Source organism: Lacticaseibacillus sp. 866-1, from assembly GCF_016861825.1.
GTDB lineage: Bacteria > Bacillota > Bacilli > Lactobacillales > Lactobacillaceae > Lacticaseibacillus.
Map to the genome: position 1 here is coordinate 1 of NZ_BOLU01000021.1, position 46,568 is coordinate 46,568.

Genomic DNA, 46,568 nt, shown 5'->3' on the forward strand with positions numbered 1-46,568 from the left:
CAACCGTATTTTCCTTGAGCGTGTCTGGTTTAACCCCAAAGCCCACAACCTGGCGGCTTAAAAAAAGAGTACCTAGACCAATTAAGGTCTAGATACTCTCATAAATTATGTTCAACTTCACTTGACGAAGAGCCCGATTATCAGGCTCGTTGGTTCCCGCAAACCAGCGGAGTTATTCAAACATTTTCTTGGTGGCCCGCAACAAAGTCGGGATGTCCTTGTCGTAGCGCGGCGTCTTGACCAAGTGGCTCATCGGGATGCCGGCGAAGTGGTACGCGGCGATCTCGCCGGAGCGGACGGCGCTTTGCTCAGTGAAGACCATCTGGTACGGCTGCTCAGCGAACTCACCGGTGAAGGCGAGGTTGGTCGAGTGCGCCGGAATGACTAGCGGCCGGTCAGCCTTGGCGCGGTTGTTGAACAGGGCAGAGGCGTAAGGCATGTAAACGGGGATGCAGTTGATCACCGAATCCATGATGGCTTGCTCGTGTTCCTTGATGTTGATGGGACCCGGATCGACCATCGACAGTTGGCCGAGCAGCTCTTTCAGCATTTCCTCGCCGGTCATCTCGATGTATGGCTTCTGCACAAACTCACCGGTGCGACGCGGGTACAGGAAGTAGCCCCAAATGACGCTTTCGTCGGGCTTTTGCGTGGTGAAATGGGGCTGATGGTGAACCACAATCGACATGTTGACGTCGGGCTGACCCAGCGGTGTAATCGGCGCCGTGCTCAAAAATGAGTTCAGCGCGTTGCCAGGCACCTGGGTCGTGATGCGCGTGATCTCGTTGAGCAGCAGGTGGTCCTTGGTGGTCAACGTGAAGCTGACCCACTCGGATGCATCCCGGTCGGCAAAGAACTTGTCTGGGTTGCCGAGGTTGTAGAAGTGACTCGCGGCCTTTTTCCACAGGCTGGCGGCGATGCCGTAGTCCATATTCTCGCGTGCCGGAGTATGGTAGTCGCCAATGGTGGCAGAATCAGTGATTGAGCCGTTGGTGAAAATCACCGCCGTGTCATCGTCGACATTGACATGTTCGACGTCGCCAGTGTTGGCGTCAGTCACTTCCAGATCGGTGACCGTAATTTCATCCTGCATCTTGGAGTCCTTGAAGTTCCAGTCGGAGACGATTTTGTCCAGGACGATGTTGACGCCCTGATCCTGTAAGTACTTGATCAGGGGCATCATGATGCTTTCGTACTGATTGTAGCGCGTGCGGTTGACGCCGACTAGATGCTCGATCTGCGTGAATTCGTACAGCATCATGTGCATGTAACGCCGCAGCTCCTGCGCACTGCTTTGGGTGCGGAAGGCAAACGTGGTCTCCCACATGTACCAGAAGTTGGTGGTGAACATGTGCGGGTCGTCTTGGAAGTAGTCGGCGATGGTGACGTTATCGAGTTGCTCCTCGTCCTTGTCCGGCATCATGACCAGCTTGGTCAGCAGCATCCGGTCCTGGTTATTCAGGCCGAGGTGCGAGGCGTTGACGATGCCTTCACCGCGGCGCAGCAGGCGGGCCTTATCGAAAGTGCGGTGCTTGCTGTCAAAATCGCGGGTGTCTTCAGCCGCGGTCATGCCGGGTTCGGTAACGGACTGCACGCGGCTGAGCAGATCCATCAAATCGACGTAGGTGCGGTAGTTGAGCATGCGGCCGCCGCGGGCGATGTAGCCCTTGGTGTTGTCCAGCGGGTGCGCCTTGTTCCAGTATTCAGCGGCCTGGTCAGTGGCGGCGCTGCCGTCATTGGAGCCGTGGTCGTCCAGACTGTAGAAGGTGATGGCCGAGCCATCCCATTTGCCTTCCTGAATCAAGTACACGGCCGCGGCCATGTTGGCCAGGCCGGCACCAATCATAATTGCCTTGTGTTTGATCATATCAAAAGCTTCCTTTCGTTTGCGGCTGCGTCGTACTTCCGCGTTGGCGGCACGAAGCGCGAGTGTGGCACGCATTAATCTAGCTGCGCTGTGATTCAAAAATGGCGTAATCCTTCGCGTCGTCGTGGAACCAGTCCAGTTTCTTCAAGGTGTAGACGGTGGCGCCGGCAAGGACGCCGGCAACTAGGCCAAGGAGTAGGGTTTTCTTTTTCATCAGATGTACCACCTTTCTGTTTACGCTTTCAGTGTATGAGGAAAAATGGCGCAAAAAAATAGGCAACCCGAGGGGATTGCCCAAAAATCTCAATGTAATGTATTCGCGTTGTGAATAGCGTTTTGCACCGCGCCTGTCAGCATGATGTCACAGCGGTGGACGATGGCCTGCTTCGGCTCGGTCAAGCCCTCCATCAGCCACTGAATGATCTGTGCAACAATCGCCAGGCCGTAAAAATTGCAGATGTCATCGGTCAGCGGTTTTGGCAGGTTGGGGTCGGCATCGTTTACGACGCGCTGCACCAGGGATTCCGCAACGGTGGCCAGCAGCTGCTCCAGCAGGTCGCGGCCTACCGAGTTGAACGAGGCGACGCAGAATGAACGGTTGTCATCGATGTAGTCCAGCAGCATGCGCAGCGCTTTTTGCCACTCGGTGATCTGCGCGTACTTGGCCATTTGGACGATGATCTCCTGCTCATAGATCCAGGCCAGCAGGGAATAGATGTCCTCGAAGTGGTAGTAAAACGTGTTGCGCGTCACCCCGGCCTTTTTCGTCAGCGCGCTGATGGTGATGTGGTCCAGCGCGGTGGTCGCCATCATCTCGCGCAGGGTGTGAGCCAGGCGCCGCTTGGTCGTGTCCGTCGCCATGGCCTAAACCAGCTTCAGCTCGTTGTAGCCGAGGACCTTGATGCCTTCGTCGGTGAGGGCGATGCGCGAAATGGACCCGTTGCGCGGCGAATCAGTGACGATCCAGCCGTCGTCTTTGCCAAACTTGTCGATAATGCTGCGAATAGTCGTGCCGTGCGTGACCAAGAGCACATTGTCGCCGTTCTGATTCTGGTCCCGAAGCAGCTTGAAGCCTTTCTGCAGACGGTTCCAGTAGGTCAAGGCGTCCTCGGCGTCATGGAACGGGTCGGCCTCATGCATGAAGTCCTTCGTTGCGTCAACGCCGAATTTTTCGATCAGTTCCTTGAACGTGCGGGCGCCGTGGGGCATGCCCACCGCGTACCAGGTCTTCGGCGAATCCTCGCCTTCGTAGTAGCCGTAGAACTGCTCGCGAAACAGCGGGGTTTCGGTCAGCGCAACGTTGCTGTTGAAGTTTTGCTCGAGGATGTAGCCTGCCGTTCGCCGCGCGCGGGTGGTGTCGCTGCAGTAGGCGCGGGTGAACGTCACGTGGCGCAGCGCTTCGCCGGCGCGCTTGCCGTCTGCGATACCCTTTTCGGTCAGCGGTGAGTCCGACCAGCCCTGCATCTTGTTGAATTTATTGAACCAGGTCTGACCGTGCCGGACCAGGTAAACCGTAACAGTTTTCATGGCGCACCTCCGTGTGATTTACTTCAAGTTTACCACAGCACAAGCCCCCGCTGAGGCCCAAAAAGGGGGGCGGCTGGCGGCCGTCCCCTTAGGTCGAACTACTTCTGCTGATTGCCTTCGTAATACGCCGCACGCTTGGCGGCGTGGCGCTTGGCAATTTCTTCCTTCTGCTTGGCGCTTGCGGCTTCCTGCGCCTTTTTCTCGGCGTTCAGCGGTGCGGTCAGGTCGAAGAACCAGCTGGTGACCTGGGCGTCGGCGGGCCCGAGCCAGGCCGGACGCAGCAGCGTCTGGTCGTCGTTAAACTCGTCCACCAGGCTTTCGACGATGACCACACAGTTTTTCAGGCTGGCCAGGGTGGCAGCACGACTGCTTTGGTCATATGTGGCCGCCAGCTGACTTTGCTCATAGGACGCCAGCTTGGGCCAGACGTTCTTGAAGTTAACGCCTGGGTCAAAGTGGCCATCTTGCGCCAGCGTTTCCCGGTAGGCGTAAAGCGTGAGCACCTGCGGCCGCAGGTGGGCGTTGAACTGCTCATTGGCGTATAGCAGGTTATTGCGCGAAAGGCCCTTGATCACATTGCCGGCGATCCAGAAGATTTCATTGAGGGTCGCCTCGTAGTCCGCCTGCGTCGGCGCAGTGAGAAAATGGCTGGACGCGTCGGTGGCGCGTGGGGTGACGCGGCCTTGGCCCTGCCGCCAGATGATCGCGTTCAAGTGGTCGGCAGCCAGGTACGCGGCTTCGTCAGCGGCGGGCGCGATTTTCCAGTCGATCCGCCGCGTGCCTTGGTAGCGGGTCAGCCAGGATTCCCAGGCGCCGGTGGCCGGGCCGAACAGGTGAGTGTCGTGCAGGTGTTGGACCAGTTTGGTCGCCCCCAGCGCGTTCACCCAGGCTTTAGCGTCGACCTGGTCCGGGTCAGCGGCAAACAAGGTGACGTCCAGATCTGTCCATTCGTCCGGCGTTTGGTCAGGATCGTTGCCTGATCCTTCAGTCCCGATAGCGAGAATGTTGGCGTCGTTTTCCGCGCGCTCAATAATTTTATCGATGTCTGCCATGTTGTGCCTCCGTTAAAGTTTGTCCCCATTATAGCCCTTTGCAGGACGAAAAAAGCCAGCCGCAATGGGCTGGCAATATGACTTAATCATTGAAGTTGCCGGATTCGACGTCCTTGATAAACTGCTTCAGGTGCGCGAAGTAAACCGGGGCGTTGTCGATCATGTGGTGGTGGCCACCGTCTGGCGTGGTGACCAAACGGGCATGCGGAATGTCCTCGGCCATGCGCTGAGCCGAGCGCAGCGGCATGGTTTCATGCTCGCCGAAGGTCAACAGGGTCGGCACGGTGATGTTGTGAATCTGGTCGCGAATGTCCCAGTCCTTCAGCTTGCCGGTGACGACAAATTCATTGTCGCCTTGGAAAGCGTTGTAAACTGGGGTGCCAGTGGTGTCGATCAGGTGGGAAATGGCAGGCGGCTGCTTGCGGTCCACGTAGCTGCGGTTCAGCACGTCGACGTACTTCTGGTATTGCGCGTCCTTCCAGTTGCCTTCTGCCTCAATTTTCTTCATGTACTTGACGGCCTTGGGCGGCAGGCACTCTTCACGCACATAGTTGACGTGGTCGACGTACTCGTCGATGTTGTCGATCATGGAGGAGATGATGGCGCCCTTGAGGTGCTCGCCGTACTTGAGCGCGTACAGCTGCGTCAAGGCACCGCCCCAGCTTTGCCCAATCAGGTAAAAATGATCCAAGCCGAGCTTTTGGCGGACTTCCTCAACTTCGCCTAAGAAGTAGTCCGTGGTCAGGTACTTTTTGGCAATTTCTGGGTCTGAGTAGTCCGGCTGATCCGAGTACCAGCTGCCGAGCTGATCGTACATGTGCACTTGGACGCCGAGGTCGCTCAGCTGCTCGCCGAAGTTTTCCCAGTATTCGTGGTTGCCGCCAGGGCCGCCGTGCAGGCAGAGCAGGTGAATGTCGCCCTCGCCCTGCGTGTTGGTCCAAAGGTGGTAGCCGTTATCAAGCGTCAAAATCGTGGTTCCTTGCTTCATTGTGGTCACCGCATTTCCTTAGAATAGTCTCATTCTATCACTTTCACTGCAGGCATGGTGGGATGCATCACACTTGCCTCAGCTTAGTTGACCTTTTCAAATTCTGCTCGCATCTGGCCGATTTGCGCCTTGTCGCCGGAGAAAATGATGTGGTCGCCCAGGTGGAGCTGGGTGTCACCATGCGGGGCGATGAAGTGGTCGCCGCGGAAAATCTGGCTGATGGTGATGTCGTTGACATAGGGCAGGTTCTTGACCTCCAGGCCGGCAAAGCGGCGGTTGTTGACGACGATTTCGAAGATGCCCGCGGTGGTGTCCTGCAGGATCTTGAGCGTCGACGGTGTTTCAATCAGGCTGCGCAGCATTGCGATGTTGGTCTCGAAGGTGTTGTAAACCTCAACGCCTTGCGCGGCCAGCTCATCGTAGCGGCCATCGGTGGCGTTTTTGGCGTCGAAGCGGGCGATGATGCGCGGCACCTTGGCCGCCAAGGCGAGTTCGGCAACGGCAAAGTTCTTATCTTCGTCGAAGTGGGCGAGGACGATGATGTCGGCGTCAAACACGCCGGCGTTCTGGAGCGTTGGCTCGGTCACGTCGGCCAGCAAGGTGACCGGCGCTTCGGAGTTGTAGGTTTTGAACTTGACCGGGTCGTCGGTGTACAGGCGCACCTCGTACAGGCCGCGGGTCAGCTGCTGGACGATTGGCACGGTCATCAGGTTGGCGCCGATGATGTGGACGCGCGTCTTTTTGACGTCGTCTTTTTCCGCAACGTAGAAGGTGTTGAATAGAATCGGGCTGGCGATGCAGGTGATGACCGCGGCCAGCGTGAAAGCGGCGCTTTGGGTGCTGGAGATGATGCCCAAGCTTTTGCCGATCGACAGCGCCGGAATGACCAGCGTGATCGTGGTCGACGTCAGCAGCATGCCGGCCAGCGCGTTGTGCTTGCGAAACCGCATCAAAAGCAGCGGGATCAGCAGCGCTTTGGCCGCATAAAAGGCGATCAGCAGCACAGGAATCAAGGCCAGGCTGGCCGGGTCCTTGAACATGGCCGGCAGGTTCATGTTCGCACCGGTCATAATGAAGAAGATCGGGATGAAAAAGCCGTAGCCAATGCTGGTCAGCTTATCCTCCGTCTCCTCGCGCGGTTTGAGCAGCTTCATCACCATGCCGGCGAGAAACGCGCCCAGAATATTTTCGGCGCCGACGGACTCGGCCACGGTGACCAGCGTGACGATCAGGAAAAAGGCCAGTCGAATGTCCAGCTGCGTGGTACTTTTATCGATTTCGGCGAACCACTGGTAAGGCTTGCGAAAACGGTGTAGCAGGAAGATGGCGGCCACGAAAATCAGCAGCAATAGCCACACGCTGCGTGAGGAGGTGCCGTTGAGGTTTTGGTAAACGGTCAGTGCAATCAGCGGCAGCACCTCGCCCAGTGCGGCCAGCAGCAGGACCGTTTGCCCGAACGGTTTGCTCAGCAGCTCTTTTTCCTTCAGCGCGGCGATGACCACGCCCAGCGCCACCGTGGCGAAAATAATCGCGGCAAACACGATGTGGTGATACAGCCCGAGCAAGTCAAGCACCCAGGCCGCAGCCAGTGCCATGAGGACGATGCTGCCGTAGCTGAGAAAGGCCAGCGGGGCCACGCCGATTTTGCTGCCAGCCTGTTTTTGCGGCCGGAACAGAGAAAAGTCGATTTCCATCCCCGACAGAAAAATCAAGACGATGACACCGAGGGTGCGCAGTTCCTCAAGCACGGCATTGCTGGTCACCCAGCCCAGCAGGCTGTTGCCCAAAATGATCCCGACAATGATCTCGGCCACCGCGGTGGGGAGACTGTGAATATTGAATTTGGCCATGAGCAGCGGGGTGAGCAGCGCCGCAAACAAAACGACCAGCAGTGAGATGCTTTGCATGTCGCTTCCTCCAAACAAGAAGAATTTGTGCCCATTTTACCGCAAGTTTCCGTTGATTGCGTCAGGCGGCCAGCGCGGCCTTGAAAAACGATAACATAAATTCTGTGAAAAGGGTTGACGTTTGATGAGCGGGCCATTAGACTCTGGAATAACAAAATAATTCGTCCTAAACCGTTGAAGTGGAGATCAAGATTGTCGTGCACGCACAGAGAGCGACCGCAGCTGAGAGTGTCGCCGAACGCAGGCAGTTAAATGGACCACTGAGGGACAGACCAAAAGTCAAGAGCGGAGGAATGGCGTTCTTAGGGCTAAGGCTAGCGGACCATGAGCGCGGCGTGCAGAGCACGCAAGCGAATGGTCGCTAGCCGCTAGCCCGTTGCCATTCCGTAGCTCGCCGTCGAGTCAGTCTGTACGTGAGGTATACGTCAGTTACCGGAAGGGTGTTGGCCCTTCGTCAAGGGGCGCGCTGGGTTTGCGCAGCGCGCAATTAAGGTGGCACCGCGGAGTCAATCCGTCCTTAATCAGTCATGTCGGCTGGTTTGGGGCGGATTTTTTTGTTGGTAAAAATTCTGGACCAACAAAGGAGAGAGTCACATGGCACAAGAAGATATGCATTTTGGCCAGTACGGCGGCCAGTTCGTCCCTGAGGCACTGATGCCGGAGCTGATCAGGCTGAACGAGGCATTTCAGGCCTGCAAAACTGATGAGAAGTTTCAGGCTGAGTTCCACCGGCTGCTGAACGACTACGCCGGGCGGCCGAGCCTGCTGTACTACGCCAGGCGCATGACCGAGGATATCGGTGGCGCCAAAATTTACCTGAAGCGCGAGGACCTGAACCACACTGGGGCGCACAAAATCAACAACGTCATCGGCCAGGCACTGCTGGCCAAGCAGCTGGGCAAAACACGGCTGATCGCCGAAACTGGTGCGGGTCAGCATGGGGTCGCCACGGCCACCATCGCGGCGTTGTTCGGCATGAAGTGCGAGATTTTCATGGGCAAAGAAGACACCGAGCGTCAGAAGCTAAACGTGTTTCGGATGGAGCTGTTGGGTGCTAAGGTCGTGGCGGTCACTGACGGTCAGGGCCTGCTGAAGGATGCGGTCAACGCCGCTTTGGCAGACTGGTCCCAGCACACCCAGGACACCTTCTACGTCATTGGCTCCGCGGTTGGCCCCGCCCCATACCCGGCCATGGTTCACGAATTCCAAAGCGTGATTTCCACCGAGTCCAAGGACCAGATTCTCAAGGCGGAGGGCCGCCTGCCGGATGCCATTGTGGCCTGCTGTGGTGGCGGTTCAAACGCGATTGGCAGCTTTGCGGCTTACTTGGACGACCCCGAAGTTAAGCTTTACGGGGCTGAAGCCAGCGGCCAAGGCTTGGCCTCAGGCAAGACGGCGGCCACGCTAGAGCTGGGCTCCGATGGGATTTTCCACGGCATGGCGTCCAAGTTCCTGCAGGACAAGGACGGCCAGATCGCCAAGGTTTATTCCATCTCGGCCGGGTTGGATTACCCGGGCATTGGACCCGAGCACGCGGCACTGCAGGCCAGCGGGCGCGCCACTTACGTGGGCATCACCGACGAAGAGGCGGTGCAGGCGTTTGAATACATCGCGCAAAAGGAAGGCATCATCGCCGCTATTGAAAGCTCGCATGCGGTGGCCTATACCCGTAAATTGGCCAAGACCATGAGCCCGAATCAGATCATTATCTGCACACTGTCGGGCCGCGGGGATAAAGACGTTGCACAAGTCGCAGACTATCGGGGGGTGGATCTCAATGACTAACATCACAGATATTTTTAAGCAAAAAGCGGTGATCCCGTTTCAGGTAATCGGCGATCCGGACGTTAAGACGACCGTGGCCAATGTCGTCGCCGAAGCCAAGGCCGGCGCTTCGCTGGTCGAACTGGCGCTGCCATTTTCCGACCCCGTTGCCGACGGGCCGGCGGTCAAGGCCGCCAACTTACGGGCACTGGATGGTGGGATCAGTATCCCAGAAGCGTTTGACGCCATTGCTGAGATTCGGGCACAAACCGATGTGCCGATCGCACTGGTGACGTACACGAACATTGCCTTTGTCTACGGTTTTGAGGCCTTCGCCAATAAGGCGGCGGCACTGAACATCACTGGGGTGATTGTACCGGACATGCCACATGAAGAGGCGCACCTGTTTGCGCCATACCTGGCCAAGGAGGGGGTCAACTTCATCACGATCGTCGGGCCGGCGAGCTCGGTGCGCACGGCCACCGTTGTGAAGCCTGCCGTGGGGTTTTTGACGCTTTTTCCGGCGCTGCCAGAACCGCTGCTTACTCAGGAGCTCGATGCTGTCCACGCGGCTACAGACTTGCCAATCGTGATCAATACCGCGAGCGACGATCCGCAAACCATTCAGGCCCTGGCCCAAAAGGTCGCCGGGGTGCAGCTGACCGAGGCGTTTGTCGGACTGACCGACCCGGCCGAGGTCACGGCGCGCACTATCAAGTATTTAACCGCGGTCAAGTAGCGAGCGCTGGTCCAACCGTTACCGCCTCTGGGCGCTCAACCTGATCTTCACAAGCAAGCACCTCCAGGAAGTCGATGCACCGGTCGGCTTCCTTTTTGGCGTAAAAGGGAAAGCGCGGGGTGGACTACGCTGGGCGCAAGGCGCTGTTTTCATTGCAGTGGCGCCGCGCAAGTGGTATGATTGTTCAACGATTATTTTACCTTAAGGGGGCCCTTGCGTGGCAGATCAGAAACAGCTCGAACAGGCACATCTTGACACCACAATGCAGGAACTGGCGGCAGCCGACACGAGGCTCAGTGCAGAAGTGGCACGGACCAAGGCAGAGGAAACCAATCTCAACAAGAACTTTTTCGCGGATACCAAGATCAACCTGACGAACGACGCGGAGACCATTGAAACTGCGGCCAGCATTCAGCAGCAGCAACAGATGCTGGATGAGCGCAGCAACGCCTGGAAGCAGTCGACCCTGCAACTGGCGACTGTGCGGCGCCTCAAGCACAATCCGTACTTTGCCCGCATCGATTTTCAGGAAGGCGAGGAGAAGCCCGAGACCATTTACATCGGCCTGGGTTCTTTCACCAACGCCGCTGGCAAGTTTCTGATCTACGACTGGCGTGCCCCGATTTCTTCCATCTACTATGATGGCGGCCTGGGCAAGGTCACCTACCAAACCCCGGACGGGCCGCAAACCGTGGACGTGTCATTGAAACGTCAGTTCGTGATCGCAGACGGCCAGATCCAGACGATGTTTGACACCACGGAAACCATCGGCGATCAGATGCTGCTGGAGGTCCTGAACGAGAAGTCGGACACCCAGATGAAGAGCATCGTGACGACCATTCAGCGCGAGCAGAACCAGATCATCCGCGACACGACAGCGGATCTGCTGTTCGTGCAAGGCGCCGCTGGCTCGGGGAAAACCTCGGCTGTGTTGCAACGGGTGGCCTACCTGCTTTATCGCTACCGGGGTAACCTGTCCTCTAGCCAGGTCATCATGTTTTCACCCAACCAGCTGTTTTCCGACTATATCGGTAACGTGCTGCCAGAGCTCGGCGAGCAGAACATGGTGCAGTTCACGTTTTACCAGTACGTGACCCGGCGCGTGCCGAACATCACGGTGCAGGACCTGTTCTCCCAGTTTGAAGCCAAGCTGACGCCGAGCCAGAAGAAGATTCAAAGCCTCAAGGCCAGCCTCGCGTTTTTCCAGGCCACCAGTAAGTACACTTCTTCACTGGAAAAAGGCGGCATGCGCTTTCGCGACATCCGGTTCCGGGACAAGGTCTTCATTTCCCGTAAGCGGATCGAGGATATTTTCTATTCTTATAATGAGAATTACCACCTTGGCAATCGCCTGGATGCGACTAAAAATCGCCTGATCTCCATGCTTAATCGCAAGGTCAATAGCGAAATGAAGGCGGACTGGGTTCAGGAGACGGTGCAGAACCTGTCCCAGGAGCAGCTGCGCGACCTTCAGCAGGACGGCCCGCAGGAATTTAAGGACAGCGATGCGGAGTACGGCTTTTTCGCCCGCAAAATCGTGATTCGCGCGTTCGGCGAGATCCAGCAGGCAATCGTGCGCAATCACTTCCTGAACGTGCGCGGCCAGTACGTGGCCTTTCTGCGCGAGCTGCCGCACGTTCTGGACCTTGGCCAGTTTGACCTGACCGAAGCCGAGTGGGCAGACGAGGTCGAGCATTTCGTCGCCGAGTTCAAGGCGCGCCGGCTGGCCATTGCTGACGCGACGCCTTACATCTACCTGTACGACTTGATCACTGGCCGCCACGGCGAGCGCGACATGCGCTATGTCTTCATCGACGAGATCCAGGACTACACGCCGTACCAGCTGGCATACCTGCAGCGCAGCTTCCCGAAAGCCAAGTTCACGCTGCTTGGCGATTTGAATCAGGCCATCTTCACCAAGGAGAACTCGCACTCGCTGATCGCCGACGTGTCCAAGCTTTTCGATCCGGAGAAAACACGGGTCGTGCAGTTGACCCGGTCGTACCGGTCGACGAAGCAAGTCACCGAGTTCACCAAGGCAATTTTGAAGTCAGGTCAGAAGATCGAGGCGTTCGACCGGCAGGGACCGCTGCCGGTGCTGTACGTGCGCCAGGATGAGGCGGCGCTGGTTGAGGCACTCCGCGGCCAGATCAAGATCGACAACGCCGCTCAGCAAACCACGGCCATCATCACCAAAACGCTGGAAGAGGCCGAAAAGCTCCACCAAACGCTGCTTGACCAAGGCGTGAAGACCACGCTGATTCGCTCTGAAAACCAGCGTCTGGCCGCCGGGGTCATCGTCGTGCCGTCATACCTGGCCAAGGGGCTGGAGTTTGACGCGGTCGTGCTCTGGCAGGCCAATTCGGCGATGTTCCATCACGAGGACGAACGCGAGCTGCTGTACACCATTGCCAGCCGTGCGATGCACCGCCTGACGATTTTTGCCAGCCCGGCCCTGTCGCCGCTGTTGGCCGATGTGCCAAGTGACCTCTACGAAACGAAGTGAGTCAGTAATGAAAATGTCTGAAACGTTATCGATCACGACCCACCGGATTTTTGAGGGGCAAATGAACGAGCACAACAGCCTGTTCGGCGGGCAAACGCTGGAATGGCTGGACGAAACCGCCAGCATCTCCGCGCACCGGTTTGCGCGGAGCCACATGGTCACGGGGTCGCTGGACCGGATGGTGTACGTGAACCCGGTGCAGATCGGCCACGCGCTGACTTATGAAAGCTTTGTTACCGGCTCTGGTCACCGCTCGATCGAAGTGTTCACCCGCATGGTGGGCGAGGACTTGGACACGGGCAAGCAGTATTTGGCAGCTTGGAGTCTGATGACCTTCGTCGTCGAAAAAGGCAGTCAGCTGCCCGCACTTGAGGCAGACACACCGCTGGGCCAACAGCTTTCAGCGGGGTATGCGGCCCGGACTGCAGCCAATAAGGCGGCGCGCGCAGCCATGCCTGAAATTCCAGTCGATTAATGTTTGGCGCAGTCCTTTACAGGCCGCCAACCAAGCACAAAAGAGCCGACTCGCGGAAATTTTCGTGAGTCGGCTCTTTTGACAATTTGTTCAGATCTTGTTTCAGTTTAGGTCTAAGCCGTGGGCGCCGCCGCTTTTGCCTTGCTCAACGCGTCGGCGACGGCGTCTTTAAGCGCGTGGCTGGTGACAGACGCGCCGCTGACGGCATCCACCTCAGGAGAGTTGGCGTCGATCATTTCTTTTGGCAGGGTCTTGATTGCCTTCAGCCCGACGTCGGCACTTTCGCTTTGCTTGAGCACCTCGACGTTTTCAATCTTGCCGTCTGCGTAAGTCACACGAACCACGATCTCGTTGCCCATGCCTTCGTCGCTGACGCCGATGTACTGATTCGCCCCCGTTGGATAGTCGGACGTTGGCGCCGAGGTCGCCGTTTCGGTTTGCTCGGAAGCGCCTGTGCTTGCGTCCGCTGTGTTGTCGGTTGGCGTTTCTTCAGAAGCACCACTGGTGGCATCAGGAGTGTTTTTCTCATTAATCGTGCCTTTTGGCAGGCCATGAACTGCGTTTTCTCCGGCAATCTTGCCCCAGATCAGGCATTCGGCCAGGTTGTTGCCGCCTTGGTACTGGTTGGCGTTGATGCCGCCGAGCTCACCGGCTGAGAATAGATGCGGGATCGGTTTGCCTTGCGGATTCAGGACCTCAGCGCGACTGTTGCGGCGCGGGCCGCCTTGCGTGTTGAGTACGACTTGGCGAAGCGGCAGTGCGTAGTACGGGCCGTCGGCGAAGGCCCGCATCGTGTCCACTGGCCGTTCGTAGGCGTAATCTTCACCGATTTCAATGAAGTGGTTAAAGTCGGCTTGCGCCTTGGCCAAGGCCTCGGGTTTAGCGTGAATCAGCTTGGCCAGGTCCTGCAGAGTGTCCGCCTTGACCGTTAGGGCGTCGAAGTTATCGACAGGTAATTTGGCATGATGGAAGTCTTCCCACTGCTGCTGGTCAAAGATCAAGTGCGGGTGATCATTGGCAATCGGTACTTGCCACATCCCGTGGTAGTAAATGTGGCCATGCCGGTTTTCCTCAGCTTCGTTGAAGTAGCGAGACCCGTCGTCACCGGCGACAAAGACACTGCCCTTGGCGGCCTCTGGCCAGTCGAGGATGAGGCGGCCGCGCGTACCCGCCGGCGTCGCGATAGTCAAGCCATGAAGCATGCCCAGAGATTCGTAGTTGGCCATGTGCCACATGTCGGCGCCGACCTCATAGCCCATCTTGATGCCGTCTCCTTTGTTGTACAGAGAGCCGACTGGTGACAGCCGTGACGCCTTCAGGTAATCTTGCACCATCTGCGGATTGTTTTCGAATCCACCGGTAGCCAGGATCACGCCGCCTTTGGCCTGAATGTTCAACAGAATGTGATCGTGCTCGATTTGAGCGCCTTGCACTGCCTTGGTTTCCGGGTCCTGAATCAGATGCTTGGCTGGTGAACTATACCAGACCGTGATCTTGTCGTTGCGGTCGAGCACTTCCTTGCGTAGTTTCTTCCACAGCGCAGCATCGAACAGGCCATGGTGAACGAGCAGAAAGTCATAGGCATTGACGCCAGGATATTCAGGAAATTCGTGGACCGCGCTGCGCAGGTCGAACTTGCTGTGATCCCAATCGGTGGCCACACTGACCGGCTCCGTGTTCAAGTAGTGCCGCAGGTAGTCGGGCATCTTCATCATGCCGTCGACGTATGTGTCGATCATGTCCTCATCCAGCTTCATCGGGGCAGTCAGTGCCTTGTAGTAGGCCTTGAGTTGGTCGAAGTCGCGGCCTGCGCCGATCAGCTGAGCGGAGTAGCGCGTATTGCCACCTTCATGCCCTTCTGGTGCGGAATCCACCAGCAGGACTTTGGCCCCGGCGTCCGCAGCAAACCGCGCGGCGGTGGCGCCGGCGCCACCGAAGCCCAAAACAACGACATCGTACGACTGATCCCATTGACGTTCCTGACTCATGTTATGATCTTCTTTCTTAACTCGATTGGATAATTGGACAAACTTCTCGTGCTGAGTGCAACCCGCATCGAAAAACTTGACCGTTGCCGGATTCTTCAACGAACCGGCGCCTCCATTGTAGCGCTTTCAAAATCTTCTGATCAAAATAAATGAACAGCGTGTCATTCATTTTTTGGCGTGTGCGATTGTAAGACTGCGCGTTAAGAAAGGTGGACTCTGCGGGCCGGGCTGTGCGTGTGATTAAATCCCACGTTTTGTCAGATTAGCTGACAAGAAGGCTTGAGCCGGTGCGGCTTATCGCTTACCATGCATAGGGACGATGTAAGTCAATTTGAATGGAGGGTGCCAAGGTGACCGTCAACATTGACTGGAACGCGCTGGGTTTTAATTACATAGAGTTGCCGTATCGTTATGAGGCCCATTACCGCAATGGGGCTTGGGACAAGGGCGGTTTAGTTCAAGGCAACGAGCTGACCCTGAATGTCGGCAGCCCGGCGCTGCATTACGGTCAGTCTGCGTTCGAAGGGATGAAGGCGTACCGCACGAAAAGCGGCACCATTCAGCTTTTCCGGCCGGATTTGAACGCGAAACGGCTCCACGACTCTGCAGAAAAGCTCCTGATGCCGCCGCTTTCGGCCGCGCAGTTTCTGGACGCGGCCATGCAGGTCGTTTCGGCCAATGCCGAGTACGTCCCACCTTATGGCACCGGGGCGACGCTGTACCTGCGGCCGCTGCTGCTTGGCGTCGGCCCAAACATCGGGGTGGCGCCGGCCAAGGAGTACCTGTTCACAATTTTTGCCATGCCAGTGGGGGCGTATTACAAAGGCGGTATGGTGCCGACCAAGTTCATGGTCGCCGATCACGCCGACCGTGCCGCCCATTACGGCACGGGCCAAAGCAAGGTCGGCGGCAACTACGCCGCTAGCTTGCAGGCCGGCAAGTATGCCCACGAGCACGGCTTCGGGGATGCGATTTACCTTGACCCGATTCAGCACCACTACATTGAAGAGGTCGGCAGCGCCAACTTCTTTGGCATCACCAAGGATGAAAAACGATTCCTGACACCCAAGTCGCCTTCGATTTTGCCGAGCATCACGCGGCGGTCGCTGCTCGCGCTGGCTCGCGACCGGTTCGGTCTAGACGCCGAGGAAACACAGATTCCCATTGACGGTTTGGATCAATTTGGCGAGGCTGGTGCGTGCGGCACGGCGGCCGTGATCACCCCAATCGCCAGCATCACTTACAACGGTGAGGTGCATCAGTTCGGCGACGGCGGTATCGGGCCAATGACCCAAAAGCTTTACAACGAGCTGACTGGTATCCAGTTTGGCGATGTCGAGGCCCCAGCAGGCTGGACAGTGCCAGTCCCGCTGGATTGAATTGTCCCATCATAAAAAAGACGCACACCCGCCCGCAGCGCAAAGGCTGCGAAAAGGTGTGCGTCTTTTTCATCGTTACTGGGCCTGGCGCAGCCGCTGGTCGGGGAAGACCTCGCAGTCGCTGGCTTGCCGCTCGACCATGTCGTGAAGCGCCTGCATCGCCGTTTCACACATCTTGCGCACCGCCGTTTCAGTGTAATACGCGATGTGCGGGGATAAAATGACATTGGGCATAGCCATCAAGGTCTGCCACTGCGGGTCGGTGAACTGGCCGGCTTCGGCCAAGGCAAGCAGGTCTTCGCTTTCGTGTTCGAAGGTGTCGATGCCCACGCCGCCTAGCTGACCGGTGCGCAGCGCAGCAATCACAGCCGTTGTATCAACTAAGTTTGGCCGGCCGGTGTTGATCAGCAGAGCGCCGGGCTTCATCTCGGCGATCGCCGCTTGGTCGATCAGATGCGTGTTTGTCGGCGTGCCAGGAATGTGGAGTGTGACAATGTCGCTTTGCCGCAGCAGGGTCGAAAGGGGCACTGGCTCAAAGTGCAGCTGAGGGTCAGCTTGGGGGTGTGCGTCATAAGCCAGCACCTTGGCGCCGATGCCATTGAGGCTGGTGATCAAGCTTCGCCCGATGCGCCCGGTGCCGATTACGCCCACGGTCGAGCAGCGCAGTTCGCGGCCGATGTGCGTCGTGGCCTGCTGGTAGTGGTCCTGATGCAGGTCGCGCTGCACCAATCCGGTTTGCCGCAGCAAGTACAGCATATCGGCCAGCGCAAATTCTGCAATGGCATTCGGTGAATAAGCAGGAACATTGGTGATGCGAATCCCGTAATGCTGGGCGGCGTCAAAGTCGACATTATCGGTGCCGGTGTTGCGCAGTGCCAAGGTCTTGATACCCAGTTTGCGCATGGCTTTGAACACGCCGGCTTCGTACGGGACCGTCTGAAAACAGCTGATGCCCGCGCTTCCTGCCGCTTTCGCCACCGTGTCAGGCGTCAGCAGCGCAGTGGTTTGCACCAAGTCATCACCGCGCTGTTGCGTCCATCGCTCGAGGTGCTGGCGCTCATCCGGCCGCACGCCGAAGACAGTAATTTTCATGAGAAATACTTCCTTCCGGGTTGGTATAGAAACCTCAGTTTAGCAGGGCCTGGCCAAAAAATGAAAGCGGCAACACTTGGCTTTAGACAATTCTTTGAAGTTTAGGCGGAGGCGGTCCGTTGATAATTGGCATACCCCAGAGAAAGGGGTACATTAGATAAAACTCTGTTCACGCCTAAGGAGGCAGTCTATGCCGAAAGAATGCTTGATCTGTCAACGAATCGCCGCCATCAAGCAACATGAAAATCGCTATTTCGTTCGCGAACTGGCAACCGGCTACGTGGTTTTGGCCGATAGTCAGTACTTTGAAGGCTACACCTTGTTCTTGGGCAAGCAGCATGTCACCGAGCTTCACCAGCTGGCGCCGCAGACCAAGATCGCATTTCTCGAGGAAATGAGTCTAGTGGCCGAGGCATGCGGCCAGGCGTTTCATGCCGACAAGATGAACATCGAGCTGCTGGGCAATGGGGATGCACATGTTCACTGGCATCTATTCCCACGGCATGCCGGGGACACGGCGAAAGCTGGTCCGGTGTGGTGGACGCCGCTGGAGACCATGTACGGCGATGACGTGGCGGCCGACCCGGTGCGGCTAGCACGCCTGAAAAACACCTTAAACCAGGCGCTGGATGCTGTGCTGCTCAAGCGTGCTGGCGAACTACGCGCAGTGCACGACTTCACCCTGAACGATCACGCCCGCGCCGGTCATACCAGGTCGCAGGCGACAGACTGAGGCTTTTTACCCAGGTTGGCCCACAAGCGGGGGCGAAAGCGCTAAACTAGAGAGTAAATCAGCATCAAGGAGTCGTTATGGAATCAGAAATGAATTACTACAAGTTCAGCCGCACGGAATGGGCGAACTTTCACGCGCATAATTTTGCCTCGGTCACCGATGATGAGCTGACGCAGCTGCGCTCGCTGAACGATGTCATCAGCATGGACGATGTGAAGACGATTTACTCGCCTTTGCGTCACCTGATCCACATCCGCTACAAGGACTACCAAGACGACGAGCGCACGCTGGCCCAGTTTTTGAGCCTGCCTTACCACAGCCATCCGTTCATCATCGGCATCTGCGGCTCAGTGGCGGTGGGTAAAAGCACGACGGCCCGCTTACTTCAGCTGTTGCTGTCGCGGGCATATCCCGACCGCCGGATCCAGATGATCACCACCGACGGCTTTTTGTACTCGAACGCCGAGCTGGAAAAACGAGGCATTTTGGCGCGCAAGGGGTTCCCGGAAAGCTACGACATGAACCTGTTGATTCATTTTCTCAACAATGTCAAAAACAATACCGGGGTCGTGCGAGCGCCGAAGTACAGTCACCAGATCTACGACATTGTGCCCGGCGAGCAGGAGGTCATCGACCATCCAGACATTCTGATTGTCGAAGGCATCAACGTGCTGCAGCTGCCGAGTCAGCAGCCGATTTACATTAGCGACTATTTCGACTTCTCCATTTACGTCGACGCCGACCCTAAGAACATCGAGCAGTGGTACCTGGAGCGGTTCGGCATGCTGCTGGACACTGCGTTCACCGATCCGACCAACTATTACTACCAGTACGCGATTGGCAATCGGGACGATGCGTTCAAAATGGCTAAGCAGGTCTGGCGCGACGTCAACCTCAAGAACCTTAAGGAGTACATTCTGCCGACCAAGAACCGCGCGGACGTCATTTTGCACAAAACTGCCAATCATTTGATCGATGAGGTCGCGCTGCGCAAGTTCAACTAATGAGGCTTTTCTCATTGAAAATTGACCGGCGCCAAAATTTTCCGTATAGTAGTAACAATTCAAAACAAGGGAGTGTGGGCACACTTGGCAAACCAGGGCCAGGACTACGACAAGATCATCGTCCTCGATTATGGGAGTCAGTACAATCAGCTGATCACGCGGCGCATCCGCGAATTTGGCGTCTATTCTGAACTCAAGCCGCATACTATCACCGCGGCGGAAGTCCGCAAGATCGCGCCAAAAGGCATTATTTTCTCCGGTGGGCCGAATTCGGTGTACGATGACGGCGCGCTGGGTGTGGACAACGAGATTTTTGAACTCGGCATTCCGATTCTCGGTGTCTGCTACGGCATGCAGCTGATGGCCCAGCGCCTCGGCGGCGACGTGGAGCCAGCCGACAACCGTGAGTACGGCAAGGTCGACATCACGGTGACGGACAAAACCGCCAAGCTATTCCAAGATCTTCCGGAAACGCAGACTGTGTGGATGAGCCATGGCGACCTCGTGCAAAAGGCGCCAGCCGGCTTCCGCGTAACCGCGACCTCGCACAACTGCCCGATTTCCGCGATGGACGACGATGAGCGTAAGTTTTACGGCATCCAGTTCCACGCCGAAGTGCAAAATACCAAGTACGGGCATGAGATCCTGCACCATTTTGCCTTTGACGTTTGCGGTGCCCAGGCCAACTGGAACATGGGCGACTTCATTGACGACCAGATTGACGCGATTCGCGCCGAAGTTGGCGACAAGCAAGTCCTGCTCGGCCTTTCCGGTGGGGTGGACAGCTCAGTGGTGGCCGCCTTGCTGCACAAAGCCATCGGCGAGCAGCTGACCTGCATCTTTGTGGATCACGGCCTGCTGCGCAAGAACGAGGCCGACCAGGTCATGGAAAGTCTCAACGGTCGCCTCGGCGTGAAAATCATCAAGGTCAACGCCGCAGACCGCTTCTTGGGCGACCTGAAAGGTGTTACTGATCCCGAGCAAAAGCGCAAGATCATCGGCCGCGACTTCATCGAAGTCTTCAACGATGAAGCGCGCAAGTTGCATGGCATCGAGTACTTGGCTCAGGGCACGCTGTACACTGACGTGGTCGAATCTGGCACTGACACCGCGCAGACCATCAAGTCACACCACAACGTTGGCGGCCTGCCTAAGGACTTGAAGTTCAAACTGATTGAACCGCTGAACAAGCTGTTCAAGGACGAAGCTCGCGAGCTCGGCGAACGCCTTGGCCTGCCGCATGACTTGGTATGGCGTCAGCCGTTTCCAGGCCCTGGCCTTGGGATTCGCGTTCTTGGCGAAGTCACCAAGGATAAGCTGGAAATCGTCCGCGAGTCTGACTGGGTCCTGCGCGATGAAATCGCCAAAGCCGGCTTACAAGAAAAAATCTGGCAGTACTTCACCGTGCTGCCGGGCTTCCGTTCGGTCGGTGTGATGGGGGATGGCCGCACGTACGATTACACCATCGCCATTCGCGCCATCACTTCGATTGATGGCATGACCGCCGACTTTGCCCGCATCGACTGGGATGTGCTTCAGAAGATCTCAGCTCGCATCGTCAACGAAGTCGCGCACGTCAACCGCGTTGTCTACGACATCACCTCGAAGCCGCCGGCAACTGTCGAATGGGAATAAGTTTATTGCACGTCCAAACGCTGGTCAATCAGCGTTTGGACTTTTTTTGTGTGAAATCTGAAAAGTGGAGGTTAGAAGCGGTGGTTGAGATGAAAACGATGGGATTGCGGCTGTTAAGGTCAGTCATCTAACAAGTCGTATAATTAAGTTAGCATTGTCACAACTTTGGAGGCGCCCAAATGAATTACAACTTAAAGCCCATGAAATATTTTGTGGACGTGGTGCAGACCCACGGTTTCAGCTCGGCAGCCAAACGCAACTATGTCTCAGAGACTGCTGTCTCCACTGCAATCAAGCATTTGGAGGATGATTTGGGGGTACAGCTCATCAACCGTACGCAAACTTCACTGTCACTGACCGCCGCCGGCCGATTCTTTTATCTGCGGGCGGTTCAAGTATTGGATGCCTATGGTGAAATTTGGCGTCATCCGGAACAACAACCAGCAGGTCTGCTCAGGATTCACTTTCTTCAAGGATTGGAAGCTGACGCAGCCGCCTTTGCGCAACATCTCGGGGCAACTAGGCAATTGAGTTTTGATGAAGAACCCTTTACTGACGCGTTCACTCGGCTGCTGGCGCATGATTATGATATTTTGATCGGATTTGAGCTGGCGTTTAGTGGCAACACGAAGCTCCAGACCTTCCCGCTGCGCAAAGTCGGTTTTGATGTGCTCTGCAACACCCAGGCGCTGGCGACACAGCCTGATGCGCCAACGCTTAGCCATGGCGGCAAGCTGTATTTACAGCACTGGAAGTCTACTGGCATTGCTGATATTCAATCAGCCATGGTCGAAAAATATGCGCAGAAAGGCTGGGGCTATGCCTCCATCGCGCAGGTGAATAGTTTTCAAGCCGCCGCTTTAGCAGTGAATTTTAAAGGAGGCGTGGCGCTGGTGCCGGATGACTTCAGAGTACCTGCGCATTGTAACAACCTCACACGGCTATCACCGAAGCATTTGGAACAAGCCTTCAACGTGGTCGCGGCAATTAGTCGCGATCGCCAGGAACTATTTGAAGGGATGATTCTTAAAGCGATAAGTTCAAGTTATCGCTGACAACTATTCGATGTTGGTAAGCTTTGTGAAAACGCTTTATCCTTTACTTGTTGGATACTTCACAATAAGAAAGGATGCACCACCATGAAGACGTTAAAGACTCAAATCGTGATTGTTGGCAGTGGTTCCGCAGGTTTGTCGGCGGGGTTTGATTTGTATCAGAAGAAAATCCCGTTCATCATGTTGGAGCGTGGGGATAAAGTCGGCGGTGCCGGTAAGTTCGGGGCCCATGGTGTGTTTGCGGTCCACTCTAAGCAGCAACTCGAGAAGGGTGTGACCTACGACTATGCGGATGCGTTCAAGGGGTTGACCAGCTATAATCACTATTTTGTCAACGGCGAACTGCTGGCACGTTTTCTCAAAGATTCCGGTGAGAATATTGACCGGATGGCCGCAATGGGATTAGCCACCACGGTTGAGCAAAGTGAACAGAAAGCGCATCTCAATGACCCACTGGTTTATCACAAGTTCAATAACTTCAAATCAAAGATGGCCACTTGGGATGCTTGGCCACAGAAATTTGAGGACTCCGGGAACCCTGTTTTGACTGAAACCTGGGCGGTCGGATTGGACTATGATTCACAAGCGGGCCTTAAAGCCGTGCTCGCTAAACAAGCTAGCGGCGAGGAGCTGCGCATCGAAGCCAAGAAAGTGATTTTTGCCGACGGCGGGTATTGCGGCAGTCCGGAAATGATGGCGGCTAAATACGCTGATAATGACGCGTTGCTGAATTTAGGGGAGCGCAAGGCTGACGGCACTGGGATCAAGCTCTGCGCGAAGTACGGGGCCAACGTGGCTCACAATCCGGTCTTGTTTGCCCATGGGTGTGCGCCAAGCCTGCGAATCAACCCAATGCGGCGGCAAAGCAGTGTGGAAACTTTGACCAACTTGCCGCTGCTATGGGTCGATCAAACCGGGAATCGATTTGTTAACGAAGACATTGTCTATGACTTTGCGATGTGGGCCAATGCCGCGCACAACGTTCAAGGCCAATATAGTGTGATTCTCGATCAAGCCACGCTGGACCATTTTCGTGATCACCTCGTGCCAATGGAAGATACTTTTGAACGGCAATTTCTCGAACCCGGCCAAACGCCAACTGGCACAGTCGGGCCGATCCCGGCGATTCAAGCAGACTTCGAGGATGCCATCGCACATGGTGAAGTCGTCAAAGCCGATAGCATCGAAGACCTTGCGGACAAGTTGGGGCTCCCAATTGCGGCCTTTAAACGCACCCTCAAAGTTTATAATCAGGCCGTTGCCGATGGGCAAGACGATACTTTCTTGAAGCCGGCGGCGGAGCTGAAGTTTGGGGTTCATCAAGGCCCGTTTTACGCGATCAAAGAACACTGCGCAATTTTGGGCACGCTCGACGGGGTCGCTGTCGATCGCAATTGCCAGCCAGTCACCAAAGCCGGCCAACCGTTAAAGGATCTGTACATCGTCGGCAACAATGTCAACGGCTTGTATTCAGATGGTTATCCGAGTTATGAAGGAATCGCCAACGGGTTTGCGTTTGTCTCGGGCTGGATCGCTGCGGCCGAAGCGGGTAAGGCCGTTCAGGAGGCAGAGAAATGTTAGAAAATAAAGTGGCATTGATCACCGGTGCGGCACAAGGTATCGGTTATGGGGTGAGTGTCGCCTTCGCTAATGCCGGGGCAAACGTTGTGTTGACCGATTATCAACCCAGTGTGGTGGAAGTGGCGCAGTCCCTGAATGGGCAAGCCTCAGGGACAGTGATCGGTTTGGTCATGGATGTGACCAAAGACGACTCGATCGATGCGGCGCTGGCTCAGGTGATGACGCAGTTCGGCCGCTTGGATTATGTCATTAATAACGCTGGTGGCGGTGTGCTGAAGCCCTTTGCTGAGCTCACGAATGAGGATTTTGACAAGACTGTTGGCCTGGACCTGGTTGGTACGTTCAAGTGCATGCGTGCGGAAATCAACTTATTCCTGAAACAAGGCTTCGGGTCGATCGTCAATACCGGCGCGCTGGGCAGTTTCTACGCCCCAGGTGGTTTTGGCGCTTATAATGCGGCCAAAAATGGCATCATGGGTATGACACAAGCCGCCGCGGTTGACTATGCGGATCACAATATTCGTGTCAACTGTGTGGCTCCGGGACTGACCAAAACGCCGCTGAACGACGGGGCTTTCATTGATACCATGACGCCAACGGTCCCAATGAAGCGTTATGAAACGGTTGAAGAGCTGGCCAAAGTGTTCGTCTTCGTTGCCACTGAAGCGACCTTCATGACCGGGCAGACTGTCGTGATCGATGGCGGGGTCAGTGCTGGATTGAAACAGGAGGCGCCACATGCCTGAGGTTGTCATCATTGGCGGCGGCCTATCAGGACTGGTCGCCTCAATCACTGCGCGGCAGGCTGGGTTGTCCTGTGTGGTGATTGAAAAAGGGCGCAGCCTCGGCGGCGACGGCAACTATGTGGAAGGTGCGATGGGCGTGGATTCAAAGCTTCAACAACAAGCCGGCATCACTATCGACCGCACACAGTTGCTGCAAGATGAGCTGAATTATTCCCATTTCGAAGCCAGCGCGCCGCATCTCAAACAGTTGATCGACCATTCTGGCGAGACCATCGACTGGTTAGCAGACCAAGGGGTAAAGTTTGCCAGCGTCGGCCCGCAAGGAAAAAGCTGGCCCACCATTCATGCCTTTGCCGGCGGCGGCCACGCGGCGGTGGCAACGCTGGTGGCCAAAGCGCGGCAACTCGGCGTCGAATTCTGCACGAGTACCAGTGCCCAAAAATTATTGCAGACTGCCGGGCATCTGTCAGGCGTTGAGGTCATGAAAGAGGTCACCGGGCAAACGAAAGAAATTGCCACTGACAACGTGATCTTAGCCACCGGCGGCTACGTGGACAATCCTGAATTGATCAAAAAGCAAACGCCATTATCAGACCGGCTGATGAGTGTCAGTGATGGCAAATCCACCGGCGATGGCATGCAGTTGGCCTGGGCGGCCGGGGCGATGCATGACAGCATGGGGGCTCTCCAGTTTGGTGGTGGGGCCATTTATGACCCGATGCTGCCGCCGTTTCTGCATATGAGCTCTGAAATTGGCGTGGCTGCGACTCAAGAAGCAATTTTGTGGGTCAACCAGGTCGGTGACCGGTTTGTGAATGAAGATGTGAATGACAACATGTGCCACGCAGGGAATGCGCTACTTGGCCAAGCGCGGACATTTGCGATTTTTGACGCGGAAGCCGTCAAACATTTGAGCACGGTCGGGTTGTATAAGGCAGTGGGCAATTCGCCATTTTCGCCGGATACCTTAAGCAAGCTGCCTGATGAATTAGCCTCGGACCTAGCAGCGCATCGCAAGTATTTGGCGAAAGCTGATACCTTGGAGGCCTTGGCAGACCAGCTGCATTTGCCAAACCTGGTTGATTCCGTTGCGCGTTATAATCGACAAGTCACGGCGGGCGTTGATGCCGATTTTGGCAAAGCTTCGGCTTATCTCACGCCGGTTAAGGATGGCCCATTTTATGCGGTGACCTTAGGCGTGGGGATGGCGTGTGCGATTGGCGGCCTGCGCATCGATACGCATAATGCGGTGCTGAATGCCCAAGGGTATCCGCTTCCTGGACTTTATGCGATTGGCAACGATGCGGCAGGGATGCTGGTAGGCGATACTTATGCGGTGACCTTGCCAGGCAGTACCGCGGGATTTGCGGCCTTTTCAGGGCGCAACGCGGTCGCGGCAATCGTTCAACAAAAATAATGCTGAGACCTTAAACAGTTTCATCACCAAGCACGAGTGCCTCTGGGCCACGATTCCGGAATGGAATTGTGGCGCAGGGGCATTTGTCTACTTTATGAGAGATGAAGAAGGTATCTAGCAGGGTAGGCTTTTGATGCGCGTGTTGTGCTTCCCCTCAAAGGGGTATACCACTCATCCCCATTTTTCTTAATGAACAATATTGTGAGTACTGTTTCGGGCACCGATTTTGGTTTCGCCTAATTATGGTCAGTTCATTTTGATTGATCCGTCTTTGCTTGGTATCGATGTTCCTCATGCTCTGATTTAATCAAAATGATTGGCTCTCGGTCTCTGCCGCCGTCGTCAGATTTTGTAGTTGAGTTTGTGGCGCGCGGCCATCGGCGTTAAACACGGGCAGAACGTGTTGCACTTTCACGTGCTTGAGACTATTCAAGGTGGCGCGCCACGTGTCGATGGTCTGATCAGTGACCGCGGGGGATAGGAGAGTAAGCGCATTGTTGTGTTGATAGGTGACGCATGACAGGCCGAGGTGGTCGGCGATGGCAGCGCCAGTAATTGACGGATCAGTGTCCAACACAATGAGTTGGGGCGTCTTTATTTCAAACGCTTCAGCCGGCTGCAGGGCCTGAGCGGCGATGGTTGGCGTTTGATGGCCTCGAATATCGTGCGCGACGGCCTGCAGGTCTGCGACGACCGCGTTCGCCGTTGGGAGGCTGCCGGCGCCAGGACCGATGAGCACCAGCGACTTGGTATTGGTTGAGGTCAGCTCAATGGCGTTGAACTCATCGTCAACATGACTCAGGGGATCGGTATTGGGCACCAGGGCTGGCGCGACGGTCAAGTTCAGTTGATTGCCGCGGCGAATAGCCCGGATCAGCGGCTTGATGGTGCAGCCGAAGTGTTTGGCCGCGGCAAAATCAGCGGCGGTGAGGGTCGTGATCCCTTGGCGGTGGATGCTGGCCAGTGTGGCGTCGAGCCCAAATGCCAACCGACATAAGATCAGCAGCTTGTAGCTGGCGTCGAGGCCTTCGACGTCGTTGGTCGGATCAGCTTCGGCGAAGCCTTTTTGCTGTGCTTCGGCAAGGGCGTCTGGGTAACTGCGGCCGCGCGCCATTTGCGACAAAATGAAGTTAGAGGTGCCATTGGCGATGCCGGCGAGTGACGTGATGGTATCGCCAGCAAAGTTGGTGTTCAAGGTGCGCAAAATGGGAATGCTGCCCATGACGGCGGCCTCGTAATTCAGGGCCACGTGCTGGCTGGCGGCAAGTGCGGTCAGCGCTTGGCCATGCGTGGCGATCAAGTCTTTGTTGGCAGTGATGACGTGCTTGCCGTTTCTCAGTGCCTGCTGGATCAGTGCATACGGCAGGTCAATGCCGCCAATCGCCTCCACGATAATTTGAATCTCAGGGTCATTGACGATTTGAAACGCGTCGGTGGTCAGCTTGATGTCCGGAAAATGTGCCTGACGCTCTGGTGTGATAGTCCGCACCGCTGCCCGCGTGATTTTAAGCCCGGCGGACGCCAGCTGAGGCGACTCGCGCGCAACGATGGTGGCAACGCCTTTCCCAACGGTCCCAAGGCCTAGCAATCCGACATTGATTGTGGTCATTAGATCACTCCTTTCCAGAGGTTAAGCCTGAGCTAAGCGCGTTGACTCGCAGTGGCACGAGCGTCTGAAGCCAGCCTGCATAGACGCGGGCAGCGTCGCGTCGCCATGTGTTTTGCGGCTGCCGATTTTGATCAAAATAATGCGCGGGCTTTGGAGTTGCCGGATTCTTGCGGCAATCGCGTTGATATTCAGCGAGCAGCGTGTCGGTTTGGTACTCCAAATGGCCGGCCAGATACCAACTGTTGGTGGCGACGTCTTTGATAAAAGTGGCGCCAAGTGCAGAAGAGCCGGCGATGATCTGCCCGCGAAGGACGCTGGTCAATGGAATCTTAAAAAAGCGGGACTGTGGCATCGTCAAGCCGCCGGTCGTGTAAACGCCTGAGAGCTTATCCCTCAACGGCTGGCCGGTAAAAAGGCCATCGATTGTGCCTGCCGCGTAGGCGCCCCAGCAGATAAACAGTGAACCGGTGACATGCGTTTTGCGCCATGCCAGAATGCGGTGCAGCTCCTGCCAAAAATCCACTTGTTGAAACGGCAGGCGATCCAGTGGGGCGCCAGTAATGATCAGGCCGTCAAAATGCTGGTCCTCGATCTCGTGAAAGCCGGCGTAGGCGCGGCGAACGGCCGCCGCATTGTGGCGAAGATGGTGGGTGTCTGGTACACAGAAAGTTAATGCGACCGGCCGCTTGCCCGCGGCCAGCACTTGCGCGAGTTGCTGCTCTGTCTGCGCCCGGTTCGGCATGAGGTTTAAGACTAACAATTGCAGCGCACTCGGGGCTGTGGCCTCGGCCGTGCGGGTCAATCCGCGTAAAATCGTCACTTGTGCCATTTTCATCACCTCCAGAACAAACAAAAATCCCGCGAATCTTCAATCAAATGAAGACTCGCGGGACGCCAATGCGTGGTACCACCCGTGTTCTGACAATTGTCATCAACTGCCACTCAAGCCGTACGGCGCAGTTGCGCGATACGGTCACGCGATAACGGGCGGACCCGGCGACTGCTCACGACAAAGCTCACAGCGGCAATACTCGGAGACCATGTTCAACGGGCCAGCGCCACTGACTTTCACCACTTGTCAGCTCTCTGCAGACGCCGCATCGTTTACTTATCTCGTCAACGTGTTTTTAGTTAACGTCATACTATGGCATTTTCTCATCAAGGTCAAGCTATTTTCTCATGAGTAGTTCAGAAAGCTGCGCCCGAAAAATTGGCGTCCAAAGTTTGAGATAGCCTTGCTGGGTTGGGTGGGCATCATCGAGCATAGCGAAAGGAAGCTGGCTGGTCGCGCTGGCCAAAGCTTGATTGTGCTTCAGATCAAGAACTGCAAAGCCGTATTTCGTCTGCAGCTGATAAAGGACAGCAATGAGGTTCTCGTAGTCTGATTCTGGCTTGCGCACGCAGGTGTAAAACAAAATGGGACAGTCCCAGTCTTGTTTGACCCGCGCGATGATGGCTTCGATCGCGCCAATGGTCGTGGTCGTGTCAAACTCGGTCGCGCCGGCTTCGGTAATCGTGCCCACTGGCTTGCCGGCGCGTCCGTCATTGGTGGACAGTTGGCAAACAAACGCATCTGGCGCAGCCTTGGGATGAAAATTTTGCAGCCGTGAAACGTAGCTGCTTGGCTCAGGGCCGGCGAGCGTGGTGCCGGTAATGGCAAGCTTGTCCGCAATCAGCCCGTCGCTGGCCTCGAGATCATCAACGAACGATTTGCCAAAAGCGCCGGCGCCGTATGTGATCGACGAGCCTAAAAAGACGATGTATTTACCGTACAAAGGCGATGCTGGATTCAGGGTGAGTGCGGCAGGTGCGTATTGCGGCAGATTGCCAAGAACCACGCGACTCAAAAATTTGTGTTTGGTCGCCAACAACAGAGCGGCCGCCCCGACTGCAGGCGTAATCAAAACAGCTTTTTTCATGATGAAGCCCTCCCAGACCAAGGATATGGCGAACCCTTGCCGCTTTCAAGCCGTCAGTGGCCGGCAGCGGCGCAGTTAAACAGACTCACAGGTTTTGGGCAGTCTGCCGATCAACGCGGAGCAGGTGAAAGCCAGTCGTGTCGTAGTCGAAGACCAGCACGGCGCTATTTGGGAAACCACCAGCCAAAACTTCGGTCGGGTCCTGAAGCTGCCGCAGAAAATTAAAGCACGCGGCGCTGTGGGACACGGCTAACACGTTCTGGTGATCCGGCTGCTGCATGATCTCAGTCAAAGCCTTGAGCAGACGCTGACCGGTGGTGTTCGAGGACTCGCCGCCGTACGGGACGAAGAAGCTCTCGAAGTCTTTGGGCTGCGCCGGATTAAGCGATTGGCTTTCGCCCTCAAAAACGCCGTAATTCATTTCTTTGAGAGCCTTCAGGTGACAGACTGGCAGCCGGCCATGGATGATCAGTTCCGCAGTGTCCACGGTCCGCTCGGCAGTCGAGCTGTACGCGTGATCCAGCGGGAGCGGGTCAAAATAAGCGGCCAGTCGTTTGGCCTGCGCGATGCCGCGGGCCGTCAGCGGGGAGTCGCACCAACCCTGAATTTTGTGCTGCACATTGAACAGGGTTTCGCCGTGGCGTACCAGATACAGCCTCCCCATCTTACTTTTCCTTCTTTTCGTCGATCAAAATGGTGCCGGCTGGCGGGTTTTGATCCAACGCGCCGACGATGGGGTGCGGCGAATACGGCGCCTCCAGCGCTTTGATGTCGGCTTCGTCGAGTTCAACCTGCTGCGCTTCAGCCGCCTCGCGCAGGTGCTTTTCCTTGGTGGCACCAACGATTGGCGCGGCGACGCCCTTGGCCCACAGCCAGGCCAAAGCAACTTGGCTCATGGTGACGTGATGCTTTTCAGCCACGGCTTCAACCTGTTTAATGATCGCCAGGTCGTTTTCTTCCATGTTGTCATACTTGCCCTTGGCCACCTTGTCGGTGCGGCTGCGCAGGGTGTCCGTGTCCCAACCGGGATGGCTGAGGTGACCAGCAGCCAGCGGGCTGTATGGCATCAGCGAGGCGCCCCACTTTTTGGTCAGCGGGATCAAGGCCTTTTCGTCCTCTCGGTACAGCAGGTTGTAGTGATTTTCCATCGTCTGAAAAGTGGCCCAGTCGTGCCGCTTAGCGACCTGCTGCATCTGGTCAAACTGCTCGGGGTACATGGCGCTGGCGCCGATGGCACGCACCTTGCCGGCAACAACGAGGTCGTTGAGGGCGGCCATCGTTTCTTCAATCGGGGTGTCATAGTCGAAGCGGTGGATGATGTATAAGTCCAGATAGTCAGTCCCTAGGCGCTTCAGACTGCCGTCAATTTCGCGGTGAATGGCCTCACTGCTGAGCCGGCCCGGGTTGAAATAGACTTTGGACGCGAGCACGACCTGGTCGCGGGGCACGCCGTTGTCGTGTAGCGCCTTGCCGAGGTATACTTCGCCAGTGCCTTTTGAGTAGGAGTTGGCCGTGTCAAAGAAGTTGAGGCCGAGATTAAGCGCCGTTTTGACCATTTTCGTGGTTGCTGGCTGATCCAGTGTCCACGCGTGCATGGTGCCGGCTTGGCCAAAGCTCATACCGCCGACGCAAAGCTGGGAGACGGTGATGTCGGTGTGACCCAGTTTAACTTGTTTCATCACGTTTCACTCTTTCTGCAATTTGCGCTTAGTGATTGCGAACCTATCGCACACTCTATTTTACCGCTATTGGCGGTGCGGTTATCGAGTTTTACGGCTTGGTGCGCTGACCCAGCTGTTTGGGGGCACAGTGAGTTGCTGAGTAAAAAAGTGAAATTAGATTAGAGCCAGATGTTGATTTTCTCATCCAGTCGTTGTACCGTGTACCTAACAAAATAATTCGTCCATAAACCGTTGATGTGGAGATCAAAACTGCTTTGCACGCACAGAGAGCGACCGGAGCTGGGAATGTCGTCGAACGCAGGCAGTCAAATGGACCACTGAGGGACAGGCCAAAAGAACCAGAGCGCAGGTGCCGCGCACTTAGGACTTCGGCTAACCGATCACGAGCGCAGCGTGCAACGCACGCAAGCGAATGATGGTTAGACGTAAGTCCGTTGCGGCATCGCAGCTCGCCGTCAAGTCAGCCTGTACGTGAGGCATACGTCAGTTGTCGGAGGGGTGTTAGCCCTTCGCTAAGCGGGATGAGGCACGTGTTTGTTGTACCCATCCAATTAAGGTGGCACCGCGGAATAATCCGTCCTTAAACAGTAACTAACTGTTTATGGGCGGATTTTTTGTGTATCTGGTTCAATGGAGGCTACTTTATGGCAATCAAGTTCGCACGCGTAGATGAACGGCTGGTCCACGGACAGATTATGACCAGCTGGATCAAGCAGTACCCGGTCTCACATATCTTAATTATCGACGACGCCTTGGCGGCAGATGAGTTCACGTCATCGGTTCTCGCAATGTCGGCGCCGGCTGATATTACCATCGACATTCAGCCGGTGGCTCAGGCGGCTAAAATGCTTCAGGACGCCAGCCAGCCGGACTTCTTCGTCCTGTTTAAAACGCCGGTCGCGGCGGTTGCACTGGTCAAGGCCGGCGCAGCACTGACCAGCCTCAACATTGGCAACATGGGCAGTGCGCCGGACCGCACGCCGCTGACTCGCCGCGTTTTCGCTAACCCAGCCGAGCGCAGTGCCATGCATGAGCTGCAGCAGTTGGGCACCGAAGTCTACTTGCAGATGCTGCCAAGTGACCGGCGCGTGGCCTATCAGCAGGAGGTGAGCGCATGAACACCTTTTTCATTGCAATCATTATTGCAGCCTTGTGCTGGCTGACCAGTTCGGCGCTGCCGATGTGGTCCCGCTGGGCGTTTTACTTCGGGGCGCCGCTCGTCGCCGGTCTGATCGACGGGCTGCTGCTCGGCCAGCTGACATACGGCCTGCAAGTTGGCGCAACGATTCAAATGGCGTACATTGGACTGCTTGCCGTCGGCGGCACGCTGCCGAATGAAATGGCGATTGCAGGTTACCTGGGTGTTGCGATGACGATGCTATCAGGCAGTTCGGCCGCGACGGGGCTGGCGATTGCGACGCCGCTAGGGCTGCTCGGGGTGCTGTGCCAGAACGCGAAAATGGCGCTGAATCCGATCTGGGTCCACCGCGCGGACACCTATGCAGCGGCCGGGGATCTGCGCGGCGTGCGGCGGATGAACCTGTTCGCGTCGCAGATTGTGCCGTTCATTACGTACTTTATCCCAGCGTTTTTGTGCGTGTACTTTGGCGGTCATTACTTTGCGGCCTTCATGGCGGCACTGCCCGTACAAATCACCAATATTTTGATGTTGATCGGCAAAATGATGCCGGCGCTGGGACTGGCGATGCTGATGCAGGTGTTGGCCAAGAAGTCGACGATTCCGTTCATCTTGATCGGGTTCGCCCTGGCAGCGTATTTGAAACTCGACGTGATGGCCATTGCCATTATCGGGACGGGACTCGCGCTGCTGCACTATTACTACATGCCACAAGGAGGTCATCGTGATGGAACAGACGCCAAAAAAGCTTAGCAAGAAAACCCTGCGGAAGACCTGGTTTGCATGGCAGTCATGGGGCCAAATCTGCTACAACTACGAGCGGATGATGGGCCTCGGGTTTGCGCACGCGATGTCTTACGTGCTGGAAGAATTGTACCCTAACGACAAGGACAAGCTGGCTGAAGGCCTGACCCGCGAGCTCACGTACTACAATACTGAGAATACGTTTGGGTCAATGATTGCAGGCATTGTCGCTTCGCTGGAGGAGAAAAAGGCGAATGACGACTCACTAAGTGGGGATATGATCAACAATCTCAAGGCAGCGCTGATGGGGCCAGTGGCCGGCATTGGCGACACCATCACACAATCACTGGTCAAGGTCATTCTGCTGGGGATCGGCATCGACATGGCTAAAAACGGCAGTGCGCTCGGGCCAATCTTATTCGTCGTCCTGTTTTGTGCCTACGCGCTGATTGTTGGCCACATCTGCTTCTACTCGGGCTATCACCTGGGTCAGGCCAGCGTTACCAGTCTGCTCAAAGGCGGGAAGATTGCGCGCGTCACGGATTCGCTTGGTGCGTTGGGCATGATGGTGCTAGGCGCCTTGATTCCCACCACCATTACAGTGGGCACACCGCTGAAATTTGCGGTGGGGCAGGTCAAAATCAATTTGCAGTCGATTCTTAACAGCATTGTGCCGGATCTGCTGCCGGTGCTGCTATTCCTCGGCCTGTTTTACCTGCTGCGCAAAGGTCAAAAACCGGTGCGGCTGATGGGCCTGGTTATCGTGGCGGCCATCGTGCTGTCGCTCACTGGTATCTTAAAATAACCAATGATGCCGTCAGCATCGTCTCGCAAAGCTTCGAACTCTATGACCGACTGGAGTTCGAGGCTTTTTGATAACAAAAATTAAAACACTATGCACACGCATACAAATGCGCTACACTATTTTCGCTTACCAGGTTGTAGCTATCTCGGTCTTCCGTGAGGGCGAGGCCGCATGATGTTTAAGCAAGAAAAGCATTTAAAGCAACGAAGAAGGATCAACGTCAGTTTGAAGATGACCACCAAGGAGACAGATAAATGACAAAAACAATTATTATTACCGGCGCAAACTCCGGCCTAGGGTTTGAGACGACAAAACAGATTGCTGAGCAGGGAGAGGATTATCACCTGATTATGGCCTGCCGCAATATGACAAAAGCAAACGCGGCGCGCGATGAAATTATTAAGGCTATACCAGACGCCAACTTGACGTGTCTTGAGTTGGACACTTCCTCGCTGGCCAAAGTGCGAGATTTTGTCGCTGCCTTCAAAGCGCTAGACGAGCCGCTTTACGGGCTGGTTTGCAACGCTGGTATCGCTGGCAGGACGGCGACTGTGACGGCAGATGGGTTCAACAATATTGTTGAGACCAATTACCTTGGCCACTTTTTGCTGACACAGCTGCTGCTGCCGCTGATGCAGGATGACAGCCGCATTGTGACGGTCAGCAGCGAACGGCATGATACGCCGCTTCGGGGTGTGGCCTGGCCAGGAGTTGAGGCCATTGCCTACCCTGGCCACGATGCCATGGTGGATGAGCGCAGCTATGTTTATTCCAAGCTTTGCACGATTCTGTTCACTTATGAATTGGATCGGCGGCTGACGGCAGCTGGCAATCCGATCGTCGTGAACACTGTTAATCCTGGGCTTATGGTCGAAACTGGGCTGTCCAAAAACAAATCGCGCTTCACGCCGGAAATGATGGCACAGGTAGCAGATTTACTCAGCACCGCGAAAGACTCGGCAACGATGATCAAGAATTTGATGGTGGATGACAAGTTCGCCAAGGGTCCGGCAAGGTATTTTGACCGCAGCAGTGACAAGCCGATTCGCTCGTCGAAAATGTCTTATGATCAGCAGATCCAAGATGAGCTTTGGGATTTCAGCATGAAGGCTGTGGGTTTAGCCAAGTAGTTCAAACAAAGTGTGTCAAGTAAAACTTTCTCTTTGCTAGCGACTGGTACGTCACGGACAGGGAGGATGTTTTGATTTCTTCGCAAGGTCGTTTTGGACTTGCCATGACGCCATAAAAGCCGGTGAGAAGGCGCTTGAAATTAATTTTGGGAAAACACTATGCGCATGCATACAAATGTGCTATACTCAGTTTGCGTTAAAAATTAGCTACTTTTGGTAAGCAAATTGTCAAGACGATAAGGCCGGGTCTCTTCCGACCAAATTTTTTGGCCAACACTATGCACGCGCATATAAATCAAACAAATTTTTGGAGGGTTTACGATGAAACTTATTACCGTTGAAGAGCATTACGACACAGATCGGAACATCAAGGAATTCAACCAATACTCAGAAGTCAAAAACAACAATCCGCGTCAGGACCAACTGCGTCCGGACCTTGTGGATTTCAGCAACAAGGTCGCGTACATGGATAAGAACGGAATCGACATGCAGGTGATCTCGGATGCTGGTAATTCCCCGCAAGTCCTGCCTGACCAGTACGCGGTTGACGGCGCTCACGCCCAAAACGAGACCCTGGCAGAAAACATTAGTCAGTACCCAGACCGGTTTGCCGGTTTGGCCACCCTGCCAGCCAACACGCCAGATGAGGCCGCCAAAGAACTCGAATACGCCGTGACCAAGCTGGGCATGAAGGGTGGCATCATTTCTGGCAGCATCAATGGTCAGTTCTTGGATGATCCCCGCTTTGAGCCGATCTTCGCTGCCGCTGACCAGCTAGGCACCACACTTTATCTACATCCAGGCGTCATCACGAACGATCAAAAGGCGATGCTGTACGACAGCAAGGCATACAACGCATTAGGCGCCACGATGATGGCCGGGGCCATGTGGGGCTGGCACATGGAGCAGGGCATTCAGATGCTTAGGATCATCACGTCCGGCATCATGGAGAAGTACCCGCACTTCAAGATTGCTTCCGGTCACTGGGGCGAATTTGTCCCAATGTTCCTGGAACGGATCGATGGCTTCAGCCCAATTATCACTGATCTGCCGCTGAAGTTCTCGGACTACTACAAGCGCCAGGTTTACCTGTCACCATCCGGCATGTTCACCGCGCCGCAGATGCAGCTGGTGTTGACTGAGATGGGCGCCGATCACGTCATGTGGTCCGAAGACTTTCCTTATGTTCAATCCGGAAATGAAACACGTCAATTTCTTGAACAGGCGGACATTACGGCTGCCCAGCGTGAAGCAATTGGCCACGGCACCGCCGAAACAGTGTTTAACTTAAACTAATCTCACCCGATAAAAAGGAGAAACCATATGACAAAAATTGGTATTATTGGTGCGACGGGTCACGTCGGCCAGGCAATCATGAAGGAAGCGCTTGACCGTGGTCTGCAGGCCACAGCCATCGTGCGCAGTGCAGAAAAAGCAAAAAAGCTGTTCGGCGACCAGGCCGCGATTCTGGCCAAAGACGCCATGGCACTGACGCAGGCCGACTTATCAGATTTTGATATTATTGTTGACGCGTTTGCTTCCGCCAAGCCGTATGAACACGTTGATTTAGCCACCCGCCTGATCAGTTTTTTCCGTGAGGATCAAGCGACTCATTTATTCTTTGTGATCGGTGCCTCAACGCTGCTCAAGCCAGATGGCAGCACACTGCTCACCGACACGATGAAGCGCTTTGCCGGCGAACCATGGCTTGCAGGGATGATTGAGCAAAACCGGGAATTTGAATTTTTGCAGTTAGTCGATGACGTGAACTGGACGGCAATTACACCATCCACTGATTTTACCGATGGGCCGAAAACGACCTATCGCGTGGGTGGCAGCCACATTATCAACAGTGCCGCCGGGGAAAATGAAGTCTCAGTGGCTAACTTTGCCGCGGCCTTGCTTGACGAAAGCGCACAACCCAAGCATACACGGACTCAGTTTTCGGTCGTCGACGCCTAGGAGGGACATCATGATTCCAGACAAAAATGACCAGACCATCATCAAGCAGCTTCACATCGCATCGAACAATGCGCTGCGTGTGCTTGACCGGCGCCTGAAACCGCTGGGGGTAAACAGCAGCCAGTACTTTTTTGTGCTGAAGCTGCACGATGATCCAGGCGTGACGCAGGATCAGTTGGTGCGGGCGGACAGCCGCCATCAAAGCAATGTCAATCGGGAAATCACTCGGTTGGTCGCGCTGGGGCTGGTGGACAAGCGTCAATCGCCAACCGATGGCCGAAGGTTCGAGCTTTGGCTTACCAAGGCGGGTGAGGACTTGTATCCGCAAGTCAAAGCTGCGCTGGATGCGGAGGAAAAGGCGCTTAGTCAGTGCTTGGCCGCAGCAGACGGCCGGGTGAGCCAGCAGGACCTTTTGGCCGTGCTCCACCGCATTGCACAGCTGGATAATCAGTGAATCGATAAAGAAAGCAGGAAAAATATGCCGGCATTGACACTAAATGGGCACACCTACCCGGCGCTACAGATTCCCGAAGGCTACCAGATCATCGTCGAACAGCTGGTCCCACGAAACGGTGAGCAGGTTCACCTGCGGCGGTATCAGCCAGCCGCCTTGCAGCAGGAAGCACTCAATCGGGAACATGTCACCGTCATCTACGGTGACAATGGGTACCTCTATTCTTATAACGCCTTGACACAGCCAATCGCGGGCAAGCTGCCTGATGAGACCCAGGCGTTTGCGATTGCGGAGCGAGTGTGGCAAGAGGTTGATTCCACCTACCGTCAACGGCTTGAGCCGCTTCGCAGTTTGACCGGTCAGACGCGGACGTACATCAATGCAGATGGCCAAACCGTCACTGTGCCGGTGGAATGGGCGAAGTACGTCAACACTGTGGACACTGGCAGCTATGAATGGGTCGGCCTCGCCCCGAACAACGCGGTGATCGAGTTCGAACGCCTGAGTTTCTGGGATTTTTTGGCTAATCGCCAGAAAACAGAAATGTGGAACGGTGATGATTGGATCCTGGCGCGCCGCGGGCTGGGGCCTCAATTGCCGGCGCCGCTGCCAGTGGCCTAGCCGGTTGACCGTCAGAAAAATCACCCAAAACAGTCCAGTCAGCAAAACGGCTGGGCTTTTGCGTATAAACAATCGCCGATAAGTGTCAATTGCTTGGTCAAATTCGGCTGCAGTGCCAAAAACGCGAAATTGTTATTGATTGACAAGTTATAATTGAGCAAACGGGGGAAGCACAAGAGAGTGGTTGGAGGAATTTAAATGGAACACAATAAACGGTAGCTACTTGCTGCCTCGGGGCTGGTATTGGTCATCGTCCTGGCTGGGTGGTACCGTTATGCGCATGACCATCAGGGTGTTTCGACTGGCACCAGCACGACAGCTGCGGTGACCACCCAGAAGCAATTTTACCGTCAGTTCACCAAGCAGTATCCTGCGCTGAAGCCAGCCCTAGACCACGATGCCAAGCCTGACACCTATGTGATCCCGGGGTTGGTGCGAACCGAGTCGCTCAGCACCAGTTCCCGGCACCAAGTGGGGATCAGCAAGACCATGGATCCACAAGGGCTGGCCGTGACGCCCAATTTTGTGGTGATTTCTGCATACAGCCGTGACAATCGCTTTGACTCTGTGCTGTATTTTCTGAACAAACGCACTGGCCGCTTTGTGAAGCAAATCGTCCTGCCCAACGCCTCACACGTCGGCGGGCTTGCCTATGATCCCGTCAGCAAGCGCCTTTGGGTGACGACCGAAACTTTGCAAAACACCGCTTCGCTGTCGGCGTATGACGCAAAAACTTGGCAGCGGGCGAACTTTGCTCGCGGCCATCGCGCCAGCAAGTTTGACCAAGTCGTGTCGTTGAATCGGGTCAAGCGGGCCTCGTTTCTGACCTACCACAACAACGCGCTTTACGTCGGCTTCTTTGACCAAAGTACCCAGGGCAATTTCGTGGCGTTGCCGCTGACGAAGCAGGGCCTGCCCGATACCGCGAACCGGCGCCGAGTAGAGCTTCGCGGAGCCAATCAAGCGGGCAATTACACGACCAGTAAAAAGCTGCAGGGCGTCACCTTCTATCATGGCCAGATCCTGTTTTCGCAGTCGTTCGGGCCTAATTCGTCCAGCATCTTGGCGTTTGACAATGACGGCCAGCGGACTTGGCTTGATTTTGACGGTGATGATACCCTTAAAACGGTCACGCTGCCGCCGTATCTTGAGCAAATTTACGCAGACGGCGAGGATCTTTACGTGTTGTTTGAATCAGGCGCGACGCACTACCGTAAGGCCAAGTTGGGCTTTCACGCCGATCGGGTGGTGAAGCTCGATTTAGGCAGCCTGATGCAGGCCAGCTAAGGGGCTGGCTCTTGAGCAATCGAAGAGCGGCTTTTTGTCCAAAGCATGAAGGCCTCTGTGCCACGATTCAGTTAACGAATCGCAGCGCAGAGGCCTTTGTGGACTTGGCCGTTCGATTAAGTAACGCGCCTAAGCTGCTGTGTGTTGCAGTCGCCTTTTTGACGTGGGCTGGTGCCCAGCTTCGGTGGGTTAAGAGAAAATCTGCTTGCTGAAGACGTAATTCAGACCGATCACGACCACCTGGTCAATCACTTTGACAATGATTGGCGAGCCGTGAAGCAGCGTTAGCCCCACGAACAAGATGGCGGTGTCAGCTAGCAGTGAGGCCCCGCGCAGCGTGAAGAAGCTGACGGCTTCTTTCACGACCGTTCTGGGGGTCATGTCGGCAGCGCCAAACACAAGTTTTTTGTTCGCAATGAAAGCAAACAGGACGCTGAGCACCCAGGCGACGATGTTGGCCCAAAACCAGGCGGTCCCCAGGTGAGTCAGGCTGAAAAAAAGCACGATGTTAATCGCTGTGGTCAGCCCGCCGACGACTAGGTAGCGCAGGGCTTCCCCGTACCGGTCATAAATTGTTGTCACGCGATTATCCATTGATTGACCTCCCGTGAGCATGAAGCAAACTCGTGTAAATGAGGGACGCAGTGTGGGACGCGGTGCCGTTGATCACAAGCGGAAAGGCACTCAGTTGATAATGGGCAGTGCGCACTACATCGACCGCTTGGCTGGTGGTGCACCAGTTGCATACGGTGATTTGGTACCGGCCAGGCTCAAGTGGGTGATGCAGCCGATAGACGGCTCCCGCATCGGTTAAGTGGTAAGTTTGGCCGCTGGCCAGCTTGGTCAGCGTGACCGCCACGACTGAATGCGCATGAATCTGCATGGAAAAGTAATCGGCAGGACCGTTCAGTGTCACGTTCTCGGTCATCGTGGCGTTTGGCCTGAGTCGTTCAGGCTTGGCGTGATACTGCTCGGACAGCTGGCTGTGCTGGGCCGCCACCACCAGCGGTGGCGGGTGCACTGCACCCACCACGTGGCTCAGGCCAAGCACGCTGCTGCAGGTCAGGCCCAACAAAGCCACAGGGCGCCAGGCGAGCCGGTGGACCACTGCTTTTGCTTTCACCGGCTTGGGGATGCTCGCCAAGGTGAACAGCAGTAAGGGCAGAATGATCTGACCGTAGCGGGCCTCGGTTTCCCACAGGAGGGTGTGGAAGGCCAAGTAGCCCAGGGCGGTGACCACAGCCAGCATACTGGCAGCGCCGCGGGCTTGGCGCCACTCGGGCTGCCACGTGAGCAGGCGCAAAATCAAAGTCAGCCACAAGGTGAGCGTGGCCGTGGTATAGCTGATGGCGGTCAGGGCAGCCAGTGTCTGGACGTGCTTTTGATAGACCGCCGGTGCCGACCGGAACCCACCGTTGTACCAGGACTGAATCCCTTGAACATTCAGCAGAATGCCCAATTTGGTGAACCATAGCTTGATCAGTCCCGAACCCCCCAGATGCTTCACGCGCTGTTTCAGCAGCACCAAATCATGATGCTGACGGGCCGCCTGGTCAGAGAGCTTGATTGCGGCGTGGACGTCGTGGGCGGCATACATGCTGTGGCTTTTGGCGTTGGTTCCCATCAGCAGCCAGTTGGTGACGGGAAACGCAAATTCGGTCTTGGGGGTGTAGTGGCTGGCGGCGTCGATAACGCGGGTAGCCGGCACGCTGAGGCCAAAGCCGACCACCACGAGCAGCATCGGCAGCCAGAGCTTCAAAGGCTTGAGGAGGTGCTGGTGGTGCAAAATTAGCGCGACAATGGCAGCCGCTGGTATCAGTACGATCAGGTTTGGTTTGATCAATGCGCCAAGTAACACCGCAACGGTTAGACCAATGCCCGCCCCAATTTGGTGACTGCGTGTTTGTTCTGGCCACCGCCAAAAAATGCGCATGATGATCAGCAGAAGCAGCATCGACGGCAGGTCGGAATAGAAAACCTGCTTGTCACTGCCAAGCAGGCAAGTAAAGTTGTCCAATTGCAGTGACAGAATCGCTCAAAGCCAGCTTACCCTCCCTCAGATATATTCGCCAGCCATGAATTCTGAATCAATTCTGAAACTTTTTTAGAAAAGGGCCCCGACCGTTGCCCACCAGCGACAGTGTTTGTTGCCGCCTAGCTGCTGTTTGGTGGTGGAGAAAACAGTATTCTGGAAGATTGGCAGGAGCGCCTGACGCGCTGACTAACAGGTCTTAGAAGGGGATAAAGTGGAAAATTAAGAGTAGTATGATTCAAGAATATTCTGTTATCATAATCTTAAAAGTATTTTGTTCCCACGAATCGACTATCTGTGTACAAATTTTACATTATGTCCATTATCTATTAGGAATAGGGAATTCCTAAATAAGCCTAGTTCAAATAATATAAAAACAATTTTTCAAAACTGGTTTAGCCTTGCAATTCTCTAATGCTATACTCATCTCAACCAGGGGGTTGTCAACCCCACTAAGCATCTTCGCTCTGATGGCGCAGTGCAAGAAATGAGGAGGAGTATGATGAAAGCAAGTCCCAAGAGTAACTCTTTAAGAGTTGATACTGATCGGAAAATCCATTATAAGATGTTCAAAGATGGCAAGAAGTGGGTCTTTACGGGCTTGGTAACGACTTTCTTCACAGTTCTGCCATTTGTACAAATCAACACTGTCAAAGCTGACACAACTACGAACCTGGAGCCGACAGCGCAGGTGACGAACTCAGATTCCAGTGCAACGGCGGCGAACGCTTCGAACACAGCCGTTCTTGAGACGCAAGCCGCCACTGCTGCAATCCCGGAGACCACACCGGCGAAAGCACTGCTTGAGATTAAAAATGCCCAGGCAACCACGACTGAAAGTGGTCTGGTCACCGTCATAGGGACGACGACGGCCAATGCACAAGTTACAGCAACTGCTGAAAATGGCATTACCCGAACGGTGACCGCCGATGCAAACGGTTATTTTAGTGTTGCGCTAAATGGCACATCCACTGTTATTTTGAAAGCCTCGTTGGATGGGCATTCAAGCGAGCCGGCCGCTGTGGTAGTTCCAAAAGCGAAGACGACAGCTGAACAGGAAACAGCGACGCCCACATCGGCGGTTGCTTCGAGAGCAGCATTAGCCGAGGTTGCAGACAATTCCCAAGCTGAAAACACTCAGTCGGCGGGCAACGCAATTCGCTTAGTCGATCCTAGCGATGACGAGATTGCGGCTGCTAAGGCATCCGCAACCGACTCATTCAACAAGACGGGTCTTCCACAGACTATTCAAGTGCTCATGGCTGACACCGATTCTTCTCAGGTGGAAGAGGTTTATAACAAGAGTTTCTTGCAGACACTCCAGCTGACTAAATCAGATGCATACACCAGTGTCGATGGTCAAATCATAGTTAAAGCCGGTGTCCGGGAAGTCAAGGATGGGGACACAACCAAGAAATATCTTGCTTACGATCAGCCAATTACAGTGACATTCGATCATTTCTCAAATTTGGGTTCGTTCAATAACATGAAAGAGGATACCGACGGCGATGACATTAATTGGCTCGATCCCTCGACGATTTTAGGAGCTATTACTCATTGGGTAGCCCAAATTGCAGCGGGTGATTTGTCGGCTGAGCAACTGCAACAGCTGACAGCTAGCACAAACGATCCGTCGGCGTTAAATTCAGATATTGACAAAAATACCGCACTCCTCCTGAGTGGTAATGATGAAGATCAGAAACAGCTTTCGCAGGATGACCTGTTTCGTTTAAGCCCAGTCACAGGTGCTGGTGCGTTACAGGTCGGCGTTTTTAATGCTGAGGCCTTATCTAAGCCCACTCTCAACCAAAAGACGGATGTCGTTTATGCCTCTCCAACCTTTGATTGGGACAAATTGGCAACCAAAAACACTGACAACTCAGTGTCAGTCACATTCACCTTGTCAGCGGATCAAGTCAAATCTGCTTTTGCAGACCATGGTGGTTATCTTTACGTCAAGATTCCGGGCAAAATGAGCAGCTTGAAGATAACCGACTTGCTCGTCCCTGCTGAAGATGGCAGTATCGGGACAGGTACCAAAGTTGAAGTCGTCGATACGCCTACGGATACGCCAACTGACACGCCTGCCGAGGCTAATTTCCCAATTACTTATAAGTATGTCGATGAGAGTGGCAAAGAGATTGCCAACAGTCAGCAACAGAAGAAGCTCACTTCTGAAGAATCGATTGATTTCAGCCCACTGAATCCACCAGCTGGGTATACTTTTGACCCGAAGAAAACAGAAGTCGATATTACCAGTGCTTTTGATGATCAAATCAAGTCTGACATTAGCAGTGCAACTGATTTTGCGGGTTTGAATTCAGCGCTGGCCAAATTGGGGATCACCAAAGTCAGTGCTCTTGAAGGCAGCAACACCCACCAGGTGACCATTACCTATCACGGCACCAAAACTGAAGAAAAGAAATATACTGCCAAGGTCATTTATGTGGACCAAGCAGACGGTCATGAGATTCGGGATGCTGCACCTTTAGGCTCGCAGCCGGCAGGACAAGGGGTCCGGACTACTGGTATTCCCAAGACTGTTGAAGGGTACACGATGGTTGGCGAGGACCCGATCAAGGAACACTATTACTTCACGGATCAGCCTGACCAAGTTGTTACCCTCACGTACAAGAAGAATGATGCCGGTGGTACCGGCACTGGCACCGATACGCCTACAGCAAAAGGCAAGATCACTGTCAACTTAGTGGGTGAAGATCACCACGCGCTTGTAGTACCCAGTGATCCCAATTTTCAACAGACGTACTATCTTGATGGTGATATTGGGACGGGCATCCCAGCTGGTGCCGTCAACAAGACCGCCCCAGGTTTTACAATCATAGAGGATGGAACGCTCAAGGCTAAGTTTACTGACAAAGACCAGACGATTCTGATCATTTACAAGCCAGTCGCAACTAAGGGTACAATCACTGTTAACTTAGTGGACGAAAATGACAAGCCGATTTCCAATACTGATGGCAAGTCTTCAATTAATCTCGAGGGCAATATTGGCGATTCAATTACAAGCGTGACCCTCAACAAGAACGTCCCCGGTCACAAGATCACCACCGATGGCACGACCGATGCGAAGTTTACTGAGACTGCCCAGACGCTGACGATCAAGTACGCGCCAGTCGTAACAAAGGGTACGATCACTGTTAAGTTAGTGGACGAAAATAATAAGCCGATTTCGAATACTGATGGCCAGTCTTCAATTGATCTCAAAGGCAATATTGGCGATTCAATTACAAGCGTGGTCCTCAATAAAGACGTCCCCGGTCACAAGATCACCACCGATGGCACGACCAATGCGAAGTTTACTAAGACTGCCCAGACGCTGACGATCAAGTACGCTACAGACGGGCCGAGAGTGTACACCCCGGGCAATCCTGGCTCGACTTTGGATGGGGATCCGACCACAGTAACGTCCCGGTATTTGATTGGGACGGTGCAGGCTAATGTTAAGTACAATGGGGACGATGCACTGGCTGAGAAGAAAGGCTCGCCTATTCAGATTTACCGGACGGCCACCCTTGATGCTAGTGGCGCTCCAGTGTACACGCCATGGACAACGAATGCAACCGGTGTTGGTGGCAACGACACTGATGTTTTGCTGACACCAATTACTGAAAGCGATATTCCAACAGTCGCGAACAAAGTCGGTAAAATCGTGGATGAAACGAACAAGGCGATTACGTCCGCCGACTTACCCTTGGTTGGTAAAAAAGTAACAGCTAGTGATGGTTCGGTTCTCATCGATGGTACCCAGAACACAAACATTGGTGGAAAGTACCTGACGAATTTCATTGCGACCCGCGTGGTCAATTACGGCGCGAACCAGCCTGACTTGCAGTGGCATGACGCACCGAAAGAGCCGAAAGATCCTCTCTACAACGACACGCATAAAGTCTTGCACCCGCTCATCATGATGACAAAAGACGGTGTAACAACGGAGCAAGATAATACCGAAAATGACATCGTTTTGACGCGTCAATATCAGATCGATGATAACGATCCTGACAGTGGCGTGAAAGATTATGGCCCGTGGATTGTTGATGACACTGGCAAGTTCATGACCGTTGGCTATACACCGGTAATTTACGATGGTTATAAGGCTTCACCAGCAAACATCGACCAGAATACCCAAGATGATGATCACAAAACCGTCACGGAAGAACTTGCGGCAATGGCGGCTGAGACAGCAGACCAAGATAAAGAAATCACCTTCACCATTAACTATGACAAAGAAAAGGCTGAATTGGTCGAGCACCCTGCACCAAATGAACCAAGTGATGTGAACTATGATGATACACATAAGTTCCTGAATGTCACAATTAACGGTGATCAGAACGGTCAGAAGAAGCTGCTAGAGACTGGGAAAGTTGTGTTCAATCGTACTTACTACACAGAAGAAGGCGACACGACTAACAAGGTCGTTAAGTATGGCGATTGGAAGCAAACTGCACCCTTTGCAACTTTCACTCCTGAGCCAGTGGATGGCGCCACGCCAACTCCAGCACAAGTGACCGAAACAACGGTAGGCGACGATGGTCAGTCCATCAAACAAGCCGCAGCTGGTTTACTTGCCGCAGCCGACGACGAAGATAAAGACATCACGATCACTGTAACCTATGCCAAGGCTGAAGCGGCCAAAGGCACAGGGACTGTTCACTATGTCTATCAGAACGTTGACGGTATCGAACTGAAGGATCCTGAGACGGTATCTGGTGAAGTCGGGTACAATTACTCCAATGATTATTCGGTTCCTGACACCTTAAGCGGCGAAGGCAAAGGCTTGTCTGATGCTGACGGCACACTTGATACCAGTGTTCTGCACTACTATGCGACTGCCGATATTAACGGCGGCCAGATCAACAATTTACCTGATGACAGCACGGCCGATGGGACCTTTGGTACTTCAGGCCAAGACATCTGGGTTATTTATGTTGCCAAGCCAAAAGCAAGTGCTGCGGATACTGTAACTGCTGAGGAAATCGAAGGTGACGCTGATCATCCAAATGGCGGGACCAGAATCACCGTTAAGCATGTTGACGGCAGTCCCGACACCGTGACAACAGTATGGAATGGTAATGACGGGGTAACGCCAGTTGTTGATCCAAATGGCACCGACAATGGCGACGGGACGACTACGTACCAAATCACCGCAGATGGACAGCCGGCAGGCTCGTTCACCGTTAAGAATGGTGAAAAAGGTAAGGATGGTGTAGACGGTCAGACGCCTCAGATTAAGACAACTGATGATGGTAAGATCGTGTTCTATATACCGGGCTCGAAGGGCGATGGTACTAATGACACGAAGTTGGCTGAAATCGATGCTCCTAAGTCCGGAGATACGATCACCGCAACGCCGGCAAGAGTTACTGAAGATCATCCAAACGGTGGAACCACGATCACTGTTAAGCATGGTGACGGCAGTGCCGACACTGTGACGACGGTATGGAATGGTAACGATGGGGCAACTCCAGTTATCAGTCAGACCGGTAAGGATAACGGTGACGGGACAACCACTTATGACGTGACGGCTAACGGGAAACCAGCTGGGACGATCACGATCAAGAATGGTAAAGACGGCGCGGATGCGAAGACGCCATCAGTTCGCGACGGCAAAGACGGTAAGGTTGAATTCTACCTTCCAGGGACCAAAGGCGATGGCAGCGATGATACCGTCTTAGGTTCGATCGAACCACCAAAGGATGGAGATACGATCAC

General features: G+C 54.9%; 38 protein-coding genes and 1 other annotated feature. Of the genes, 22 read left to right on the forward strand and 16 right to left on the reverse strand.

Annotated elements, in window-relative coordinates; all coding sequences use genetic code 11:
• Positions 1-172: 172 nt before the first annotated feature.
• The 7 genes from JUE30_RS07590 to JUE30_RS07615 all read right to left on the reverse strand — a co-directional run bounded on the left by JUE30_RS07590 (position 173) and on the right by JUE30_RS07615 (position 7,341).
• Positions 173-1,942 carry an oleate hydratase gene (locus JUE30_RS07590; RefSeq protein ID WP_203624333.1) on the reverse strand — a complete coding sequence of 590 codons (1,770 nt, stop codon included), beginning with the start codon at positions 1,940-1,942 and terminating at the stop codon, positions 173-175.
• A 4-nt stretch (positions 1,943-1,946) separates the two neighbouring features.
• Complete coding sequence (locus JUE30_RS11315) at positions 1,947-2,081, reverse strand: hypothetical protein (RefSeq protein ID WP_255533303.1); 135 nt, start codon at positions 2,079-2,081, stop codon at positions 1,947-1,949.
• 89 nt (positions 2,082-2,170) lie between these two features.
• The gene (locus tag JUE30_RS07595) at positions 2,171-2,728 is read right to left on the reverse strand and encodes a TetR/AcrR family transcriptional regulator C-terminal domain-containing protein (protein WP_203624334.1); all 558 of its coding nucleotides are present in this window, start codon (positions 2,726-2,728) and stop codon (positions 2,171-2,173) included.
• Positions 2,729-2,731: 3 nt separating this feature from the next.
• Positions 2,732-3,394 carry a histidine phosphatase family protein gene (locus JUE30_RS07600; RefSeq protein WP_203624335.1) on the reverse strand — a complete coding sequence of 221 codons (663 nt, stop codon included), beginning with the start codon at positions 3,392-3,394 and terminating at the stop codon, positions 2,732-2,734.
• A 98-nt stretch (positions 3,395-3,492) separates the two neighbouring features.
• Positions 3,493-4,446 carry an aminoglycoside 6-adenylyltransferase gene (locus JUE30_RS07605; RefSeq protein ID WP_203624336.1) on the reverse strand — a complete coding sequence of 318 codons (954 nt, stop codon included), beginning with the start codon at positions 4,444-4,446 and terminating at the stop codon, positions 3,493-3,495.
• Between the two features lie 82 nt (positions 4,447-4,528).
• Complete coding sequence (locus JUE30_RS07610) at positions 4,529-5,434, reverse strand: proline-specific peptidase family protein (protein WP_125754683.1); 906 nt, start codon at positions 5,432-5,434, stop codon at positions 4,529-4,531.
• A gap of 83 nt (positions 5,435-5,517) precedes the next feature.
• Positions 5,518-7,341, reverse strand: a complete 1,824-nt coding sequence (locus JUE30_RS07615) for a monovalent cation:proton antiporter family protein (RefSeq protein WP_203624337.1) — start codon at positions 7,339-7,341, stop codon at positions 5,518-5,520.
• A 594-nt stretch (positions 7,342-7,935) separates the two neighbouring features.
• Here JUE30_RS07615 and trpB point away from each other — a divergent pair.
• From trpB to JUE30_RS07635, 4 genes are all read left to right on the forward strand, one after another.
• Positions 7,936-9,126, forward strand: coding sequence for a tryptophan synthase subunit beta (trpB, locus tag JUE30_RS07620; RefSeq protein WP_203624338.1), 1,191 nt, complete (start codon positions 7,936-7,938; stop codon positions 9,124-9,126).
• Positions 9,119-9,844: a tryptophan synthase subunit alpha gene (gene trpA / locus JUE30_RS07625; RefSeq protein WP_203624339.1), complete on the forward strand. Its 726-nt coding sequence runs from the start codon at positions 9,119-9,121 to the stop codon at positions 9,842-9,844. The genes trpB and trpA overlap by 8 nt, the downstream gene beginning before the upstream one ends.
• A gap of 217 nt (positions 9,845-10,061) precedes the next feature.
• Complete coding sequence (helD, locus tag JUE30_RS07630; protein ID WP_203624340.1) at positions 10,062-12,350, forward strand: RNA polymerase recycling motor HelD; 2,289 nt, start codon at positions 10,062-10,064, stop codon at positions 12,348-12,350.
• A 7-nt stretch (positions 12,351-12,357) separates the two neighbouring features.
• Entirely contained in the window at positions 12,358-12,825 is a 468-nt protein-coding gene (locus JUE30_RS07635) for an acyl-CoA thioesterase (RefSeq protein ID WP_203624341.1), read from the forward strand.
• Positions 12,826-12,938: 113 nt separating this feature from the next.
• Here the strand turns inward: JUE30_RS07635 and JUE30_RS07640 are convergent, their stop codons facing one another.
• On the reverse strand, positions 12,939-14,813 hold the full coding sequence (locus tag JUE30_RS07640) for an FAD-binding protein (RefSeq protein WP_203624342.1): 1,875 nt from the start codon (positions 14,811-14,813) through the stop codon (positions 12,939-12,941).
• 350 nt (positions 14,814-15,163) lie between these two features.
• Here JUE30_RS07640 and JUE30_RS07645 point away from each other — a divergent pair, with 350 nt between their 5' ends.
• Positions 15,164-16,192, forward strand: coding sequence for a branched-chain amino acid aminotransferase (locus tag JUE30_RS07645; RefSeq protein ID WP_203624343.1), 1,029 nt, complete (start codon positions 15,164-15,166; stop codon positions 16,190-16,192).
• Between the two features lie 75 nt (positions 16,193-16,267).
• Here the strand turns inward: JUE30_RS07645 and JUE30_RS07650 are convergent, their stop codons facing one another.
• Positions 16,268-17,284: a D-2-hydroxyacid dehydrogenase gene (locus tag JUE30_RS07650; RefSeq protein WP_203624344.1), complete on the reverse strand. Its 1,017-nt coding sequence runs from the start codon at positions 17,282-17,284 to the stop codon at positions 16,268-16,270.
• 190 nt (positions 17,285-17,474) lie between these two features.
• Here JUE30_RS07650 and JUE30_RS07655 point away from each other — a divergent pair, with 190 nt between their 5' ends.
• The 7 genes from JUE30_RS07655 (at position 17,475) to JUE30_RS07685 (ending at position 25,455) form a co-directional block, all read left to right on the forward strand.
• The gene (locus tag JUE30_RS07655) at positions 17,475-18,017 is read left to right on the forward strand and encodes an HIT family protein (RefSeq protein ID WP_203624345.1); all 543 of its coding nucleotides are present in this window, start codon (positions 17,475-17,477) and stop codon (positions 18,015-18,017) included.
• Between the two features lie 77 nt (positions 18,018-18,094).
• Entirely contained in the window at positions 18,095-19,021 is a 927-nt protein-coding gene (gene coaA, locus JUE30_RS07660) for a type I pantothenate kinase (RefSeq protein WP_203624346.1), read from the forward strand.
• Positions 19,022-19,105: 84 nt separating this feature from the next.
• Complete coding sequence (guaA, locus tag JUE30_RS07665; RefSeq protein ID WP_203624347.1) at positions 19,106-20,656, forward strand: glutamine-hydrolyzing GMP synthase; 1,551 nt, start codon at positions 19,106-19,108, stop codon at positions 20,654-20,656.
• A gap of 179 nt (positions 20,657-20,835) precedes the next feature.
• Entirely contained in the window at positions 20,836-21,711 is an 876-nt protein-coding gene (locus tag JUE30_RS07670) for a LysR family transcriptional regulator (RefSeq protein WP_203624348.1), read from the forward strand.
• Between the two features lie 84 nt (positions 21,712-21,795).
• Entirely contained in the window at positions 21,796-23,292 is a 1,497-nt protein-coding gene (locus JUE30_RS07675) for an FAD-binding protein (protein WP_203624349.1), read from the forward strand.
• Complete coding sequence (locus tag JUE30_RS07680; RefSeq protein ID WP_203624350.1) at positions 23,286-24,038, forward strand: SDR family NAD(P)-dependent oxidoreductase; 753 nt, start codon at positions 23,286-23,288, stop codon at positions 24,036-24,038. Before JUE30_RS07675 ends, JUE30_RS07680 begins: the two co-directional genes overlap by 7 nt.
• Entirely contained in the window at positions 24,031-25,455 is a 1,425-nt protein-coding gene (locus tag JUE30_RS07685) for an FAD-dependent oxidoreductase (RefSeq protein WP_203624351.1), read from the forward strand. Before JUE30_RS07680 ends, JUE30_RS07685 begins: the two co-directional genes overlap by 8 nt.
• A gap of 307 nt (positions 25,456-25,762) precedes the next feature.
• Here JUE30_RS07685 and JUE30_RS07690 read toward each other — a convergent pair whose 3' ends face one another.
• The 5 genes from JUE30_RS07690 to JUE30_RS07710 all read right to left on the reverse strand — a co-directional run bounded on the left by JUE30_RS07690 (position 25,763) and on the right by JUE30_RS07710 (position 30,662).
• Entirely contained in the window at positions 25,763-27,064 is a 1,302-nt protein-coding gene (locus JUE30_RS07690) for a homoserine dehydrogenase (RefSeq protein WP_203624352.1), read from the reverse strand.
• Between the two features lie 4 nt (positions 27,065-27,068).
• Positions 27,069-27,893 carry a homoserine O-succinyltransferase gene (locus JUE30_RS07695; RefSeq protein ID WP_203624353.1) on the reverse strand — a complete coding sequence of 275 codons (825 nt, stop codon included), beginning with the start codon at positions 27,891-27,893 and terminating at the stop codon, positions 27,069-27,071.
• Positions 27,894-27,948: 55 nt separating this feature from the next.
• Positions 27,949-28,193 (reverse strand) — a binding site (T-box leader).
• Positions 28,194-28,233: 40 nt separating this feature from the next.
• Entirely contained in the window at positions 28,234-28,983 is a 750-nt protein-coding gene (locus JUE30_RS07700; protein WP_203624354.1) for an SGNH/GDSL hydrolase family protein, read from the reverse strand.
• Positions 28,984-29,068: 85 nt separating this feature from the next.
• Complete coding sequence (locus JUE30_RS07705; RefSeq protein ID WP_203624355.1) at positions 29,069-29,647, reverse strand: histidine phosphatase family protein; 579 nt, start codon at positions 29,645-29,647, stop codon at positions 29,069-29,071.
• Between the two features lies 1 nt (position 29,648).
• Positions 29,649-30,662, reverse strand: coding sequence for an aldo/keto reductase (locus JUE30_RS07710; RefSeq protein WP_203624356.1), 1,014 nt, complete (start codon positions 30,660-30,662; stop codon positions 29,649-29,651).
• A gap of 647 nt (positions 30,663-31,309) precedes the next feature.
• Between JUE30_RS07710 and JUE30_RS07715 the strand changes: the two genes are divergently transcribed.
• The 9 genes from JUE30_RS07715 (at position 31,310) to JUE30_RS07755 (ending at position 38,806) form a co-directional block, all read left to right on the forward strand.
• Complete coding sequence (locus JUE30_RS07715) at positions 31,310-31,783, forward strand: PTS sugar transporter subunit IIB (RefSeq protein WP_203624357.1); 474 nt, start codon at positions 31,310-31,312, stop codon at positions 31,781-31,783.
• Positions 31,780-32,556 (forward strand): PTS sugar transporter subunit IIC, encoded by a 777-nt coding sequence (locus tag JUE30_RS07720; protein WP_203624358.1) that lies wholly within the window; start codon positions 31,780-31,782, stop codon positions 32,554-32,556. The genes JUE30_RS07715 and JUE30_RS07720 overlap by 4 nt, the downstream gene beginning before the upstream one ends.
• A complete protein-coding gene (locus JUE30_RS07725; RefSeq protein ID WP_203624359.1) occupies positions 32,531-33,352 on the forward strand; it encodes a PTS system mannose/fructose/sorbose family transporter subunit IID in 822 nt (273 codons plus the stop codon). Before JUE30_RS07720 ends, JUE30_RS07725 begins: the two co-directional genes overlap by 26 nt.
• Positions 33,353-33,606: 254 nt before the next feature.
• Positions 33,607-34,482: an SDR family NAD(P)-dependent oxidoreductase gene (locus JUE30_RS07730; protein ID WP_203624360.1), complete on the forward strand. Its 876-nt coding sequence runs from the start codon at positions 33,607-33,609 to the stop codon at positions 34,480-34,482.
• A gap of 321 nt (positions 34,483-34,803) precedes the next feature.
• Positions 34,804-35,778, forward strand: coding sequence for an amidohydrolase family protein (locus tag JUE30_RS07735; RefSeq protein ID WP_203624361.1), 975 nt, complete (start codon positions 34,804-34,806; stop codon positions 35,776-35,778).
• 27 nt (positions 35,779-35,805) lie between these two features.
• Complete coding sequence (locus JUE30_RS07740; protein ID WP_203624362.1) at positions 35,806-36,444, forward strand: NAD(P)-dependent oxidoreductase; 639 nt, start codon at positions 35,806-35,808, stop codon at positions 36,442-36,444.
• A 10-nt stretch (positions 36,445-36,454) separates the two neighbouring features.
• On the forward strand, positions 36,455-36,898 hold the full coding sequence (locus JUE30_RS07745) for a MarR family winged helix-turn-helix transcriptional regulator (RefSeq protein WP_203624363.1): 444 nt from the start codon (positions 36,455-36,457) through the stop codon (positions 36,896-36,898).
• A gap of 24 nt (positions 36,899-36,922) precedes the next feature.
• Positions 36,923-37,519 carry a hypothetical protein gene (locus JUE30_RS07750; protein ID WP_203624364.1) on the forward strand — a complete coding sequence of 199 codons (597 nt, stop codon included), beginning with the start codon at positions 36,923-36,925 and terminating at the stop codon, positions 37,517-37,519.
• Between the two features lie 243 nt (positions 37,520-37,762).
• The gene (locus JUE30_RS07755; protein WP_203624365.1) at positions 37,763-38,806 is read left to right on the forward strand and encodes a hypothetical protein; all 1,044 of its coding nucleotides are present in this window, start codon (positions 37,763-37,765) and stop codon (positions 38,804-38,806) included.
• 189 nt (positions 38,807-38,995) lie between these two features.
• On the opposite strand, the gene JUE30_RS07760 is transcribed toward JUE30_RS07755, so the two are convergent.
• A complete protein-coding gene (locus JUE30_RS07760; protein ID WP_203624366.1) occupies positions 38,996-39,400 on the reverse strand; it encodes a GtrA family protein in 405 nt (134 codons plus the stop codon).
• The gene (locus JUE30_RS07765; protein ID WP_203624367.1) at positions 39,393-40,823 is read right to left on the reverse strand and encodes a hypothetical protein; all 1,431 of its coding nucleotides are present in this window, start codon (positions 40,821-40,823) and stop codon (positions 39,393-39,395) included. The genes JUE30_RS07760 and JUE30_RS07765 overlap by 8 nt, the downstream gene beginning before the upstream one ends.
• Before the next feature lie 514 nt (positions 40,824-41,337).
• Here JUE30_RS07765 and JUE30_RS07770 point away from each other — a divergent pair.
• A partial coding sequence (locus JUE30_RS07770) for a KxYKxGKxW signal peptide domain-containing protein (protein WP_203624368.1) occupies positions 41,338-46,568 on the forward strand: 5,231 nt, incomplete at its 3' end.

Coding starts and splice junctions, on each gene's coding strand:
- JUE30_RS07590 (WP_203624333.1), bottom strand. CDS start 1,942: ATGCGTGCCACACTCGCGCTTCGTGCCGCCAACGCGGAAGTACGACGC.
- JUE30_RS11315 (WP_255533303.1), bottom strand. CDS start 2,081: ATGAAAAAGAAAACCCTACTCCTTGGCCTAGTTGCCGGCGTCCTTGCC.
- JUE30_RS07595 (WP_203624334.1), bottom strand. CDS start 2,728: ATGGCGACGGACACGACCAAGCGGCGCCTGGCTCACACCCTGCGCGAG.
- JUE30_RS07600 (WP_203624335.1), bottom strand. CDS start 3,394: ATGAAAACTGTTACGGTTTACCTGGTCCGGCACGGTCAGACCTGGTTC.
- JUE30_RS07605 (WP_203624336.1), bottom strand. CDS start 4,446: ATGGCAGACATCGATAAAATTATTGAGCGCGCGGAAAACGACGCCAAC.
- JUE30_RS07610 (WP_125754683.1), bottom strand. CDS start 5,434: ATGAAGCAAGGAACCACGATTTTGACGCTTGATAACGGCTACCACCTT.
- JUE30_RS07615 (WP_203624337.1), bottom strand. CDS start 7,341: ATGCAAAGCATCTCACTGCTGGTCGTTTTGTTTGCGGCGCTGCTCACC.
- trpB (WP_203624338.1), top strand. CDS start 7,936: ATGGCACAAGAAGATATGCATTTTGGCCAGTACGGCGGCCAGTTCGTC.
- trpA (WP_203624339.1), top strand. CDS start 9,119: ATGACTAACATCACAGATATTTTTAAGCAAAAAGCGGTGATCCCGTTT.
- JUE30_RS07635 (WP_203624341.1), top strand. CDS start 12,358: ATGAAAATGTCTGAAACGTTATCGATCACGACCCACCGGATTTTTGAG.
- JUE30_RS07640 (WP_203624342.1), bottom strand. CDS start 14,813: ATGAGTCAGGAACGTCAATGGGATCAGTCGTACGATGTCGTTGTTTTG.
- JUE30_RS07650 (WP_203624344.1), bottom strand. CDS start 17,284: ATGAAAATTACTGTCTTCGGCGTGCGGCCGGATGAGCGCCAGCACCTC.
- JUE30_RS07655 (WP_203624345.1), top strand. CDS start 17,475: ATGCCGAAAGAATGCTTGATCTGTCAACGAATCGCCGCCATCAAGCAA.
- coaA (WP_203624346.1), top strand. CDS start 18,095: ATGGAATCAGAAATGAATTACTACAAGTTCAGCCGCACGGAATGGGCG.
- JUE30_RS07670 (WP_203624348.1), top strand. CDS start 20,836: ATGAATTACAACTTAAAGCCCATGAAATATTTTGTGGACGTGGTGCAG.
- JUE30_RS07675 (WP_203624349.1), top strand. CDS start 21,796: ATGAAGACGTTAAAGACTCAAATCGTGATTGTTGGCAGTGGTTCCGCA.
- JUE30_RS07680 (WP_203624350.1), top strand. CDS start 23,286: ATGTTAGAAAATAAAGTGGCATTGATCACCGGTGCGGCACAAGGTATC.
- JUE30_RS07685 (WP_203624351.1), top strand. CDS start 24,031: ATGCCTGAGGTTGTCATCATTGGCGGCGGCCTATCAGGACTGGTCGCC.
- JUE30_RS07690 (WP_203624352.1), bottom strand. CDS start 27,064: ATGACCACAATCAATGTCGGATTGCTAGGCCTTGGGACCGTTGGGAAA.
- JUE30_RS07695 (WP_203624353.1), bottom strand. CDS start 27,893: ATGGCACAAGTGACGATTTTACGCGGATTGACCCGCACGGCCGAGGCC.
- JUE30_RS07700 (WP_203624354.1), bottom strand. CDS start 28,983: ATGAAAAAAGCTGTTTTGATTACGCCTGCAGTCGGGGCGGCCGCTCTG.
- JUE30_RS07705 (WP_203624355.1), bottom strand. CDS start 29,647: ATGGGGAGGCTGTATCTGGTACGCCACGGCGAAACCCTGTTCAATGTG.
- JUE30_RS07710 (WP_203624356.1), bottom strand. CDS start 30,662: ATGAAACAAGTTAAACTGGGTCACACCGACATCACCGTCTCCCAGCTT.
- JUE30_RS07715 (WP_203624357.1), top strand. CDS start 31,310: ATGGCAATCAAGTTCGCACGCGTAGATGAACGGCTGGTCCACGGACAG.
- JUE30_RS07720 (WP_203624358.1), top strand. CDS start 31,780: ATGAACACCTTTTTCATTGCAATCATTATTGCAGCCTTGTGCTGGCTG.
- JUE30_RS07725 (WP_203624359.1), top strand. CDS start 32,531: ATGGAACAGACGCCAAAAAAGCTTAGCAAGAAAACCCTGCGGAAGACC.
- JUE30_RS07730 (WP_203624360.1), top strand. CDS start 33,607: ATGACAAAAACAATTATTATTACCGGCGCAAACTCCGGCCTAGGGTTT.
- JUE30_RS07735 (WP_203624361.1), top strand. CDS start 34,804: ATGAAACTTATTACCGTTGAAGAGCATTACGACACAGATCGGAACATC.
- JUE30_RS07740 (WP_203624362.1), top strand. CDS start 35,806: ATGACAAAAATTGGTATTATTGGTGCGACGGGTCACGTCGGCCAGGCA.
- JUE30_RS07745 (WP_203624363.1), top strand. CDS start 36,455: ATGATTCCAGACAAAAATGACCAGACCATCATCAAGCAGCTTCACATC.
- JUE30_RS07750 (WP_203624364.1), top strand. CDS start 36,923: ATGCCGGCATTGACACTAAATGGGCACACCTACCCGGCGCTACAGATT.
- JUE30_RS07760 (WP_203624366.1), bottom strand. CDS start 39,400: ATGGATAATCGCGTGACAACAATTTATGACCGGTACGGGGAAGCCCTG.